Origin of the sequence: Mesotoga sp. UBA5557 (genome assembly GCF_002425715.1) — a bacterium.
Classification (GTDB): Bacteria; Thermotogota; Thermotogae; order Petrotogales; family Kosmotogaceae; genus Mesotoga.
Map to the genome: position 1 here is coordinate 1 of NZ_DIMV01000061.1, position 53,178 is coordinate 53,178.

At 47.7% G+C, this 53,178-nt stretch carries 47 protein-coding genes; 21 read left to right on the forward strand and 26 right to left on the reverse strand.

All coding sequences use genetic code 11. The features are described 5' to 3' along the window. Positions 1–271 precede the first annotated feature (271 nt). Positions 272–1,483, forward strand: coding sequence for a uroporphyrinogen decarboxylase family protein (locus B3157_RS07920; RefSeq protein ID WP_292589987.1), 1,212 nt, complete (start codon positions 272–274; stop codon positions 1,481–1,483). 45 nt (positions 1,484–1,528) lie between these two features. On the opposite strand, the gene B3157_RS07925 is transcribed toward B3157_RS07920, so the two are convergent. The 4 genes from B3157_RS07925 to B3157_RS07940 all read right to left on the reverse strand — a co-directional run bounded on the left by B3157_RS07925 (position 1,529) and on the right by B3157_RS07940 (position 6,256). Continuing rightward, on the reverse strand, positions 1,529–2,485 hold the full coding sequence (locus B3157_RS07925) for a uroporphyrinogen decarboxylase family protein (RefSeq protein ID WP_292589989.1): 957 nt from the start codon (positions 2,483–2,485) through the stop codon (positions 1,529–1,531). A 3-nt stretch (positions 2,486–2,488) separates the two neighbouring features. Next, positions 2,489–4,267 (reverse strand): ASKHA domain-containing protein, encoded by a 1,779-nt coding sequence (locus B3157_RS07930; RefSeq protein ID WP_292589991.1) that lies wholly within the window; start codon positions 4,265–4,267, stop codon positions 2,489–2,491. A gap of 198 nt (positions 4,268–4,465) precedes the next feature. After that, complete coding sequence (locus B3157_RS07935; protein ID WP_292589992.1) at positions 4,466–5,164, reverse strand: vitamin B12 dependent-methionine synthase activation domain-containing protein; 699 nt, start codon at positions 5,162–5,164, stop codon at positions 4,466–4,468. 33 nt (positions 5,165–5,197) lie between these two features. Further along, complete coding sequence (locus B3157_RS07940) at positions 5,198–6,256, reverse strand: uroporphyrinogen decarboxylase family protein (protein WP_214061433.1); 1,059 nt, start codon at positions 6,254–6,256, stop codon at positions 5,198–5,200. Positions 6,257–6,518: 262 nt separating this feature from the next. Between B3157_RS07940 and B3157_RS07945 the strand changes: the two genes are divergently transcribed. From B3157_RS07945 to B3157_RS07970, 6 genes are all read left to right on the forward strand, one after another. Then, on the forward strand, positions 6,519–8,000 hold the full coding sequence (locus B3157_RS07945) for a DUF2779 domain-containing protein (protein WP_214079429.1): 1,482 nt from the start codon (positions 6,519–6,521) through the stop codon (positions 7,998–8,000). Positions 8,001–8,132: 132 nt separating this feature from the next. Further along, the gene (locus tag B3157_RS07950) at positions 8,133–9,194 is read left to right on the forward strand and encodes an NAD(P)H-dependent flavin oxidoreductase (protein ID WP_214059704.1); all 1,062 of its coding nucleotides are present in this window, start codon (positions 8,133–8,135) and stop codon (positions 9,192–9,194) included. A gap of 68 nt (positions 9,195–9,262) precedes the next feature. After that, entirely contained in the window at positions 9,263–9,898 is a 636-nt protein-coding gene (locus tag B3157_RS07955; RefSeq protein WP_214059702.1) for a corrinoid protein, read from the forward strand. Between the two features lie 236 nt (positions 9,899–10,134). Then, the gene (gene rmuC, locus B3157_RS07960) at positions 10,135–11,379 is read left to right on the forward strand and encodes a DNA recombination protein RmuC (RefSeq protein WP_214079430.1); all 1,245 of its coding nucleotides are present in this window, start codon (positions 10,135–10,137) and stop codon (positions 11,377–11,379) included. A 687-nt stretch (positions 11,380–12,066) separates the two neighbouring features. Then, positions 12,067–12,762 carry a queuosine precursor transporter gene (locus tag B3157_RS07965; RefSeq protein ID WP_214079431.1) on the forward strand — a complete coding sequence of 232 codons (696 nt, stop codon included), beginning with the start codon at positions 12,067–12,069 and terminating at the stop codon, positions 12,760–12,762. Between the two features lie 163 nt (positions 12,763–12,925). Further along, positions 12,926–13,528 carry a DNA polymerase ligase N-terminal domain-containing protein gene (locus B3157_RS07970; RefSeq protein WP_292589993.1) on the forward strand — a complete coding sequence of 201 codons (603 nt, stop codon included), beginning with the start codon at positions 12,926–12,928 and terminating at the stop codon, positions 13,526–13,528. A 104-nt stretch (positions 13,529–13,632) separates the two neighbouring features. Here B3157_RS07970 and B3157_RS07975 read toward each other — a convergent pair whose 3' ends face one another. Further along, a complete protein-coding gene (locus tag B3157_RS07975) occupies positions 13,633–14,094 on the reverse strand; it encodes a YbaN family protein (RefSeq protein ID WP_214060542.1) in 462 nt (153 codons plus the stop codon). 30 nt (positions 14,095–14,124) lie between these two features. After that, entirely contained in the window at positions 14,125–15,594 is a 1,470-nt protein-coding gene (locus tag B3157_RS07980; protein ID WP_292589994.1) for a catalase, read from the reverse strand. A 357-nt stretch (positions 15,595–15,951) separates the two neighbouring features. On the opposite strand from B3157_RS07980, the gene B3157_RS07985 reads away from it, so the two are divergent. The 3 genes from B3157_RS07985 to B3157_RS07995 all read left to right on the forward strand — a co-directional run bounded on the left by B3157_RS07985 (position 15,952) and on the right by B3157_RS07995 (position 19,562). Continuing rightward, positions 15,952–16,785: a sulfide/dihydroorotate dehydrogenase-like FAD/NAD-binding protein gene (locus B3157_RS07985; protein WP_214061487.1), complete on the forward strand. Its 834-nt coding sequence runs from the start codon at positions 15,952–15,954 to the stop codon at positions 16,783–16,785. Further along, positions 16,778–18,154, forward strand: a complete 1,377-nt coding sequence (gene gltA, locus B3157_RS07990; RefSeq protein WP_292589995.1) for an NADPH-dependent glutamate synthase — start codon at positions 16,778–16,780, stop codon at positions 18,152–18,154. The genes B3157_RS07985 and gltA overlap by 8 nt, the downstream gene beginning before the upstream one ends. A gap of 616 nt (positions 18,155–18,770) precedes the next feature. Beyond that, complete coding sequence (locus B3157_RS07995) at positions 18,771–19,562, forward strand: ROK family protein (RefSeq protein WP_292589996.1); 792 nt, start codon at positions 18,771–18,773, stop codon at positions 19,560–19,562. Positions 19,563–20,022: 460 nt separating this feature from the next. On the opposite strand, the gene B3157_RS08000 is transcribed toward B3157_RS07995, so the two are convergent. The 3 genes from B3157_RS08000 to B3157_RS08010 all read right to left on the reverse strand — a co-directional run bounded on the left by B3157_RS08000 (position 20,023) and on the right by B3157_RS08010 (position 22,837). Beyond that, positions 20,023–21,465 carry a sensor histidine kinase gene (locus B3157_RS08000; protein ID WP_292589997.1) on the reverse strand — a complete coding sequence of 481 codons (1,443 nt, stop codon included), beginning with the start codon at positions 21,463–21,465 and terminating at the stop codon, positions 20,023–20,025. Then, positions 21,462–22,133 carry a response regulator transcription factor gene (locus B3157_RS08005; RefSeq protein WP_214060901.1) on the reverse strand — a complete coding sequence of 224 codons (672 nt, stop codon included), beginning with the start codon at positions 22,131–22,133 and terminating at the stop codon, positions 21,462–21,464. The genes B3157_RS08000 and B3157_RS08005 overlap by 4 nt, the downstream gene beginning before the upstream one ends. 323 nt (positions 22,134–22,456) lie before the next feature. Further along, a complete protein-coding gene (locus B3157_RS08010; protein WP_214060900.1) occupies positions 22,457–22,837 on the reverse strand; it encodes a hypothetical protein in 381 nt (126 codons plus the stop codon). A gap of 179 nt (positions 22,838–23,016) precedes the next feature. On the opposite strand from B3157_RS08010, the gene B3157_RS08015 reads away from it, so the two are divergent. After that, positions 23,017–24,066 carry a BMP family ABC transporter substrate-binding protein gene (locus tag B3157_RS08015; RefSeq protein WP_292589999.1) on the forward strand — a complete coding sequence of 350 codons (1,050 nt, stop codon included), beginning with the start codon at positions 23,017–23,019 and terminating at the stop codon, positions 24,064–24,066. Between the two features lie 539 nt (positions 24,067–24,605). On the opposite strand, the gene B3157_RS08020 is transcribed toward B3157_RS08015, so the two are convergent. Both B3157_RS08020 and B3157_RS08025 read right to left on the reverse strand, forming a co-directional pair. Next, complete coding sequence (locus B3157_RS08020; protein WP_292590000.1) at positions 24,606–25,892, reverse strand: sensor histidine kinase; 1,287 nt, start codon at positions 25,890–25,892, stop codon at positions 24,606–24,608. Next, positions 25,873–26,550 (reverse strand): response regulator transcription factor, encoded by a 678-nt coding sequence (locus B3157_RS08025; protein WP_214061281.1) that lies wholly within the window; start codon positions 26,548–26,550, stop codon positions 25,873–25,875. Before B3157_RS08025 ends, B3157_RS08020 begins: the two co-directional genes overlap by 20 nt. A 136-nt stretch (positions 26,551–26,686) precedes the next feature. Here B3157_RS08025 and B3157_RS08030 point away from each other — a divergent pair, with 136 nt between their 5' ends. Beyond that, entirely contained in the window at positions 26,687–26,929 is a 243-nt protein-coding gene (locus B3157_RS08030) for a (2Fe-2S) ferredoxin domain-containing protein (RefSeq protein ID WP_214061280.1), read from the forward strand. 37 nt (positions 26,930–26,966) lie between these two features. On the opposite strand, the gene B3157_RS08035 is transcribed toward B3157_RS08030, so the two are convergent. Next, entirely contained in the window at positions 26,967–27,716 is a 750-nt protein-coding gene (locus tag B3157_RS08035) for a nitrilase-related carbon-nitrogen hydrolase (RefSeq protein ID WP_292590002.1), read from the reverse strand. Beyond that, the gene (locus B3157_RS08040; protein ID WP_292590004.1) at positions 27,713–28,315 is read right to left on the reverse strand and encodes a pyroglutamyl-peptidase I; all 603 of its coding nucleotides are present in this window, start codon (positions 28,313–28,315) and stop codon (positions 27,713–27,715) included. Before B3157_RS08040 ends, B3157_RS08035 begins: the two co-directional genes overlap by 4 nt. 98 nt (positions 28,316–28,413) lie before the next feature. On the opposite strand from B3157_RS08040, the gene B3157_RS08045 reads away from it, so the two are divergent. Continuing rightward, on the forward strand, positions 28,414–30,363 hold the full coding sequence (locus B3157_RS08045; protein WP_214059859.1) for a S9 family peptidase: 1,950 nt from the start codon (positions 28,414–28,416) through the stop codon (positions 30,361–30,363). A 7-nt stretch (positions 30,364–30,370) separates the two neighbouring features. Then, positions 30,371–31,402, forward strand: coding sequence for a GNAT family N-acetyltransferase (locus tag B3157_RS08050; protein ID WP_214079481.1), 1,032 nt, complete (start codon positions 30,371–30,373; stop codon positions 31,400–31,402). An 81-nt stretch (positions 31,403–31,483) separates the two neighbouring features. Here the strand turns inward: B3157_RS08050 and B3157_RS08055 are convergent, their stop codons facing one another. Together B3157_RS08055 and B3157_RS08060 are read right to left on the reverse strand one after the other, a co-directional pair. Then, positions 31,484–31,801 (reverse strand): cupin domain-containing protein, encoded by a 318-nt coding sequence (locus tag B3157_RS08055; RefSeq protein ID WP_292590005.1) that lies wholly within the window; start codon positions 31,799–31,801, stop codon positions 31,484–31,486. Between the two features lie 75 nt (positions 31,802–31,876). Then, positions 31,877–32,092 (reverse strand): hypothetical protein, encoded by a 216-nt coding sequence (locus B3157_RS08060; RefSeq protein WP_292590006.1) that lies wholly within the window; start codon positions 32,090–32,092, stop codon positions 31,877–31,879. Positions 32,093–32,370: 278 nt separating this feature from the next. Between B3157_RS08060 and B3157_RS08065 the strand changes: the two genes are divergently transcribed. From B3157_RS08065 to B3157_RS08075, 3 genes are all read left to right on the forward strand, one after another. Next, the gene (locus B3157_RS08065; protein WP_214060906.1) at positions 32,371–33,264 is read left to right on the forward strand and encodes an EamA family transporter; all 894 of its coding nucleotides are present in this window, start codon (positions 32,371–32,373) and stop codon (positions 33,262–33,264) included. A 67-nt stretch (positions 33,265–33,331) separates the two neighbouring features. Continuing rightward, positions 33,332–34,207: an acetamidase/formamidase family protein gene (locus B3157_RS08070; RefSeq protein ID WP_292590008.1), complete on the forward strand. Its 876-nt coding sequence runs from the start codon at positions 33,332–33,334 to the stop codon at positions 34,205–34,207. Then, positions 34,207–35,157, forward strand: a complete 951-nt coding sequence (locus B3157_RS08075; protein WP_292590009.1) for a lysylphosphatidylglycerol synthase domain-containing protein — start codon at positions 34,207–34,209, stop codon at positions 35,155–35,157. Before B3157_RS08070 ends, B3157_RS08075 begins: the two co-directional genes overlap by 1 nt. A gap of 25 nt (positions 35,158–35,182) precedes the next feature. Here B3157_RS08075 and B3157_RS08080 read toward each other — a convergent pair whose 3' ends face one another. Beyond that, the gene (locus B3157_RS08080) at positions 35,183–35,848 is read right to left on the reverse strand and encodes a DJ-1/PfpI family protein (protein ID WP_214060666.1); all 666 of its coding nucleotides are present in this window, start codon (positions 35,846–35,848) and stop codon (positions 35,183–35,185) included. Positions 35,849–36,068: 220 nt separating this feature from the next. Between B3157_RS08080 and B3157_RS08085 the strand changes: the two genes are divergently transcribed. Beyond that, the gene (locus B3157_RS08085) at positions 36,069–37,337 is read left to right on the forward strand and encodes a glycosyltransferase family 4 protein (RefSeq protein WP_292590011.1); all 1,269 of its coding nucleotides are present in this window, start codon (positions 36,069–36,071) and stop codon (positions 37,335–37,337) included. 35 nt (positions 37,338–37,372) lie between these two features. Here the strand turns inward: B3157_RS08085 and B3157_RS08090 are convergent, their stop codons facing one another. Together B3157_RS08090 and B3157_RS08095 are read right to left on the reverse strand one after the other, a co-directional pair. After that, the gene (locus B3157_RS08090; RefSeq protein WP_214061369.1) at positions 37,373–38,443 is read right to left on the reverse strand and encodes a DUF362 domain-containing protein; all 1,071 of its coding nucleotides are present in this window, start codon (positions 38,441–38,443) and stop codon (positions 37,373–37,375) included. 348 nt (positions 38,444–38,791) lie between these two features. Then, positions 38,792–39,127, reverse strand: a complete 336-nt coding sequence (locus B3157_RS08095; protein WP_214061370.1) for a hypothetical protein — start codon at positions 39,125–39,127, stop codon at positions 38,792–38,794. Positions 39,128–39,313: 186 nt separating this feature from the next. Here B3157_RS08095 and B3157_RS08100 point away from each other — a divergent pair, with 186 nt between their 5' ends. The 3 genes from B3157_RS08100 (at position 39,314) to B3157_RS08110 (ending at position 40,503) form a co-directional block, all read left to right on the forward strand. After that, complete coding sequence (locus tag B3157_RS08100; protein WP_214061371.1) at positions 39,314–39,610, forward strand: hypothetical protein; 297 nt, start codon at positions 39,314–39,316, stop codon at positions 39,608–39,610. Positions 39,611–39,618: 8 nt separating this feature from the next. Continuing rightward, positions 39,619–39,891: a hypothetical protein gene (locus B3157_RS08105; RefSeq protein ID WP_292590035.1), complete on the forward strand. Its 273-nt coding sequence runs from the start codon at positions 39,619–39,621 to the stop codon at positions 39,889–39,891. Positions 39,892–40,143: 252 nt separating this feature from the next. Further along, positions 40,144–40,503 (forward strand): hypothetical protein, encoded by a 360-nt coding sequence (locus B3157_RS08110; RefSeq protein WP_292590015.1) that lies wholly within the window; start codon positions 40,144–40,146, stop codon positions 40,501–40,503. A gap of 675 nt (positions 40,504–41,178) precedes the next feature. Here B3157_RS08110 and B3157_RS08115 read toward each other — a convergent pair. From B3157_RS08115 to B3157_RS08150, 8 genes are all read right to left on the reverse strand, one after another. Then, positions 41,179–43,983, reverse strand: coding sequence for a hybrid sensor histidine kinase/response regulator (locus tag B3157_RS08115; RefSeq protein WP_292590017.1), 2,805 nt, complete (start codon positions 43,981–43,983; stop codon positions 41,179–41,181). A 47-nt stretch (positions 43,984–44,030) separates the two neighbouring features. Next, the gene (locus tag B3157_RS08120) at positions 44,031–44,519 is read right to left on the reverse strand and encodes a hypothetical protein (protein WP_292590019.1); all 489 of its coding nucleotides are present in this window, start codon (positions 44,517–44,519) and stop codon (positions 44,031–44,033) included. 162 nt (positions 44,520–44,681) lie between these two features. After that, positions 44,682–45,350: a lipid-binding SYLF domain-containing protein gene (locus B3157_RS08125; protein ID WP_292590021.1), complete on the reverse strand. Its 669-nt coding sequence runs from the start codon at positions 45,348–45,350 to the stop codon at positions 44,682–44,684. 26 nt (positions 45,351–45,376) lie between these two features. Next, positions 45,377–45,901, reverse strand: coding sequence for a hypothetical protein (locus tag B3157_RS08130; protein ID WP_103133766.1), 525 nt, complete (start codon positions 45,899–45,901; stop codon positions 45,377–45,379). Then, a complete protein-coding gene (locus B3157_RS08135; protein ID WP_292590024.1) occupies positions 45,898–46,611 on the reverse strand; it encodes a glycerophosphodiester phosphodiesterase family protein in 714 nt (237 codons plus the stop codon). Before B3157_RS08135 ends, B3157_RS08130 begins: the two co-directional genes overlap by 4 nt. A gap of 1,494 nt (positions 46,612–48,105) precedes the next feature. Then, the gene (locus B3157_RS08140; RefSeq protein ID WP_292590026.1) at positions 48,106–49,203 is read right to left on the reverse strand and encodes an ABC transporter ATP-binding protein; all 1,098 of its coding nucleotides are present in this window, start codon (positions 49,201–49,203) and stop codon (positions 48,106–48,108) included. Positions 49,204–49,226: 23 nt separating this feature from the next. Further along, complete coding sequence (locus tag B3157_RS08145) at positions 49,227–51,440, reverse strand: ABC transporter permease (protein ID WP_292590028.1); 2,214 nt, start codon at positions 51,438–51,440, stop codon at positions 49,227–49,229. 75 nt (positions 51,441–51,515) lie between these two features. After that, positions 51,516–52,517 (reverse strand): ABC transporter substrate-binding protein, encoded by a 1,002-nt coding sequence (locus B3157_RS08150; protein ID WP_292590030.1) that lies wholly within the window; start codon positions 52,515–52,517, stop codon positions 51,516–51,518. Between the last annotated feature and the right edge of the window lie 661 nt (positions 52,518–53,178).

Consider the following 53,178-nt stretch of genomic DNA (forward strand, 5'->3'; position numbering starts at 1 on the left):
GACGTGCACACCCTCCGCCACTGCGTGGCCCTCCTCCCTCAAGGGAGGACTTAAGATCAGGATCATCAGAAGCCAAATACAGCATATACTGCCAAGGGAGAAGAAGCACAATATGATTCCTATTCAGCTCCGTAACTTATGGGTAATGAAGAGCTTAAAGAGAGGTGGATCCTATTTCTAAATCTTACAGTAGTGAAGCAAAAGAATCTGTCTCAGGCATAATTGTTTCGTAGAGTCTCAGGAGAGAAGGATCTGAAAGGAGAGGAACTGCATGACTTCGCGAGATAGAGTGTTGAAAACGTTGAAACACCGCGAACCTGACCGCATTCCCATCGATCTGGGAGGAATGAGGTCGACCGGCATTCATGCTAAAGCTTACTGGAAGCTTGTAGATTATCTCGGTTATTGTGATCTTCCAGTAAAGGTTTTCGATATTCATCAGATGCTTGCCCTTATCGATGAGGAGATCAGGAGAGAAGTTCGTTCCGATGTGATCGAACTCAAGAGACTGAACGGAGGCTTTGGAACCAGAATCGATTCCTGGATCAGGCGAGAGATCTTCGAAGATGGGTCGAGATACCTCTTTCCAGATGGTTTCGACCCCAAAGTGAAAGAGGACGGTTCGCTAGCAATCGAGAGGGACGGTGTCGAAGTCGCGAGGATGCCCCGGGGCGGCCATTACTTCGACAGGAGTAACTTCCCCCTTGCCCAGGCCGAGAGCAAAGAGGAGATCTCGGCTCTTGTTCAGCCAAAACTGACTGCCGAGGAAATAGAGTTCCTGAAAGGACAGCTCTCGGGAATACGTGAGTCAACAGACTGCGCCGTAATCGGGGCTTTCGGGGGAAACTTCTTCGAGGCGGGCCATTTAATGTTCGGGTACCAGGAGTTCATGGAGAGACTGATTACCGACCGGTCTCTTATGGAGTTCTTTCTCGACCGGCTCCTCGAAACCTATATTGTAGATCTGGAAAAGTATCTCTCTAACGTGGGAGACGATATAGATATTATCCAGATTGGCGACGATTACGGCACCCAGGAAAACACGGCGATATCGCCCCGGATTTTCAGATCTGTCTTCAAGCCCAGACTGAAAGACCTGTGTGACTTCATTCACAGGAAGAAACCCGATCTTTTCATCTTTCTTCATTCCTGTGGGTCAGTCTATACCTTCATACCAGATTTCATAAAAGTCGGTGTTCAGATCCTGAACCCGGTTCAGACCAACGCGAAGAATATGGAGCCGGAAAGGCTGAAGAAGGAATTCGGAAGAGATATCGTCTTCTGGGGAGGAGGATGTGACACACAGCACGTCCTGCCTTTCGGAACACTCAAGGATCTTGAGGACGATATTCGCCGGCGCATCGACATTTTCTCTCCGGGCGGAGGCTTTGTCTTTGCTCCTATCCACAACATTCAGGCCGAAGTATCACCCGGGAAGATCTTCAGACTTTTCGAATGCGCATACGAATATGGTTCTCGATAATTCCCGCTGAAGAATCTGCTCTTCTTCTGAACCTGAGGTATTGTATTACGACCGAAAATTCCTGCCGGCCCTGAAGAAGGCGGCGATGTTCTCATGAGGAGTCTCCAGTGGAATATCACACCCGGAACTCAAAATGAAGTTAGGTACGTTCTTCATTTTCTCTAGAAGGTTTGCAGTTTCTCTTTCGACCTCCTCTCCGTTTGACTGAAGGAAGACCTTGACCGGATCTATGTTGCCTATAAGAAAAACATCTTCGGGAATTCTCTCCGCCGCATCCTTCAGGTCCACCATGCTGTCAAGGCTCAGTCCGTAGGCGCCGCTTGCACCCATAGGTTCTACTATGTGTTCCGTGTCTCCGCAGATGTGATAAATTAAAGGTTTTGAAAGTTCTGATCTGAGCTTTTCAAAATACGGAAGCGCGAAACGTTTGAACTGTCTCTTGGATAAGAGCACCGCCGTCGGTTCAAGCACGGCTATCATGTCCGCGCCGTGGTCGATTAGCGCTTTCGAGTATTCACCTACAACCCTTGCACAGAAGTCTATTGCGCTCTCCGCAAAATCCGGCTCTTCTATCAGTTTCATACAGAGGTCTGTAACCCCAATCAGTTCTCCTGCAAGGCTAAGTGGACCGATAACGTAGCTGCCCTTCATTCCCGGCAGTTTTCTCGCCATCTTATCTGTAACTTCTGTGAAGATCCTCATTCTGCCGGATACTCCGCTCCAGGAGTTTTCGACAGAGGCCAGCTCGTCCTGTCCCTTTATTGGATGTTCCTTAACGTAGGGATTGCCATCCTCCGGGAAACCGATCTCCAGTCCCAACGCCTCGGCTTCGACTGTCAGGTCCATCATGAAGAAGATCCCGTCGGGCTGAAACTCCTCCATAAGCTTCGACAAAGACTTGAACTGGATTTCCGCGTTTGTGAGATTCTCTTTAAGCTTTGTTCCCGTCAGTCTTGCTCCCGGCGCGCCGAGCAAAGGTATGACTGATCTCTTGAAAGCCATTCTTTATCCCTCCCTCAAGGCAAGATTCTCAACGAAGATCTCGTTGAAATCCTTTCTCCCAGATAGTTCTACATAATGTATCTCACCGCTGAGACGTTCCGCTCTCTCTCGAATCCCGCTATCGAGAACTGCCAGAACTGCACCCAGACCGGCCGCATTGCCTACGGGTGAAACTCTTTCGACCGGCACATTGGGAAGCATGCCTATTCGCAGGGCATTTTTGGGATCGATGTAGTTTCCGAAGGCTCCGGCAAGCAGAATCCGGTCTATATCTTGCTTCTCGATGCCGGCCCGGTCCATCAAGACGGATACTCCTGCTCGAATGGCTGCTTTTGCAAGCTGTACTTCACGAATGTCTCGCCTGGTTATCCGCACTTTTCCCACCGGGCCGTCAAGCTCTAAGTGTTCTCCTTTGATTCGTCCCGATTCGCTGACTACACCCGCATCCATCATTACGGCAATCGCGTCTATCAATCCCGAACCACAGATTCCAGAGGCCTTCGACCCATTCACTGTACTGAATCCGATACCTTCTCCATTCAACCACACATGATCCACCGCTCCCGGTCTGGCAATAGTTCCCTGGCTTATGTTGCCTCCTTCGAATGCCGGACCTGCCGCGGTAGAGCAAGCGAAGATTCTGTCGCCGCTTTTGAGGGCCATCTCCCCGTTGGTTCCGATATCCACAAGGAGAACGTTGCCGGAATCTTCGACAAATCCAGACGAGAGAATGTCGGCCGTGATATCCGAGCCCACATAGGCTGAGATTCCGGGCATTATGTAGATTTTCGAATTTGGAATGGACTCTTCTAGGTCAAGTTCCCGTGACTCGAACACTTTTCCTCCTGTGAATGTCGGTATGAAAGGCGAGGAGGCGATTCTCTCGGGGCTTATTCCGAGAAGGATGTGGATCATCGTCGTGTTTCCCACTATCGAAGTATCGTAGATCCTTTCCTTCGATACTTCCCCTTCTTTGCAGAGATCGTCGATCAGCTTGTTCAGTGTTGTCAAGACTGCAGTTCTCAGCTCATCGATTCCTTCGTCTCTCTTGATTGCGTAGTCAATCCTGGAAATGACATCCTGGCCATATGCAGACTGGGGATTGGAAGCAGATCGAACCGCAACGATCTCTCCCGACTTAAGATCTGCCAGGTAAACTGCGAGGGTTGTCGTGCCTATGTCGATTGCGACACCGAAGATGCCTCTTTCGTTCGAGAAAGGTAGTATGTCTATTACTTCGCTTCCGTACAAGACTGCCCTGCCTCTGTAATCCAGCTCCCTTATGACATGGGGAAGCCTTCTCAGAAGACTAAGTCTGTCAATCCCCGGTCTTTCGGTAACGAGAGCACTCATAAGCCTTGAATAATCTGAAGCCTGGTCATCAATATCCGGCCTACAAAGAGAAAACTCTTCGACTCTAACCTGTGGAGATATCTCTCTTATCGAGGCCTTCGGAAGAGGCGGTTTGGAAACTGCGGAATTCAGAGCCGGGTCCTCCGTCTTGACTCTGACATCGGTCATGACTTTGAACTGGCAGCTCAGCCTGTATCCGGCCGCAATCTCGTCTCGTGTCAGAAGTCTTGACTCGGTAAGGGTGAGCGGGAAGGCCTCGCTTCCTTCAGCCAAAAGCGCCTTGCACTTTCCACAGTTTCCCTTTCCTCCACATACGGCATTCACCTGCTGCGATTCCCTTCTCAAAACATCAAGCAGAATCTCGCCTCTCTTTGCCGTTACTGTTCTTTGCGAAGGCAGGAATGTGACCTTATACACAGCTTCTTTCATTACTTAACCTCTCTCCTCATCGGTATCCTCGATCTTATCTAACCTATCCATTCACTCGAGAGCGACACCACAGCAGGCTCCTTTTGGGCAGCGGTCTTTCCGAACGGACAATGGTAAACTGAGAACTGATTTCTTCTGCTCCAACCTCACACAGCAACTCCTAGCCTCAACCAGACTGATTTTGAAGACTGATCCACTCTATTCAAGGGAGTCCCTCAGCTTCCGATCATACGGTGCGCTTCTGTAATGACAGTTAGCCCTTCTGCAAACCATGCAGCTCCTGTAATCCTTCTCGGACTGAAATGCAATTCCCGAAATTGACTTCGTCGGAATCATGAGAAGAGACTCATTCAGTTCGACCCCAATTTCTTCCTTCACATTTCCAATCAAGGAAAACAATTCCTTCTGCTGCTGCAGAGCCCAGATCTCCGCATCTCCCGAACCTGGAGACATCCATACGAGGTTTTCTATCAGGTTATTCCTGGAAATCTCGCTTCTTAGGAACCCGGCTGCCTCATGTAGTATGTGTTCCAGCAAACTATCCCAGAGAAAGATTTTGAGAAAATCTGTACGATCGAGCGGGTACTCGTAAAGTTCTCGTCCGGAAGTTATGACGAACGGGAAGACTCTGCCGACCGAATGGAGTTTTTTCGACAGGAGACGGCTCTCGAAGCGAACACCTTCTATCGTAACTTCGTCGTTGTTAACGCAGTCGACAAAGCAGGTCCTGTAGATCGCTTTTGGGTTTGCAGTCTCACGAGCATTCTCTACGAGCTCTCTGAAAGTCGTCTCTTCCTCAGAACCGGCTCTGATCCGCAGGCTTTCTACAAGCGAAGCCGCATCTATATCGAAAGGTATGCCTTTCAAAACTGAGATGTTTTTCTCGCATTCTGCCATGAACGTACCTAATCGGAGGTCGATTCGACGTATCTAGCGAGAGTTGAATTCATTTCCGGCCTCCAGCATCGCAAGGTAGTTTTTAACCGGGATGTAGTTGGCGACGGTGTTGCCCGTGCCTAAAGCATACCCGCCTCCCGGAGCGCATTGTTCGAGAGTCTCGAGCGTTCGATCCCTGACTTGCTCGACGGAGGCGTGACATAGAAAATCAACATCTATTCCTCCGAGGATCGAGATTCTCTTGCCCCATCTTCTTTTCACTTCTGGAACAGGCATTATCTGGTCTTCAAAGGAGTGTTTTGCATCGACTCCGGCTTCTATTATATCGTCCATTACAGTGGTCAAGTTGCCGCAACTGTGAAGGACAAAGGGTTTACCGTTTGCATGTACCACGCTGGCTATCTCTTTGTACCACGGGAAGACCAGTCTTCTGAGATGTCTCGGAGAGAAGATGGTCGATGTCTTGTATCCGAGATCGTCTCCAAAACAGTAGGCGCCTACACATTCCATAGAAGAGATTATCTTTGCGGCTCCGACCAGAACATTGCCGATCTTTTCGTTAAGAGTGTTGACCAGCTCGGGATCCTCGTAAACGGCCATGGAGAGATTCTCAACACCCATCAGGAAGCTGGAGTGCTCAAATGGCCCGCCGGAAGCCCCTCCAACTACTTTCATTCCTTCGGGAAGGTGCTCACCCAGCTTACGGAAAAGGTCGAAATCGACAGCTTCATCTGCCTTCGGCCAGTCCGCTTCCTGGAGGTCTTTTAGGGTCTTAATGGGGCCGCCCTTTTCATTCATCCACTTCCTGCTTTCTCTGCGGTATGTTGCCGTGTCATCACCATGAATGTAATCGGGAGTGGGAAAGCGGGGAGCCTGATAGAAGGGAACGTAGTCATATCCCAGTTCATCGTAGAAACCGACCAGCTGGTCGAAGTACCTGTCGGGATCTTCTTCTACTTCGGCAAGTTTGTAGCCCATCACTTCTTCCATTATTTCATCGTCCGCAAAGAGTTCAAAGAACGGAACTCTGCAAGGTTCTCCATTACGCCTGAAGACGTCCTGGATCACTGAGAAATCGGGTGCCGGTTTCAACTGAATCCCCCCCATTTTTTTCAAAGAGTCAAGTCTCCGGAGACTCCGATCGTGTTTAAGTATATCGGGTACTCATCAAAAGCATTCTAGCATCAATCCATATCTCAAATAAAGCCTCGACGAATGCGTACCTGCAGTTGCGGAAGAAATAAAGGCTCGAAACAAGGCCTGAAAATCGGACCTGTCGGTACTGTTATAATCATCATGAGACGTTATCTGAGTTCAGGCATTCAACACTCTTCAAGACTCGAGGTGAAGCTAGTTGAGACTTATTACTAAGAAGATGTTTCTCGAGTACGATTACTGCCCTGTAAGGGGATGGATCGAGAGGAATGAACCTCGGGATTTCACGCCGACAATCGCAGAAGATTTCAGGATGAAAGAGGGTCTAGATGTCGGCAGAAGGGCGAGGAGTCTCTTTCCTGAAGGTATTCTGATAGAGGAACTGGATCCCTTTGAGGCCTCCTTCGCAACCGAGCGGATTATCGGAGACAGGCAGTCCGTAACACTGTTTGAACCCGCTTTCATTAGCGGCGATTTCGTCTCAAGGGCGGACGTTTTGAGAAAAGGGGCAGATGGACTGGATGTCTTCGAGGTCAAATCCAGCCTTGCAGGTTCATCGAACACAAAGGACTACATAAGAGATCTCTCTTACACAGTTTCAGTTATAGAAAGCTCGGGTTACAGAGTCAAGAAAGCATGTTTGATCATGGTCTCTAGAATGTATCGCAAGGGTGACGATGACAGGAAGCTCTTTGAGATCATAGACGTAACGGATGAGGTCTCGGAGCAGAAAATCGAGATAACGGCCAAACTCGAACTTGCATCAGTTATCTTGACTTCAACATTGATCCCTTCCGGCTCATTGGGGTACAAATGCAGAGACTGCGAGCATCTTCGAAGATGCTTCGGTCTGGACAGGAGACTCAGTATCTTTGAGCTTCCCAGATTGGGTGCCGATAAGACAGATGCTTTGATCGAAAAGGGATACTTCTATCTAGAAGAGCTTCCGCGAGAGATACTTGGTGACAAACCCCTTCTGCAAAGGGTCTTTCGTGGAGCTAAGACAGGAGGGATAGTGGTTGACGAACCCGAAGAGCTTCGAGAAAAGCTGAATAGTATGGAGTACCCGATAGGTTATCTCGATTTCGAGACTGCAGCTTCAGTTATTCCCCTGTATGATGGCCTGGCTCCCTACGAGGGGATCCCATATCAGTATTCACTGCACATTAGAAGGGAGGCCTCGGGCGCCCTGGAACACAGGGAGTTTCTCTTCGGCAATCCTTCGAGAGATGAAAGCCTCCTGCTCGCCGAAAGGCTGGTTGAGGACCTCAAGGACTGCAGAACACTTATGGCGCACCATGCTTCCGTTGAGAGGAATATTCTGAGATGGCTGTCTAACAGATACAAAGACTATCCAGAACTTTCAGAACAGCTCATATCCTTCTCGGAGATATTTGTAGATTCGGAACTGCTTGTGAAAGACCACATATATCATCCCGACTTCGGGGGAAGCTTCTCAATCAAAAGGCTTCTTCCTGCACTTGTAGAAGGGGTTGGTTATGAGGGACTGTTCATCCATAACGGTGACGATGCCAGGTATGTTTTCGTGAATATGGCTCTGGGAAATTACAGAGAGCCCGAGGTAGAGAAAATAAGAAGAGATATGCTGGAGTACTGCAAGATGGATACACTGGCGATGGTGGAGATTCACAAATTTCTCTGCGATCTATTATCGGAATGAGGATACTGTTGATACAAATGTGAATCGTCAGCATACGACTTAATCGAATTCTTTTCGAAGTAGAATAATCTGGTCATCAAATTAGGTTATTATGAATTATGCACACTTTAGGCATCGAGAGGATGTGACGACATAGAAATCTTCAAGATAAAGAATCATGAGACATCGCTTCCCCTTATTCAAGGAGGAATGGCCGTAGGGATTTCTCTGGACAACCTGGCCGCTACCGTCGCTTCTGAAGGTGGAATAGGGGTTATTGGAACGGCAGGTATCGGTATGACGGTTGACGGTTACAGAAAGAACTTCAGGCAGGCAAGCATAGATGGCCTCAAGAATACCATAAGAAGGGCAAGGGAGAAGACAAAAGGGGTTTTGGGAGTAAACATTATGGTAGCCCTCACAAACTACGCAGAGATGGTGGAAACGGCCGTGAAGGAGAAGATAGACGTGATCATCTCCGGCGCGGGACTGCCTCTTGATCTTCCCTCTTATCTCTATGATGGATCGGAAACGGCTATAATTCCAGTGGTCTCATCTCTGAAGTCAGCGACCGTAATATTCAAGAGATGGTTTGGCAGGTACAGATACGTCCCCGACGGCTTCGTTGTGGAGGGACCTAAGGCGGGCGGCCACCTCGGATACAGAGTCGAGGAGGTCTTTTCTGAAGAGAGTTCTCTCGAAAAGACGGTACCTGAGATCAGAAGGTTTGTAGATCAGGTGAAACGTGATACTGGAAAAAACATCCCGGTGATAGCGGCAGGAGGGATATTCGATAGAGATGATGTCGAAAAAGTCTTCAAGCTCGGAGCCTCAGCAGTTCAAGTAGGGACGGCCTTTGTGGCCACGGAAGAATGCGATGCAGACTACAGGTTCAAGCAGGCATTCGTGAATGCTTGTCGGGAGGATATAACCATTATCAAGAGTCCTGTGGGAATGCCGGGCAGAGCAATAAAAAACAAGTTTCTGGACGATGTTGAGCAGGGAAAGAAAAAGCCGTTTAAATGCTCATTTCAGTGTATAAAGACATGCAATTACAGAGAGGCGCCATACTGCATTGCAGAGGCGCTCATGAATGCCTGCAAGGGAGATCTGGAAAATGGCTTTGCCTTTACGGGAAGCGAAGGATACAGGATAGAAGGCATTACAACAGTGAAGAAGGTTATAGATAGACTATTCGGTGAAAACAGGCGCTAGCTTTCTTGATGTATTTTAAGAAATCAGCGGTCTGTCTGCACCGCAAATAAATGTGGGGGAGGTTGAAGATGGGAACCCTGGAGAAGATAACGAACGCGATCATTGAAACAATGCCCGCGCAGGCAAAAGCTGCCACTGAAGAGGCTCTAGCGGAAGGCCTCAGCGCAAAGGAAATTCTGGATAGCGCACTTATCCCGGGGATGGATGAAGTCGGCAGGCTATTCAGAGAGGGCGAGTATTTCGTTCCCGAAGTTCTTGTTGCTGCAAAGGCGATGAACCAATGTATGGACCTTATTGAACCTCTTCTTGTCAGCGGAGGGGTCAAGAAGATCGGCAAAGTGATTGCCGGGACTATCGAGGGTGACCTCCATGACATTGGAAAAAACCTGGTGTGTATGATGCTTAAGGGAGCGGGCTTCGAAATAATCGACCTTGGCGTCGATGTGAAGCCCGAAGAGTTCGTTGAGGCAGCCAAAGGTGCGAAGCCGGATATTCTTGTTATTTCCGCCCTGTTAACGACCACAATGCTCAATATGCCCAGAGTGATTGAAGAACTGAAAAAGGCCGGCATTCGAGAAGAAGTAAAGGTGCTCATAGGTGGGGCGCCCGTGAGTCAAGCTTATGCTGAGGAAATTGGAGCGGACGGTTATTCTCCCGACAGTGCCGGAGCCGTCGAACTGGCAAGGATGTTCGTATCTAGGTAAGCTCATTGATTCTTGAAGAGTGTCCGATGGCGATCCGGAATCGCCGAGAAGATCGTTTGCTTAACGCGAAAATCAAAGAATAGAATAGGTACTCAATACACGACCAAATGTGCTCAGGGAACCTTTACAAAGTGCAATTTCAAAGACAAGTTGGTATAATACCGATGGTATTCATTTATTCCGGTTTTTCATTTTGACGGCTGTAAAGCTGTCTATTTACGGATGGAGGGTTCAAGATGTTGACAGCGCTGATAATAATGTCGGTCGTCACTCTGATTTCCTTTCTCTTCGCAATTGCATCTGTCAGAAGACTTTCTCAGAGTATCAGGAGGAATCAGGAACTCCAGCTCAAAGAAAAGGACCTGGAGAGAGATGTCGCAGAGAGGGATGAAAAACTGAACTGGCTAACTTCTGCCAAAGAGGAGCTTGAAGAGACCTTCAAAGCGATATCATCTGATGTTCTCAATTCCAGTACCGAAAACTTCATTCGACAGGCAAACGACAAGTTCTCGGGATTGCTCAAGCTGCAGAAAGAAGATTGGGGCAGTCAGAAAAGGGATTTCGAGAGTCTCGTGAGTCCGGTGAAAGACAACCTGGAAAAGCTGGAAAGAAATGTGAGGGAATTGGAATCTAAGAGAGAAGGAGCTTACAAAGCTCTTGAAGAACAACTGAGGACTCTTACGACAGCAAACACCGATCTTAGGCAGGGCGTTACGGATTTGAAGGGCGCCTTGAGAAATAGATCAACTCGTGGAAGATGGGGTGAGATTGAGCTTCGTAGAATAGTTGAGCTCAGCGGCATGACCGAACATGTTGATTTTGTGGAACAGGAATCGATTGACAGCGGCAGGCCGGATCTTATTGTAAAACTACCTAACGAGGCTTACATACCGGTAGACGCCAAAGTTCCGCTCGACAGTTATCTGGCCGCATTGGAAGAAGATGACGAGTCGTCGAGAAGCCAGTTCATGAACGTCTACGCAAGGAATGTTCGAGAGACAGTGAATAGACTCGCCAGCAAGAACTACTCTGAATCGTTCAACAGAAATGCCGATTTTGTGGTAATGTTTGTCCCGGTAGAGTCTGCAATAAATGCGGCTTTTCTAACTGACCCGGAACTCTTTGAATATGCTATTGCGAAGAAGGTCCTTATTGCTTCTCCGGTGAATCTCGTTGCGCTGTTGAAGTCTGTAGCCTATGGGTGGCAGCAGTACAGCCTTACCGAAAACGCTGAGAGGCTTGTTCAAGCCTCGAAAGAACTCTATAATAGATTCGGTGTTTTCTTCGCTCATTACAACAGACTGCAGGGCCACCTAAAGAACGCTGTCAGTGCCTACAATGATGGAGTAGGTTCCTTTGAAAGCAGGCTGCTTCCGAAAATCAGGGAGATCGAAGCTCTTACCGAGACACGCGAAAGGCTTCCCGAAATTGAAGGAATTGCCGAGGAACCGAGATCTTCGGAAAATATGAACTATGATTGATTTCCTGCGCCAAAATACAGAGACTGGACTTGGGAAAGATCGCTTCAGAGGCGGTTGAGAACTCTATTCGCCTCGATATGGTCATCAGGAATCAGTCTTTCTGCTTCGGAGCAGAGCTTCTGCCAGCTTCTTTCGGTCTTTCCCGAAATCCATCCGCCAGCCTAATCGAAAGTAGTTGACATATGCTAGACGGAACAAAGAGGGCAGACCAACAATATGGGCACTCGCATCGGCACTTGCAACTCAATCCGCTTCGACTGCACCGTGTATATGCTGGTCCCTGTAAAGGTTGCTATCTGCGCAGTCGTGAATTAACGCTGTAATTTCTACTACAGAGCGATCTGCATTAAGTTTTTCGGCGAGGATAAGCGAGTTGAGTTAGACCACCGTCAGTATTTGATGTGCCCGGATGTCGTAACCGAAGATATTTTCGTCGTTCTTGCAGTTTTTTCGACTATCTCCTCGACTTCATGGAAAATAACAATTTTATCCCTTTCAGGTAAAATCCATGTGATTTCGCTTCTGGTTGCCTGTTCTATCAGTAAGACAATATTATGATACGCGAGAGTGGTTCTGAAAGTCTTTATGCGATAAAATGCGAGAGGGGGGGCAATATCCGGTCTTCCGATGACAGAACTTTGCCGGTTTCTTGATGCTGATTGTGAAGGATTCGGAATGGAGGTACAGATGAACGAACTATTGTGGTTCTTGATGCTTGTAGCGAACTTCAGTTTGATCACAGTTGCTTACAGGTTGTGGGGAAAGACGGGACTGTACGTCTGGGTAGCCATAGCTGCGATAATTGCCAATGTGCAGGTAATAAAGACGGTTTCGCTTTTCTGGATGGCCGCGACTTTGGGAAATATCGTTTATGCGACGTCGTTCTTGGCTACGGATATTCTTTCTGAGAATCATGGAAAGAAGGAGGCCAAGAGAGCAGTTTACATCGGTTTTTTCTCTCTGATATCGACTACCGTGATAATGCAAATCGCTCTTGCCTTCGAGCCTCATCACTCTGATTTCTCTCAGGAGCATCTCTCAGCAATATTCGGCCTTCTCCCCAGAATTGCTCTGGCAAGTCTGGCAGCCTACTGGTGTTCTCAGTTACATGATGTCTGGGCATATGATTTCTGGAAGAAGAGGTTTCCTGACAGGAAGCACATCTGGCTCAGAAACAACGCAAGCACGATGGTATCGCAGCTGATCGATACGGCGGTTTTTACTTCGTTAGCCTTTCTAGGAGTTTTTTCGGCCCATGTGTGGTGGCAGATATTCTGGTCCACTTACATTCTAAAGTGGGTCGTTGCAGTTCTAGACACTCCATTCATCTATCTAGCCCGAAAACTGAAAGACGAGGGTAAAATCAAGGATCTTGTTCCCTGAGTTTCTTGATGAGAAATCTTCCTCGAGATAGTTTCATGCTGTGTTCTCTTGTGCTTCCGAAAGCTCTCGGCCGTCGGTTGATATAATTCATATGAAACAGGAATATTCTTGAGAGAATTGATTGTTGAACTCTCCGGCTGACAAACAGATCAGGAGGTAGACTGTGGACGAGAGTAAAAGGAAACTGAATGAGTACGAAATGAAGAGAGACTTCAACAAAACGCCGGAGCCCGACGGTAAAGAGGCCTCTCTTGAATGGGCAAGAGATAGACCGGTGTTTGTTGTTCAGAAACACGCCGCATCGACTCTTCATTATGACTTTCGAATCGAAGTAGACGGAGTTCTGAAGTCGTGGGCCGTTCCCAAAGGTCCGTCAACCGACCCCTCTGAAAAAAGGCTGGCCGTTCCCACGGAAGACCATCCCCTCGAGTACGGCGATTTCGAAGGAAATATCCCCGAAGGAGAGTACGGCGGCGGCACGGTCCTTCTATGGGACCGAGGAAGCTACAGAAATCTGAAGGAAGACCCTGAATCGAACCCACTCACAAAACAAATCGAAGATGGTCATATCACAATTTGGCTCGAAGGAGAGAAGCTTAAGGGTGGCTACGCGCTCGTCCGAACGGGAAAAGCGGAGAATGCGCGGTGGCTTCTGGTCAAGATGAACGATAGAGAAGCCGATGCAAGAAGAAACCCAACGTCGACCGAGCCCAATTCAGTCAAGACAGGAAGAAGCCTTGAAGAAATTCGTGATTCCAAAGATTAAGCAACTCATACAGCGAGCTTCAAGATCAGGAGATGAATAAGCCGGATATCATCTTTTCCCTTTCTGGAGCTGCGAGAGTTCATCTTGATGGCGGGAGATCGGGACTATTGTGACCGTGATTGAGTATTGCCGCTATTCGAGGTAGTGTCTTTATTGATCGTATCTGGATTCTTCAGGCCCTTCCTGACTTCCCCAAGCATCTCACTCGTCAATGTTTTCAACTTAAGATGAACAGAAACGGCAGTGCCAACTCCGATAAGAATTGCCGTGACAACAGCATTTGATATCAGCATCATTGTCAAGGTAAGAGTGGAGCACACCAACGCAAGTGCAAGATTTCTTGCTCTCCTCCTTACGGCTCGGAAATGGAGATAGCTGTAGATATACGCACCGAATAGCTTGTGGCCGATCAACCATTGGTACAGCTTCTCTGAGCTTCTCAGATTACAAAACGCTGCCAACAAGAGAAACGGAGTTGTAGGCAGCAATGGAAGTACTATTCCGGTTACGCCAAGAAAAAGGGAACCCGATCCTGCGATTACCAGCAAAACTTGTTTAAGTCTCACAAGTTACCTTTCTTGCTGCTAAATATTTGGCTACTTCCCAACTTCGTCCAGCGAAATCCCCAGAGCCTTCGCAAGCCCCGCTCCATAAGTGGGATCGGCTTTCAGGCAGTTTCCAATATGTCTAATCTTGATTTCTTTTGGCGAGTCTCCCATGTTCCTTGCTGTGTTCTCAAAAAGAACTTGCTGCTGCTCTGGAGTCATAAGATTGAAAAGCTTTCCAGGCTGGGTGTAGTAATCATCGTCATCTTCTCTGAAGTTCCAGTTATCGGCGGCACCCTTTAGCTCTAGAGGGGGTTCTTTGTATTCAGGTTGTTCAGCCCATGCTCCGTAACTATTGGGTTCATAGCCTATCGTGCTTCCTGCATTATCATCTACTCTCATCTGTCCGTCGCGATGATAACTATTGAATGGGAACCGTGGCCTGTTAACTGGAATCTGATGATGGTTAACCCCGAGCCTGTAACGCTGGGCGTCACCGTAGGAGAAGAGCCTTCCCTGAAGCATTTTGTCTGGAGAGAAACCTATTCCGGGAACAATACTTGCCGGATTGAAGGCAGCCTGTTCGACATCAAGATAGTAGTTTTCAGGGTTCTTGTTCAGCTCGAAGTACCCAACCTCGGTGAGCGGGAACTCTCCTTTGTACCAGACCTTTGTCAAGTCAAAGGGATTGTAGGGCATTTTATCGGCCTGTTCCAGCGTCATAACCTGAATATACATGGTCCATCTTGGAAAGTCGCCTCTCTCTATGCTCTCGAAGAGATCGCGCTGGTGGCTCTCCCGATCTTTCGCGACTATGGCTTCCGCTTCGGCATCGGTGAGATTCTTGATTCCTTGTTGCGTCTTGAAGTGGAACTTCACCCATATCCTTTCATTGTTGGCGTTTATCATGCTGTAAGTATGGCTTCCGTAGCCGTTCATGTGTCTATACGAAAAGGGAATCCCGCGATCGCTCATTGTTATTGTTACCTGATGAAGAGCTTCGGGAAGTGAAGACCAGAAATCCCAGTTATTCTTCGCGCTCCTCATGTTGGTCTTCGGATCACGTTTAATAGCATGATTCAGATCGGGGAACTTGAGAGGGTCCCTCAAGAAGAAGACTGGCGTGTTATTGCCGACTAAATCCCAGTTGCCTTCCTCTGTATAATATTTCATTGCGAAACCTCTTATATCCCTTTCGGCATCGGCAGCGCCTCTCTCTCCGGCTACCGTGGAGAACCTGACAAACATATCGGTCTTCTTGCCTATCTCTGAGAAGAGCTTGGCTTTGGTATACTTTGTAATGTCGTGGGTCACGGTAAACGTTCCAAAGGCTCCAGAGCCTTTCGCATGCATTCTTCTTTCCGGAATAACCTCTCTGTCGAAATGGGCCAACTTCTCAAGATACCAGACATCTTGCAGCAACATCGGGCCTCTCGGACCGGCAGTCATTGAGTTCTGATTGTCGCCTACGGGCGCTCCAGCTGCCGTGGTCATTTTCTCTTTCTTTGGATCTTTTTCCATAATCTCCTCCAATCTTGATCGTCCGGCAAAAGCGGACATCGTAGGGTTTATTTACGGGGTTGGGGTTCTCAAAAGATCTATAATAAGCCGAGTACACACACATGCATTCATGGCTCACGATTTCATAGAAGCAAACTCTTACTAGAGCAAGTCGGGCTCAGTAGACAAGCCTGTCTTGGAATCTTTACTAGTTTAAATTATTCTAACATTAGATACCGCGGAAACTCGTATTTGCAGCACTCTTAAGCGCAACGCCAGTTCTTGATCACATTGTTTCTCCGCCTTGGATATGCGGCCAGCTTCAAGGCTTTCGGCAATGTAGTTTGTATTCTGATATTATTCTATTGAGGTGATTGAATGTTCACAGTACTCTCGAAAGAGCGAATTTCGCCGGATACCTTTGATATCTGGCTTTCTCATCCCGAGATCTATAAATACGCAAAGCCCGGCCAGTTCCTGATAGTAAGGATAGACGAATACGGTGAGAGAATTCCTCTCACAATTGCGTCAACCGATAAAGGAAGGGTAAGAGTTATTGTGAAGGCCGTGGGCAAGAGTACCTACAAGCTATGCTCTTTGAGCGAGGGCGAGTCAGTTGCGGATATCGTAGGCCCGCTAGGAAATCCCAGCGAGATAGAAAAGCTTGGAACGGTCTGTGTAGTGGGCGGTGGTGTTGGCATTGCACCGTTGTTTCCTATTACCAGGGCACTGAAAGAGGCAGGAAATGAGGTTATAGGAATACTGGGTGCTGCAAAGAAGGAGCAGCTTATAATGCTGAATGAATTCAGACCATTTCTTGACAGGCTGTACATCACGACCGACGACGGTTCCCTTGGTTCAAAAGGAACGGTAACAAATCCTCTTAAGGAAGTTATCAAGGATCACCCACCAGCTTCAATCTGGGCAATAGGGCCCATGGTAATGATGAAGTTTGTCTCGCTTCTAGCCTCCCAGAATGACATACGATGCTGGGTCTCACTCAATCCGATCATGGTAGATGGGACGGGAATGTGCGGAGCCTGCAGAGCAGAAGTGGGGGGCGAGATGAAGTTTGCCTGTGTTCACGGACCGGAATTTGACGGCAGGTTGGTTAACTGGGACGAGCTCATCAAGAGGCAGTATCAGTACCGAGAAGAGGAGCAGATTGCTCTTGAGGAGTACATACGTGAATCGGGTGAGATGAATGCCTGAGAAATTCAAAGTTAAGATGAGAGAATTAGATCCTCTAGAGAGAGTCAACAACTTCGAGGAGGTTGCCCTTGGCTACACCAAAGAGGAGGCAATTGCAGAGGCAAACAGATGTCTCCAGTGCAAGCACAAACCCTGTGTTAGCGGCTGCCCCGTTGGAATAGACATTCCCGGCTTTATCAAAGCACTGAGAGAGGGTAACATCGAGAAGAGCACAAAGATTTTGAAAGATGCCAACAACCTCCCAGCAATCTGCGGAAGAGTCTGCCCTCAGGAGAAGCAGTGCGAAGCAGTTTGCGTTGTGGGCAAGATCCCGGGCAGTGAGCCCGTTGCAATCGGGAGACTGGAGAGATTCGTTGCAGACCAGAATATTTCTCTCGAAACTGCCGTAAAACCGTCCGTAAACAAAAGAGTTGCCGTCATCGGTGCAGGTCCGGCCGGTCTAACGGTCGCAGCCGATCTCGCGAAAGAGGGTTTTTCGGTTACGGTCTTCGAAGCCTTCCATACTGCGGGAGGTGTGCTTGTTTATGGTATCCCCGAGTTCAGGCTTCCCAAAGAGATCGTTGCAAAGGAAGTTGAATTTGTGAAGGGCCTGGGAGTTGAATTCCGTTTCAGTCAGATTGTAGGCCGAACGATTCCATTCGAAGAGATCAAAAACGAATATGATGCAGTTTTCATTGGTATCGGGGCGGGCGCTCCTAGATTCATGGGAATACCGGGATCGAATCACAACAACATATTCTCCTCTTCCGAATACCTCACGAGGACCAACCTTATGAAAGCCTATCTCTTTCCAAGGTACGACACGCCTGTCAAGATAAAGGACAGGGTAGCAGTGATAGGGGCAGGAAATGTCACAATGGATGCGGCAAGGACGGCCAAAAGACTTGGAGCCAAAGAAGTTCATGTGGTCTACAGGAGAAGCGAAGAAGAGATGCCTGCAAGAATAGAAGAGTACCACCATGCCGTTGAAGAGGGGATAGTGTTTCACTGGCTGACCCTTCCCGTTGAGTACGTAGGGGACATAAACAACAACGTCACTGGAATGAAGTGCGTTAAGATGACTTTGGGTGAACCGGATGATTCGGGGAGAAGAAGGCCGATACAAATTGAGGGATCGGAATTCATCATGGAAGTGGATATGGTCATCGAAGCGATCGGGCAGACTCCAAACGCCATTCTGAAAGCCGGTTTCCCAGAGGTGAGACTGAATAGATGGGGCAGTATCGATGCCGATGAAGCCAGCGGCAAAGTCGATGAAGGCATCTACGCCGGCGGAGACATCGTGACCGGTTCCGCTACCGTTATAGAAGCCATGGGAGCAGGAAAGCGTTCTGCGAGAGCAATTAAGGCGTACTTGTTGCGCAAGTGATGTGCTTCATGATACCTGCGACAGATCTTGAATGTAAATAATCACGGAAGACTATAGAGCAAAAAAACGCGAGAAGCCCGTCAATGGTTTTCTGCTCCGAGACTCTACATTTCGGAGACAATTGCCGGCTCCTTTCAATAGAGTTTTTTTGTTCAAAGAATAAATCAACTCTCAAAACCAATCTGATAATCTGAGAATCATGGAATCCTGATACTTCTCTCGATAAAGGAGACTTCTCTTCGCAATGAAAATATGACGAAAAACAGCTTTCGGTGATACAGAGCTTTCATTCTTCTCCCTTTTTGGCGCGTCATATTCTCAAAATTCCTCGTGAGATACGATCATACCCGATCAACCTCCTTTATTCCCAGCTGCTTAATCCGTTCTACCCAAAAGAGTGTTTTCAAATAGACTGTTGAGTTTGCTGGAATAATTTAGGTTCAGAAACTAACTAATTGGCAGGACTGAATTTTGCCAATCTCTGAGAGAAGGTCAGCCGGAGTACCTTCTGAGCTTAGGGAAAGAAATCTTAAGACAATAATGGACGTTGTATTTAGATACCAGCCCATATCAAGAACAAAGATTTCCAATTTGACCGGGATAAGAGAGATATCTTGTGAGCGCTGGCAAGACTTCTTCTGGTCTGGGAAAAAGGCAAGTACTTCTTTCCTTCAATCCCGGGAAAGCCTTTGTCATCTCAGTTGATGTCGGACTCGCAACAACCATAGTCGCCAGAGTCGATCTTTCAGTGAATGTCACAGACAAGTGCGAAATCGGAACATCCGAGAGCCCGGAGAGATTCGCTTGCGAATTGGTGGACTGCATTTCAGATCTTTGCAACAAAGGAAACGAGCTTCCTTCGTATTTGGTGATCTCTGCACCGGGTCTTGTTCGCGGTGATTTGAGAACTGCAATTAATGTTCCCTTGCTCCATTGGACCGACCTCGTACTTGCAGAACTCGTTGAGAGCCGACTTAAGCTGAAAGGGCTAGATTCTCCGGTAATGATCAACAACGATGCAAAACTGAGAGTTCTCGCTGAGGTAGCTCTTAACAGGGACATTCCTGATGATTTTGCGAACATAGTTTACGCTCTTGTTAAGGAAGGAGTCGGAATTGGACTGTTCATCAACGGCATTATATATGTTGGAAGTAATCATATTGCTGGCGAATTTGGGTACATGTCTATCGATCCAAACGGACCGGAATGTTCATGTGGAAGAAAGGGCTGTTGGCTTACTATGGTTGGCTCGAGAGAACTTGATGATCTCGTTATAAGTGACAGACTGGATGATTACATCGAATCCTTCTCGATCGGTCTCATGAATATCGTAAACGGTCTTGATCCAGATCTGGTTGTAATTAGCGGCGCCCTTGAAGAATACTGGACAGCGTCCTGCCCTTGCTGAAAGCTAGACTGAAAAGCAACTCGTTATTCTATCAGTCCTCGATTGAAGTCATAAAGTCTGCTTTTGATGACAGAGAGGGCCCCATTTTTGGAGGGGCGTTGATGGGTTTGAGGAAGTATCTAGACATAGAAACGGGCGTTTTATAGCCCGAATTTGAAGAGAGGTGATAACAGTTGAAACGTGGAGTAGTGCTCTTGATAGCATTGTGATTTTTACTTACTGGAGCTACAACACTAAGCGGCTCTCCGATCAGCTGGCTCAGCAAGGAGTAAGCGGAGCGGGGAAGAAATCCCTTGGTTGATGAGAGATATTTGGAATAGCTTGATTTCAGGTACTTGACAGGTCGAATCAACTGCCGTGAGAATTGAAAGGTCTTCTGAATGAGACAGGAGGATGCAACGAGTATCCTCCTGTTTTCAATCAATCTCGCGATGAAATTATTCATTAACCTTTTCAAAGGTTAGAAGCTCTTAATGGGCAATTCAACGATTGTTGCCACTGCCGATTCTTCGTTCTTCACGAAGATCGTTCCTCCATGCAACTCGAGTATCCTTCTCGTTATGCTCAGCCCAAGTCCATTTTCGCCGCCGACTCCTTTGATGAATGGTTTGAAAAGCGTGGCCAGTCTTTCTTCTTCGATTCTTTCACCATCGTTTGCGAAGCGGATAACCACGTTCTCTTCTCTTTCATTGACTTCCATTGTGACCTCTATCGTATTTCTTGCATAGCGGATCTGATTGGAAAGAATGTTCTCTATCGCTATTGCCATTTGCTCTTCGTTTATTTGCTCAGTTATATTTCTCAGGTTCAGGTTCCAGTCTATGTCGTCTCTCTGGAAAGAAAAGCGCCCGACGGTATCTTCAATCAGTTCCGAAAGATTGACCTCTTCCGTCTCCAGGTTGTGACGCGACAGATACTCCAGTCTGGTGATAAACAGTAGATCCTTCACTCTCAGATCCATTCTCTGAATCTCTCTGTCAATAACATCTATCGCGCTATTTAGATCCCCACCAGGATAGATGCCATCTTTTATTGCCTGCGCGTAACTCCTGATAACCATTACAGGTGTTTTCAGCTCGTGCGAGATAAACTGGAGCATAGACTGCTGCTCTTTGTCCTGCTCGCTAAGACTCCTTCTCATGTTTTCAATTGAATCGGCAAGCTCTCCGATTTCGTCGCTTCTGTTCAAAGCAATCGGCTTATCCCAGTTTCTCTTGGATATCATTCTTACGTCTTCGGAGAGTCTCTTAAGAGGTTTAGTCATATATCTTGAGAAAACGATGATGACTATAAGACTTACCACTGTCATTATTGCCATCACCAGCAATAGTCTTGAGAGCAACGTCGATGAAAGAGTGTTCTTGTAGGTATCCCACATATAGGAAATCATTGTGACATCTCTTCCCGAAAGTTGACCGGACCGAACGACGTAGAAGAGACTCCTGTTGTTCAACCTGGCTTCATACCTCTCTGACGGTGTGTCTTGAACCTCTGCATTAGCTCTTATAGAATCAATCACAGGCAGAATCTCGGGCACTATCGTTCCGCTGATTACAATTCCCTTCGAAGTTGTAGTCGGCGAAGAGACTTTCTCAGTATCTTCCTGTGTCCTGAATCTATGCAGATAATTGTCTATGAGGTCAAACTCTCTGTCGAAAATGACTATATGTCCAACGTCTCTAGCATTTTTAAAGCTGTTCGTGTCAATGTCTTCAAAAGGAATGAATCCTCCCTGTAACTCTATCAGCTTGACTTCCTGGGCGTACTCTATGGTCCTGTACGCCTCGGTGGTGAAGAAGTCTCTTATCGACCATCTAAAGACGATTCCCAAGAGGAGAAACAAAATCGCGAGAACGGTGGCAAACAGTAGCCAAAGCTTGTCAGATAGGCTCCAGGCCCTCATATGTTCACGCTCTTATATCCGAATCCATATACGGTTTCAATCTTGAACTCAGGCATCTTCTTCCTCAGTCTTCTAACCAAATCATCGACCGCTCTATCGCTTCCGTAATGGTCGTAACCCCAGACTTTGTCCAGGATCTGGTCTCTAGAAAAGGGCTTGCCTCTGCCGTTAACGAAAAGAAGAAGCAGATCAAACTCCATTGAAGTGAGTTCGATGGCTCTAGATTCGTCATTTGTCTCTTCAATAACTGTTCTTCTCGCTTCATCGATTTTGTAGGGAGGAATTGTGATTACCCCTTCGGAACGACGGACCCTGTTGAGGATCTTCTTCACCCTTATAACTAGCTCTCTCGGAAGAAAGGGCTTGGGCATATAGTCGTCGCTTCCCATCTCAAGCCCGACTACTCGATCGATGTCTTTGTCTCTTGCAGAGATAAAGATTACCGGTATCACTGAATCTCTCTTTCTGATTTCTCTGAGGAGCTCGAATCCGTCAATTCCGGGAAGCATAATGTCAAGAATCCATATGTCTGGGGTGTCGTCTATTTCGTCGAAAGCGTCGTTTCCGTTTGTGAACGATCTGACTTCCCATCCCTCCTTTTCGAGATAAGAAGTGAGTACATTGTTCAGATTTCTTTCGTCTTCGACCAGATTGATTCTTGTTGCCATGAACTTCACCTCTAGAGTGCCAGCTCTCATTCAATAATAATCGATCACGTCAATAATAACTAACCAGTAGGCCAGACTGCCACTTTTTGTCTCAGTTGGAATTCGGCGGTCCGGCCTTTTTCAAAGAACTTCTTCACCGGAGGAACAAGAAACTACGACTCTATCTTACGGAATGTTTCACGTTCATCATCAGTCGTTTCCAGACCAGCACGCTCCTTTCTGTGTAGCGGATGGGGGGTCACGTTATCTATGTAAGACTGCATTTGCTCGTTCTGCATTGCGTCTCTCGTTTTCTTTTCGAAAGACTTTTCCACGGGTACTGCTTAAAGGTCGATGCTCTTGACTGCTACCACTATTGTCTCTGCGCCGTTGCTCACCCTTGTAATCTGGATAGAAAAGGCAGGTGGTCTGTAGATCTCTTCTTGGCCGGTTGAAAATGAACTGTACTGCTTGTAGACCGGTGTCATGTCGAGCAGCATTACTCTCGATATAGACTCCGAATCCCAGCGGCGGAGTGTATCCTTGAGCTGTTCCGGAGCAATCGTGCGGTTGTCGGTTACGAGGCGAGTTTCAGTTCCCTCAATTTCGCTGACGACAACTCTTTCTATAGATTCCAGTCCCAGTTCCTCTATTTTCTCAATGAGCCCGTTGATGGTCATTTCCGATTTGTTTGAAGATCGTTTTTTCTCGCCTGTGAGAACCATGTTTTCAACTCCTTTAGGGGGTTTATGGTTTAGCTTTAGTAATATTATAGGAAGAAATGTCCGGGAGAATTCGGGAATTCTGTGGGATATAATGGGATTTGTAGATCTGAGTTTTGCCGGCCTAGCAGTAACATTGTTTCGGCCGTACCGTTGCTCTGACTTTCTTAAGGAGGTGTTTTATGAAAGTAACTCTTGTCGCTGTTTTGGTTCTCTTTGCTTCCATTTTGATTGCAGAACCTCTCGGCATAGCGTTTGTCTATGTAGGTTCAGTAGACGACGGAGGCTGGACACAGAAACATGATGAGGGTCGGCAGTATATTGAGAAGGTATTTGGCGATCGGATAGAGACTTCATTCATTGAGAACGTAACCGAAGGCGAACAGGATCTTGAAGTGCTAAGAGGTTTCGCAGAGAGAGAAGTCAAGCTTGTTTTCAGCACAAGCTTCGGTTTCATGGACGATGTTGTAGAAGTTGCGAAGAACTTTCCCGGCACGGTTTTCATGCACTGCTCTGGTTACAAGACGGCAGAGAACCTGGGAACTTATTTCGGGAGAATATACGAACCGGCCTACCTGACAGGGTTGATCGCCGGGGAGATGACAAAGAGCGACTTGATAGGATATGTTGCCACTTTCAAGATTCCCGAAGTAATCAGGGGTATAAATGCGTTCGCAATAGGAGTTTCAAAGGCTAATCCAAATGCGCAAATTCACGTTATTTGGACTGAGACCTGGTTTGATCCCTCTTTAGAAGAGGAGGCGGCCGAGGCCCTCCTGGACCTTGGAGCCGATGTCATCGCCCAGAGCCAGGATTCACCGGCTGCCGTTCAGGCGGCCGGGCAGCGCGGCGTCTACGCTATTGGTTACAACACCGATATGAGCGCCTTCAGTCCAGACACTTTTCTTAGTTCCCCTGTGTGGAATTGGGGCATCTTCTATGAAAGAGTGATAAATGATTTGATGGACGACAAATGGATCAGCAATCAGTACTGGGGTGGAATCAGTGATGGGGTTGTAGACATAGTAATGAGCGACCTCGTTCCGGAGGCTCTGATGGACCTAGTGAAAAATGAAAGAAAGAGGATAATCGAGAGTGATCACCACCCGTTTGAGGGTCCTTTGATCGATCAAGAAGGAAACACGAGATATTCAAAGGGTGAGACGCCTACAGATGAAGAACTGTTAGCAATGGATTGGTTTGTCAACAATATCGTCGGCAGCCCTAAGTGAGGCTTATTATTGCAGTCTGATGGAGCATTCCTGCTACTCTGGTAAGAGATAAGAGCAGTTATCCGTTAACGGTCCGCCGTCTGAAGATCCGCTGGTCACTCTTGCCAGGAGACGATGATCGCTTTGAAGTGCAAGGGCCCTTAACAGTAGCCCCAAACAGAGACATTTCGCTCAGCCTTACGGGATGATGAAGTAAGGAGTTTGCACGAGTGACTTGGGATGACAGTCTTCTCTCGCATCGCGTCATTCTGAGATGATTCTGCTCAGAATCTCGCTCTTCTCGTGAGCTAACTCTCGATAATGCTCTTTCTCGCTTGACGTTATTCAAGGACTGGTCCATGATCCGGGACGGGCACGAAGGACGGCTCTTCAGAGCTAGATGCTGGAACAATTTCAGCATGGCGGGATGTGACGTTTATTTCAGGCTGGCACTTGCAACTGGTCCGGTCTTGCTCTTGTCGGAGAACGGTGAACCGAGAACGGATAACCGGTTCTTATTCAGCTTTCAACTTTATCCAACGACGGAGTGAAGGAAGAGCCTATTTGTGTTTTCTTAATGGTATCCGTATTTCGAATGTGCTTCCTCCGTCGGCATGGTTTCTGACTGTGATTTCGCCCCCAAGAGAGCCGATTATCTCCCGAGCTATTGAGAGACCCATTCCGCTTCCCGAGCTTTTGTGGGATTCATCTGCTTTGTAGAAGCGTTCGAAGACTCTTTCCTTTTCAGAGTCGGCTATGCCTGAACCGAGATCACTTATCTGAATGAGGGCAAATCCTTCACTCTCGAAGGCGTTTATGGTGACATCGCTGTTTTCTTCAGTGAATTTGATTGCGTTTTCTAGAATTGCCGCGACCGCAACTTTGAGATTGTCTGGGAAAGTTTTCAGAACAACATCATCGCGAGATTCAACGAGAATGCGAACTCCCCTTGACTCTGCAAGAGGACGATGATACTCTTTCAGTTCAGCGAGGAAAACTCCTAGCTCCACATCTTCAGGGGCAATCTCTAACTTCTTTTCGGTCTGCACTCTCGCGAGAAGGAGCAGCTTGTTCACAACGTTCTGCATACTTCTGGTCGCCCCATCAATCATATCGATCTTTTCCATCGATTCTTTCTCCAGCTTTCTCTCCTTGAGCATATCTACGCCCAATCTGAGAATTGTGAGTGGTGTTTTCAGCTCATGAGAGGCATCGGCGGTAAAGCGCTGGAGTCTTTCATAACTCTCTTTCAAAGGAGTCAAAACATATCTTGCGAGAGTCATACCGGCCACCCAGGAGATTACGGCAACCATCAGGACAAGAAGAAGCAGCGAAAACAGAAGGCTCTTCAGCCCATCACTGAGTCCCTCAGTTGATTTTCCGACTCTAAGGAAGAAGACGGGCTGCCCTGCAATCCCTCTTATCTCTCTGGTCAGAACGGTGTACTCGTGCTCGGATTCTCCATAGTCGATTGCCTCCACTCTCGAGGTGCCCTCTGCAATCGGTATGTCACTGATTATTGCTCCTCCAAGCTGCAGTAGGATTTCGCCTGAGGGAGTTATAAACTCAAGAATTTCGTCATCTGCGGTGAAGATGTCGAGATTCCCGGAATAGTTTCTGATCATCCGCTCGACTGCTACTGCAGGAGCCCTGCCTATTCTAGACTCGATTCTGTCGGCAATTCTGTTCAGTCCGATTATTTCGGCTCTTCCTTCAAATCTTAGAGCAAGCACAAAGATAAGAAGGCTGAGAACGGAGACGAGAGTAACGACGACCAGCGTGAAGAACAGTGTCCATCTCCTCTTTGCCTTCTTGAAAGAAAGCTCTTCACCTGTCACTGATCTCATATCCCATACCTCTGACTGTCTTTATCAGCTTCTTCTTGTGACCACCGTCAATCTTCTTGCGGAGGTTCTTGATATGGCTTCTTATGACATCTGACCATAGTTCGTCGTCTTCGTTCCAAAGATGCTCTTCCAGCTCGCTTTTCGGGACTACCCTGCCGCTGTTAAGCATGAGGTATTCAAGAATTTGGTACTCCTTCTTTCGGAGCGCTATCCTTTCGTTTCCCCTTATCACCGTTTTGAGCGACATATCCAGAGCGAGGTCTCCAACCTTCAGAATGCTTGAAGGAGTTCCGACCGGCTGGCTCCTTCTTAGCAACGACTGAATTCTTACAACTAGTTCGCGGATGTCGAAGGGTTTGGAGAGGTAGTCGTCGGCTCCCAGATAGAAACCCTTTACTTTGTCCTCTATGCCGTCCAAGGCGGTCAACATGAGCACAGGTATCTTGCTCCCAGAACTCCTGATCCCTTCCAGCACCTGCCATCCGTTCAGTTTTGGAAGCAGAATATCGAGAACAATGACATCAAACGGACCGCTGGTAGCCATGTAAAGTCCTTCTTCACCGTCCGCAGCGGTCTCGACAACAAAACCCTCTCTCTCCAGGAACTCCTTGAGGAGTCTTCCCAGGTCACGCTCGTCTTCTACAACCAGAACCTTCATGTGTTTTCCCCCACGAAGAAATAATAACAGCAATAGTGTGAAATATTCGAGAAAGCGATTACAGTTTTCCGTTCAAATCTCTTGAGGCATAGGCTATAATTAGTTGTGAAAGAAGTCACAAATGGAGGGAATGCGGGTGATTATAAGAGTATGCATGGGAAGCGCCTGTCTTATGAAGGGTTCTCCCGAAGTCTCCAAGAGACTGGTAGAGTTAGTTACCGAACACGGTTTGAGTAGATTCACAACAATCAAGGGTTCTCACTGCATGGGGCCTTGTTCTGATGGAGTAGTTGTCGATATCGATGAGAAGACTTTCACAAATATATCAGTGCATAATATAGATGATTTCTTCAAGAAGGAGATACTTCAGCGGGAATAGACGTCATTAAGATTTGCAACGGCAAGAAAGGATATGTCTAAATGTCTTTGAGTGCGGGGAATCTTTCCCGCCAGTCTCTTAGAATACTCAGTCTCTCATAGTCCAGTTCCCAAAGAAGCAATCCCTTCTCGGCTTCAAAAGGTACCTCGTTACCGTCTTGATCGAAGAGGATGGAAAAGGCTTCGTCGTATTCGATGCCGTTGCCGTCGACCCCCGTTCTATTTAGCCCCAGAACAAATGACTGATTCTCGATTGCCCTTGCCTTAAGAAGAGCCTGCCAGTGATTTGCCCGTTTTTCCGGCCAGTTGGCAATCACTATCATGACCTCTGCAGGCAAGTTAGCCCTGAAGAGCTCAGGAAAACGAAGGTCATAGCAGATATTCAGAGAGAACTGTATCTCTTTCATCGCGAAAGAGAGATTGGAATCACCGGGGGTGTAAACTGTATTCTCTCCTCCGTATGAAAAAAGCTTTCTCTTTCGATATATCAAAGGTTCCGAGCCCGAAGCGAGAAAAGCGGCGCAGTTGTAGAATTTCGATTCTCTTTTGTCTATGAAACCGTAGACAGCTGGAATACCCCAGTAATCTACCTGCTTCTTGAAGAAATCACACGCATCTTTCACATAGGCTCTCTCTGCGTTACGAGTGAACCCGCTCAAGGTAGCTTCAGGAAAGACAATCAGCTCGACCCCGGCCGCCGAGGCCCCTGCGAAAAGTCTTTCGATTATCTTCATGTTGATCTCCGGAGACTCCCAGACGATGTTGAGAGGAACGCCGCCTATTCTCATCTATTCTCCTCCAGTGCAAGATCTATTATCCTCGAAAGGACCCTAGCCGAGACTTCCGCCTCTACTGCAGGTCTGTCTTCTCCCGGACCTATCTGTTCGGGAATGCAAGGTATATGTACAAATCCGGAGGGTATGTTTATGCCTTTCTTCGTCAGAAAATCCATACACCTGTAAAAGAGATAGTTGCAGACAAATGCGCCTGCCGAGAAGGATTTTTCGACGGGAAGGCCCTCAGCCTTCAGCTTCGAGACAATCCGGTCGACCGGAAGCTTCGAGAAATATGCGTCGGGAGAGACAGATATAATCTTCTCCCCTGTCGCAATGAATCCGTTGTTGTCTGGAGTCGCCGATTCCTTCCAGTTGATCGCAACCTTCTCCGGAGTGATGAGAGATCTCCCGGCCGCCTGGCCGACCATAATCAACGCCTCCGGGACGCCGTCCAGTAAACGCTGCCTCAGTCGAGAAAAGGCGTCGCCGAAGATCGTTGGAAGGCTCATGAGCTCGATGTCTTCTCTCATATCTGCGAGAAGCTGCACGACTATCTGTGATGCATTTATTCTACTTCCTCCAAAGGGATCGAAGTGGGTCACTAGTATCATCTCTTACACCTCTCATTCCCTATAATTCTAGCATCACATGGAAGTCGAGAAGGAAAAGCCGCCATTCTGGTAAAATGATTCTGAAAGGGGTGATCTAGTTGAAGAAGCTGAAGCTTGAGGATCTATACAAATACTCCACTGTGGGCGATCTTCACATCTTTCCCGACGGGGAAAACTTTGTCTTTGTAAGAAAGACGATAGACAAGAAGGAGAACCGGTACGAAAGCAACATTTGGTCGGGCAACATGAAAAATGGGAAAATCCGTCAGCTGACCCGGGGCGGGAAGGACGGTTCCCCCGCCGTCAGTCCAGACGGCAAGAGCATTCTCTTTGTCTCGAGAAGAGACAAGGACGCGAAAGGATCCGGGCTTTATCTTCTGCCCCTTGAGGGCGGGGAAAGCAGACTGGTGAAGACTCTCAAAGGAGGATTTTCCTCTGTTTCGTGGATCGATTCGGAGACGATTCTCTTCATAACGAAGCATGCGCCCGGGGAAGATCCCGAGAAGATGGAAGAAGACGATCCGCCAGAGAAGAAGGTTTACGAGATAGACAAAATACCATTTGTCTCTAACGGTGTTGGATTCACGGAGAACAGAGTAGGCCGTCTGTATAAGATGAAACTCGAAAACGGAAAGATGGAACCGGTTGAAGCCGTTGGAGGCGATATCGAAAACATTGTTGTATCTCCCGAGAGAAAGAGAGTCGCGGTGATGACGACCGAAGATATGGAGAAGAGGCCGATATGGAGCAGTCTCTACATCCTCGATTTGCAGAACGGATTGGCGAAGAGAATCGGAGACGAGAGTCTCTCATTCTATCACTGCCAGTGGTCGAGCGAACGCGAGCTATTCGCTGTCGCAACCGACTTTGAAAAAGGCTTCCCGACCAATCCCTTCATTGTCCATGTAGATCTGGAATCTCTTACGCTTAATATAGTTGCCAGAGAGTTGGACCTGTACTTGGGCAACAGCCTGAACAGCGATGTGAGGGGTGTGTCGCCGAACACTTCCATGAAGGTTATGGAAGGTAAGCTGTTTTCACTGGTAACTGCGGGATCTCAAATAAAGCTGATTTCTATGGATAAAGAGGGAAAGGTAGAGGAAATCGCTGTCTCTTTGGGGAGCATTGACTGCTTCGATATCGCAGGCGAAGTGCTTCTCCTTTCTGAGATGACGACGATCGAGCCGCTTGAGATCTACTCTTTTGTCAAAGGCAAGAGGAAGAAGCTCACAAACTTCAACTCATGGATGAAAGGTCTTAAGCTGTCGAAACCTGAAAGCTTCGAAGTGGAGGCCTCCGACGGGCAGGAGATCGAAGGCTGGATAATGAAGCCCGTAGACTTTGAGGAAGGCAAGAAGTACCCGGCAGTCGTGGAGATCCACGGAGGTCCTAAGACGGCATACGGCGGCGGATATGTACATGAATTCCAGACTCTAGCCTCTGAAGGGTACGCAGTTATTTACTGCAACCCGAGGGGAAGCGCCGGTTACGGAACCGACTTCGCCGACATAAGGGGTCACTACGGGGAAAGGGATTTTGAAGACATAATGGAGATCGTCGAGTACGTCATAAACGAATATGATTTCGTTGACGAGGATAGGCTTGGAGTCACCGGAGGTTCTTACGGCGGCTTTATGACAAACTGGATTGTAGGACATACGGACGCCTTCAAGGCTGCCGTCTCTCAGAGGTCTATCTCGAGCTGGATTTCCTTCTTCGGCACCACAGATATCGGATACTTCTTTGCAAGCGACCAGACCGGCGGCGATTTCTTCGACAACCTCGAGGGTTATCTCAGACAGTCTCCTCTGATGTCGGCGCCCAACGTCGTCACTCCGATTCTTTTCATTCACTCCCTTGAAGACTACAGATGCTGGGTCCCCGAAGCGATGCAGTTCTTCACGGCGTTAAGGTATCTCGGAAAAGAGGCCAAAATGGTGCTCTTCCCTAAGGAGAACCACGAGCTTTCCAGAGGAGGCCTCCCCGTACACAGGGAAAAGCGTTTGAGGGCAATACTGGAATGGTTCGATTCCCACCTGAAGATATGAGTCGTTGATGGAAAACAAAAACGCAGGAAACATACATGTAAGGTTCGCCACAATCGATGACAACGAAAGGCTCCTCAAGATAGAGCAAGAATCGGCTCAGGAGGGGAATATCTGGCTCGTCGCTTTCAGAAAAGACTTCTTTGAAAGACTGAAGTACTTTGAAGAGGGCTTTATTATGATTGCCGAAGACGCATACGACATTATCGGATGCATCGGTGTTGGAATCGACAGATTGATAGTCAATGGGGAAATCAAGAAAGCAATATATCTCTTCGGACTGCGCACCAATCCGAAATACAGGCTCAAGGTCGCCCGCTGGCTTAGATCGATCATCCAGGAACTGCAGAATCTCCTTGGCCCCACGGATTTCGATTTCGGATATGCGTCGGTCAAGGCCGACAACGTTGCCTCGAAGAAGATCTTGGAACACATGGGTTTCTCGACTACGGCTACACTGGACTTCTTCGCCTGTCCGGTGAGGAAGACCTCCCGGGAGAAGTCGGTTTTTGTGGAAAGGGAGGTAGACCTCGAAACAATATTGGACCTGTACAGACCTCTCGAGAAGGATCGTGACTTCCTCCTTCAGGGTACGAAGGCCTTTGAGTCTATGGTTGCAGAGAAAAGATTGAGGTTGTTCAAGACGGAAGGGGCGTCCGCCCTGGTTCTCGACACGAGCGGCGAGCAGGATTTCGGAATTACGCGACTTTCAAAGGGATTGAGGGCATTCCAGCTTCTGGCTCAGAGAACTCTTTCGCCGCTGGTAAGGATTCCGAGGATGAATGAGCGATTGAGGTCCTGGGACGTTCTTCTCTTTGACTGGGGCGATATCCGAAGCGCCAGAAGGACCGTAAGAAAGATTCACAGATGCGCCTGGGAAGAGGGTATAACGCTGATCAACTTTTCGAGGGACAGAAGCCTTGGGAGCATGAAGGATGCGTTGGGTCTACTCAGTTTCAGGATTCCCTTTGAGATAATGATCTATGAGAAGAACGGCATAAACAGAGGAAGCAGACCTATAATCAGAACTCCGACGATATAGCTGGAAAATTCTGTTCCGCGATGAACTGAAGGCTTTACAAATCAAATGCCGGGTCGAAAAAGTCAGACCCGGCATTAATGTCTATGGATGCGGCGCCTTCACTACCAGAACGCGCATCGGCTCCTCTCCGGTATTGATTATTCCGTGCGGGATCATTTTCGGACTGTCTATGATGTCGTCTTTCGTTACCTCGTACTTCTCTTCGCCGACAGTGATTATTCCCTTTCCGGCTAGAACTAGAATGAATACATCTACCGGAGTCTTGTGCTCGGCTAACTCGTTTCCCCTTTTAATATCTATAATGACTGCCTGTGCAGTCTCTTTGTCGTAGATAATCCGACCCTTGAGACCTGACTTGTCAAGCACGACTTTCCCTTTTTCTATTGAGCTTTTCCGCATCTCCATCACCTCGCTTTTGATCTAGTATTATCTTAGCCGAAATTTGGCTTCTGAGCGGTAACATATGTTACCCTCTTACAGTGCCTTGCTCAGGAATAAGGACAGCGCAAGTAATCCAAGAACGACCAGCCAGCCAATTATCGTCACCTTGACGGCTTTACCTGCCTTGTTCGCCTCCCACCATGAGCGCGGTCCTATCCCTTGAAGCCTAAATGTGATTATCGAGGCGAGGTTTATGCAGACAATGTTGACGAAGAAAAGGAGTATCGCCCTGGCCAAAACGCCGATCAAGTGAGTAGAGAATCTTCTCGCTGTTTTCGGCTAGCGCGAGTATCTTCGTTTGCCACAACTTTTCTGAGGTCTTGACTGTCCAGTATCCGATGACTGATTTCTCTTCCAGCATTTCTCTGAGATTTTCTTCGGGATCTTATCCCGTGAAGACTTCGATCAATCTTTCGGCTATCTAATCACCATCCCGTATGGAGAACTGTGGCATAATTGATTTGCTTGCTAAGAATATATTACACCGTTCGATCATAGAGACAGTTATATCGGTTAGGGAGGGTGAAGTGATCTATCTTCTGCTGGCGATTCTATCCAGTTCTTCGATAGCTATGGTTTTCAAGGTGACCGAGGGAAAGAGCTACAACAGACTTGCGGTTACTACCTACAATTACTTAAGTGCCTTTCTTATAGCTCTTGTCATGATTGTGATAGAACGGCCTGCTCTAGGTCCGGGTGGAGGTTCTTTGAACGAAGTAATAGTAAAGGGGAGTGAAGTCTTCAGCCTTACCAGCAGCGCCGTCTGGGGCTTATCGCTGGGGCCGGTAGCGGGGCTTTTCTTCTTTCTTTCGTTCCTCTTCTATCAGAAGAGCGTTAAAGAGAGCGGGGCAAGTCTTTCCGGTGCTTTCGGCAAACTGGGAATTCTAATCCCAATGCTTTTGTCGCTTCTGGTGTGGAAGGAATACCCTGAAGCTATCCAGTGGGTCGGGATATCTCTCGCGATATTCTCAATAATTCTTGTAAACAACCCATTCGGATCAACCAGAAGAAACTTCAAACCTGCTCTAATTATGTTGTTTATTACTGGAGGACTTGCCGAATTCATGAATAAGCTCTTCCAGAACTACACCGTGGGCGGTTACAAAAGCATCTTTCTCTTCAGCGTCTTTGCCAGCGCCTTCATAATAAGCGCGATCTTTCTAAAGAAGTCTGGAAAACCGGCAATGAAAAGAGAAGCTTTTGTAGGGCTGATTGTGGGGCTTCCCAATCTCTTTTCTTCGTTCTTCCTCATAATGGCCCTTGAGGAAATAAAGGGTTCGGTGGTTTTCCCCATATACAGTGCCGGCAGCGTAGTCATGATAAGTTTGGGGAGTCTGTTGATCTTCGGCGAAAAGCTCAAAAAGCTTGAGATGATTTCCTTGGGAATGGTGCTGGTCTCCCTGATTATAATAAACATATGATATCTCTTTGGATTAATACAACGTCGAGGTAGTATTGAGACAATATCAGTCAATGGAGGTGCGTCCCGTGTTACACAGAATTGGAAGAGACAGAGTAGTGTACGATATGTCGCCTGAACACAAGCCCGTTCTGGAGGTGAGCCCGGGTGATACGGTAATTGTGGAGACGGAGGATTGCTTCTGCCATAAGATCGTTTCAGAGTCTCAGACCGTTGGGGGAGACTTCGACTTTACTCATGTAAATCCGGCCACCGGGCCCATCGCAGTGAAGGGAGCGACGCCGGGTGACACGATAGTAGTCAGTATAGAGAGCATAGAGCTGGACGATCAGGGAGTCGTCGAGACCTGCCCTGCCTGGGGACCGGTCAAAAATGTTTCAAAGAGCTGTGTTACCGAGATAGTGAAGATTCAGGGCAATTACGCGTCGTTCATGGGAGAGCGAATTGAGATAAAGCCGATGATAGGCGTTATCGGCAATTCACCTGCAGATAAGTCGATTCCCTGTACAACTCCGGGAAGGCACGGAGGAAATCTCGATACCCGGGATATAGTAGCAGGGTCGAGAGTATATCTGCCGGTGTTCGTTAAGGGAGGAAATCTCTCGCTCGGAGACGTCCACGCAAGGATGGGAGACGGAGAAGTCGGCGGATCCGGAATCGAAATAAGAGCCAATGTGAAGCTAACGGTGGATATAGATAAGATGCCCGTCGACAGTCCCACGGTCGAAAACGAGGAGGCCTTCTATCTTCTCTTCAGTGCGAAGACACTGGAAGAAGCAAGCCATGGAGCAGTTAAGAGAGCTATTGAATTCATCTCCGACTGGAAGTCTATTCCCAGAGAGAAGGCTTACATGCTTACGAGTGTCTGCTGTGATTTGATGATAAGTCAAGTGGTAAATCCTCTGGTAACCGTAAGGGTGAGAGTCCCAAAAGTGATTCTCTAGTGAGTACTCTGAACAGATTTGTGCTCTCTTTCAGAAAGCTTTTACCCTTTCTGGGAATCGCATTATTCAGTGTTTCGGTATTCGTTCTAGTCAGCGAGTTGAGACGATACACACTAAGCGACATCTTCGCAAAGGTCGGGGAGATTCCCGCTTCAAGGTTCGTTTTGGCTATCTTTTTGACCTTTCTTACTTATCTCAACCTCACCTTTTACGACCTGATCGCCTCCAGAAGAGCAGGAGCAAAATTGAAGATCAGCTCGACGGCTCTTGCTTCGTTCGTTGGATACACTTTCAGCAAGAATATCGGTTTCACGTTTCTTTCGGGCACAAGCGTCCGCTTCAGGTTATATGGGAAGTGGGGCATCTCAGGAGGGAAGATTCTCGCAATAATAATCCTCAACTATCTAACTTTTTGGCTTGGTTTCTTCGCTCTTTCAGGGATACTATTCACAGTATGGCCCCCGGTTCTTCAGAAAGCCGTAACGGTGCCCTTCGGATCGCTCAAGGTCATCGGAGTAGTCTGTGTCGGTTTGTATGTGCTTTACTTTCTTCTTGTGAGTCTCAGGCAGCGTCCGTTCAGAATCAAGGGTAGGAGCTTCACTCTTCCAGGAAGGTCTTTCACTCTAGTTCAGACCGGAATATCGGTTTTTGACTGGCTGCTATCTGCCGGCGTGCTATTCATGCTTCTACCCGCTGGAACCGGTTATTTCGAGGTGCTTGGCGTCTTCCTCCTTTCACAGTTCGCCGGCCTTTCGAGTCAGGTACCGGGTGGCTTGGGAGTCTTCGAAGCACTCACGATTGTCATTCTCTCCCCCGCCTATCAGGCAGATGCTCTGATGGCCACGCTCATTCTCTACAGGATAGTTTTTTACATCGCTCCTTTCTTGATAGCCTTGGTTGTCTTCGGAGTGAATGAGTTTCTCTTTACAGGTTTTAAAAAAACGGAGTGAGTAAGTTGCCTGCCGCTGATTTCTCTCATAGCATTTCCAAAAGCTTTTCGACGAGTTTCTCGATGGTAGAGTTCTTCTCCAGAAGACTCTCTCCATGTTCTAAAAGCGAGGCCGTGACGACTCTGCTAGATCTGTCGATGCAGACTTCTCCCTTTTCACAAGGAACGTGATCGATCGCAAGCCTTTCAACTACATTCACTCTCTCACTTGTGTTTCCGGAAGCCGTGATTACTAGGTTTTCGGCAATGCCCTTCAGAGATCTTTCGATCAGAAAGACCCCTTCTCCGATCGCGCCCATAGGCTTCTTCTTGATGAAACAGCCGGCAAGAAGTTTTTGTAGCCCGTTGTTCACTCTGAACTGATCCTCTTCGTCCACGAAGGTTGATAGATTCTTGAGTACACCATTTCCACCAGGAATGACAAGCAGGTCGAACTCATCTTCAGTGATTGTTTCTATATTTTTCGCCGGGCGGTTCAGAATTCTGGCCGATTCTATGAGCTGATTCCTCTTCTGATCAAGTTCTGCCGACTTCCTCGTGTGATGATTGAATACCTCGTATTGATCCTTGTCAAGGGAAACACAGATGATCTCTGCTCCCGCTCTTTCCAGAGCAAGAAAGGTCAGTATCGCTTCATCGATTGCCGTTCCGTCTTCTGCTCCGCATCCGGAGAGCACCACACCACTCTTCAAAACATCACCTCTATTCCTATGCCTGCAAGAAACTTTGACCAGTTTCAGCTGGAAAAACTCAATGGATTCTAGCATCTTTGTCACCGGTTACAAAACGATACGTGCTTGCTACCATTCTATTGACATTGGAGTGGGAATGTAGGATATTGGTATCGAAATATGCTTTTAGAAATGGGGTGTTTCTATCAGAATAGGATTGATTCATTATAGGGCTGGTTTGATGGACGGCGTCTCTCTGGAAATGGAGAAGTGGAAGAAAGTACTTACCGGAATGGGACATGAGGTGGATATTGTCGCCGGGAATGCTGCCCCGGGAGTAGATGTAATTATTCCCGAGATCGAGTACAACGACGAGGCAAATGAGAAGCTGAATTTGAAGCTCTACGGCCATGAACCGGCTACCGAAAGGGAGATTCGTGAGGAGCTTTCAATACGGACCTCTCAGATTCTCGGCAGTTTCAGATACGCTCTCTCTGGATACGATCTTGTGATTCCAAACAATATCTGGTCTCTCGGGTGGTCAATACCTTCGGGGTTGGCTTTGCACGACTTTGCTGAGGAGAGCGGAAAGTCCTTCATCTCCCACAATCACGATTTCTGGTGGGACCGCCCTTACTACAGAAGCCCATACGGAAGTGTCATGGAATTACTGAATAACAACTTCCCGCCGGATCTTGAGAACGTGAGGAACTTGGCAATAAACTCGATCTCCGCTTCAGACCTATTGGCAAGGAGAGGCATTCGGGCCACGGTCGTGCCGAATGTTATGGACTTTCGCTGTATGAGCTGGGTGTCGGAAGAGAACAATCGGAAATTTAGAAGCGCAGCCGGGATAGACGATGGAGACATCGTATTTCTACAGGCGACAAGGATAACAGAGAGAAAGGCGGTTGAGACAGCAATAAGGCTCACGGCCGAGTTTAGAAAGATTGCAGAGGGTTTTGTCGGAAAGAAGTTGTACAGCAATAAGGTTTTCACCGGAAGGACGGTTCTTGTCTTGACCGGGTTGACGGAGAAACAGTCTTTGAATTACAGAAATAAGCTGGATAGTCTCGCTTCAAGGTTGGGTGTTGAAGTAATCGATATCTCTTCTCTGACATCATCGATTCAGCAGTCATTCTTCGAATCGTATAGTATCGCAGATATCGTGGTATATCCAACCGTTTATGAAGGCTGGGGTAATCAGCTTTTAGAAGCCCTTTTCGCCAGAAAACCGATTGCCCTCTTTAGATACAGTGTCTTCAAGAGCGATATTCAGGACAGTGGAATCTCCTTTGTGGATCTAGGCGATCAGTACAGCTATATAGAAGGACTGGTTGAAGTTCCAGAACTCAATCTAAAGAGAGCGAGCGAGGATACGCTCGGACTTCTCTTCGATCCGGAGAGATACAGGGAAGTAACAGAAAGCAATTTCGAGCTAGGAAGCCGGAAATTCAGCTTTGAAACACTGAGCACGATTATTCGAGAACTTGTAGAGGAGCCACTCTGATCCAAGAGCCGGGTCTCTGATCAAACACGGAACTATTACCCACCGAAACAGGCTACTTTCTCGAGTTTGTATTCTGTCTTGCCAAGGCCGATCTTCTCAGCGTGTTCAAGTTGATAACTCCATGTGATACCGGGGTGGGCCCTTTCGAAAGGATCGTATCCCAGCTTTGCTACTACAAGATCTATGCATGCCTTGTCCAGTGCAACGGGATCTCTACTGGCGACTATTCCAATATCATCAACCACCGGGGGCCTGTTTATGTGCCAGCAATCGCAATCGGGTGATACATTGTTGATGAAGGAGATGTAAAGGGCCTTCTTACCCTTCGTAGCGGCGAGAGCGTATTCGGCGATCTTCTTGCTCAGCGATTCGGGGGTTCCTCCAGGTCCGGCCGTCATCGCGCCATAGTTGCACATAGCGATGCATTGACCGCAGCCAATGCAGAGCTCATAGTCAATTCTTGCGACTCTCTCAACGGTGATTGCTCCTGTTGGGCAGTTCCTTTCGCACATTCTGCAGGCCACACATCTTGACTCTCTAACAACGGGCTTAGATTCGGAGTGCTGTTCCATCTTTCCCGCTCTTGAGGCTGCTCCCATTCCGATATTCTTAAGAGCTCCCCCAAATCCCGTCTGTTCATGTCCTTTGAAATGACTTGCGACTACCAGGGAGTCAGCCAGAGCGATTGCCGATGCTATTTTCGCCTTCTTTATGTACTCGCCGTCAATCTCCACTTCAATCTCGTCTGAACCTCTCAAGCCATCTGCAATTACAACTGGAGCACCCACAGATTCCATCGTGAAGCCGTTCAGTGAAGCGGTTTTCATATGGTCTACAGCATTGGATCTGCTGCCCTTATAAAGGGTGTTGGCATCTGTCAAAAAAGGCACGGCTCCCAGTTCCTTGATCCGATCCGTTATAACCTTCAGAAAGTTTGGACGGATGTATGCGAGATTTCCGTACTCTCCAAAGTGGAGCTTAACGGCAACCAGCCTGTTCTTTTCCACCACTTCTTCAAGTTTCGCTCTCTTTAGAAGAGCCTCAACCTTTTTCAGGAGCCCCATCTGCGGAGTAGTATCGATATCCGTGAAATAGACTGTGCTCATATATCTCTCCTCCCTTATAGGAAAAACCTCTGTGGAAGCCCAAAACTTCGGGCCGGGTCCATGATCCCCTTCACTTTCCTCTATCCCGGGCTAACTATCCGACTAATCAATATAACATGACTGAAGCTACTCAAAGCAAAAACGATGCATCAAAAGAGGAGTTTGCAACTGAACTCAGGGAGGTGAAGAAGACCACCTCTGATTCTTCCGGCAATATCCAACCTGCATCTCCCTCCATATTAACTGCTCTAGAATAAACGTTGATCCAAAGCTCCGCGAACCCTGGAAGGTCGCTTTTATTTCCAACACGTTGAAAGCCGATCACTATCAAGGACGAAATGTTTCAACCTACATTCTCAATGGTATCATATCAATAATCGACCGCCTCTTTGGGGGGCTGGAGAAGCTGAAAAGACTAGAGGCCGGGAAGCAGCCATTCATAACCCGAATCTTTTTGAAAGCATCGGAAAGACTGATGCCTTTCAGCATAACCTTTCCATAGTTGGCAATTCTTGCGTTTCTTTCTATCACAGTTCTTTTCGGATTGAGGGTTACTTCATTGAGATTTGAAACAAATATCGACAATCTTGCCTCGGACTCCGAGGGAGTCATAAGGGAGAATGAACTGGCCGCCAGAGAGTTCTCTGTCTGGGAGCCGCTGTACCTTGCGCTTCTAAGAAACATGGATGATCCCGCCTCATGGCGGAAACTCTCCGAGACAATCTCGACCATAAGACAAATTCCAAATGTTTCGAGGGCTCTGAGCCCTCTTGATACAACCTATATCACTCTTCAGGGTCTGGCCATAAGGACAGTTCCGGTTACGACCAGGTTCCACTTACGGTCGAGGAAGTCAAGGCTTTCAGGAAGTTGCTCGAAAAGAGTTTTGATAGCTACTTCGCGGCAAGCTCAAAAGGCGACGCCGCCCTCGTGAAACTGTATGTACTAGGCGGACTGGGCAGCAGGGGAAAAACGGCTATTCAGGGAATTCAGAAGACACTCGATTCACAGTGTGGCGCGGACAGATTTAGATTGACGGGCGAACTATTTCTGGGTTATTCAGTTGACAACACTGTCATTGCAGATGTTCTCCTGCTGTTTCCGATAGCCATAGTCATTGCCTTTCTCGTGACTTTTCTCACTTTCAGGAGTGTTGCGGTGTTCTAACACCGGCAATCACAGTGCTCTCAAGTGTGACGGTGACTCTCGGACTAATGGCAGTGACGGATACTCCACTCACTATTGTGAGTGCAGTTCTTCCAATTCTTTTGATAGCCATGGGCTGCCCCGACAGTATTCACATATTCAGCTGGTACAGAGTGGAGATCTTGAGGGGCTCGGTAAAGAGGGAGGCGATAATGCAGACGATGAAATCAATGATTCTGCCGGTTGTGATGACCTCGCTAACCACAGCGGGGGGGTTGGTTCTCTCGCCTTCTCAAGCGTGATTCTAATGCATGAATTCGGTTATTTCAGCGTATTCGGGATTCTCTACGCTATGATATTCTCACTCTTAGCCGTCCTTGCGCTTATTAAAGTCTTGCCAACTACTAGGTTTGTGATTGCCACCTAAAGAGGACTCAAGGAGCCGCTCATAGAAAGGTTGCTCCACAGACTCTCTCTTTCAGTATCCAGACACAGAAAACCGGTGACATATCTGTCAATTCTGGCGGTAGTTGTGCGCGTTTGGAATTGCTAACTTGCAGTTCAAGTCGAATCTTTCGGAATATTTCAGGAAGGGGAACGAAGTCTCAAAGGAAGTAGAGGCCTTTGAGGAAAGGTATGGTGGCTGCTCCTTCCTCCTGAAAGTCGTTGATTCAAACCAGCCGGGCGGTGTACTGACACCGGCCTTCATAGATACTCTGAATGATCTGGAAAGTTCCCTGGAGGGCTTTAATATTCTCTCGAAGACCTCAACTTTTGCAAATCTGATTGAGAGCTTCTATTCTGGCCTGCCGACTCAAGTGCAACCGAACCTTCTTAGAGGTATGATTGCGGGGACCGTTATCAGGGCTCCGTTAGTCAAGACTCGTCAAGAGCAGCAATTCACACCTACATAAGAAATACCAACGCAAGAGACATCTCCCGAACTCTTGTCCGCGTTGAGAACGGCCTTAGGGAAATACTTCCAGCGGAATTCACCGTCACCCTTAAGTGCACACCCCCGTATTATTCAGCTTCACATGGAGAGTTTCTCCAGAAGCCAGGCGATCAGTCTCGCATTCTCGGTTCTGGTCGTATGGTCGCTTGTATCGCTCATGTTTTCTTCTCTCCTGGTGGGATCAATGGCCATGCTACCCTTTTCTTTGCCGTTACGTTCAGTCTGGGGACCATGGGTATTCTAGGGGGCTCGCTTGATGCGGCAACTGTTCTCGTGGCTAGCATTTCAGTGGGAGTCTGAATAGATTATGCGATCCACTTCATCGAAAGAGTAATATCAGATCTCAAGATGGGGCTGCGTCTTCAGGAGGTTTCTAGCAAAGCTTCAAGAACCGGGGGCCATGCGTTGCCGGTGAATGCGGCGACTCTGATTTCGGGATTGCAGTTCTCGCTTTTTCGAGATTTCTAACCTTTCGGTATTTGGTTTGCTAACGATTTTTAATATGGCGATCAGTTCTATGTCCACACTTGTAATAATACCGGCGATTCTTAGCTCTAGCAGACTTGAATCAAAGTTGACAGAGAAGCTTTCGAGAAAAACAAAGTGATACGTCCTCAGGTTACTTCGGCCAGCACTACGCCCAGAGTTTTCTATAGAGTTTCTTAAGCTCCAATATACAGTCTGCAATCGTTTTGTCGTCTCCGCTCTTTCCTGCTGTTTCAAGCTTGAATCCAACTTCAGACAGCTCTTCAACGCCGTACATTCTTCCGGAGCCCTTGAGGCTGTGTCCGTCTCTGGAGATGGAGTCGAAGTTTCTTCTTTCCAAAGCGTTCTGAATCTCGTCAATGGTTTTGTGGATGTGTTCCCCATATTCTTCGAACATCGCCGAGGCCTCTTCGAACGACAAGCCCATATCCTTAGCGAAGAGAGAGATGCTGTCTTGCGTATGCTTGGCCTTGTAAGATCTTGCCTGTTCTCCATCTCTCTTTTTGCCGGTCTTGCCATAGATGCCAAGATGATAGCGAACTACCTCGAGAAGATCAGACTGACTCACGGGCTTACCCAGGAAGCCGTCACAACCGGCTTCTATGGTTTTCTCCTCATCTCCCTGCATGGTATGGGCAGTCAGAGCTACTATAGGAATCTTGTAGCCCTCTTCTCTCAATACCTTTGTGGCTTCGTATCCATCCATGATCGGCATCTGCATATCCATCAGAACGAGATTGTACTTGTTGTTCCGTATCATCTCAACAGCATTTTTGCCATTGCTTGCCAGATCGACCGAATATCCTGCTTTCTCCAGCACTTCCTTTATCAACAACTGGTTGGCCTCGTTGTCTTCGGTCAGCAGAATCCTGTACTTCTCACTGCCTGCTTTCGGAGCGAGTTCGAAGTAGTTGCCTATACTTTTCATCAGCTCCTCTTCTCTTACCGGCTTCTGGATAACTTCATCTACTCTGTCGCCGAACTGGACTTCGTCTTTGGCAGCATCCGTGATTGCGATAATTGAAGCGTCGTAGATACCATCAAGGGCAGTAAGGGCCTCGCTAGCTTTTTTTGGAGTGTCTACGATCGCAAGTGATGCGCCGAGATCCTTAACCGCTCTGGAGAGATTTGTAAGGTTCTTGACGGGTTGATAATGAATGCCGTTTCTCGTTAGCATGGAGCCGACAATAATCAAGAAATCGTCATCGTCAGATGCGAGAATGACCTTTCCGGCCATAGGGATTTCGGCTCTCTCCTTTTGTTTTGGAGCTTCTTTAGAAACCTGCGAAGGTATTCTGACGGTCACTTTAGATCCTTCCCCAACCTTACTCTCGAATCTGATCGTTCCCCCCATGAGCTCAACTATCTTCTTGGTTATTGCAAGACCTAGACCCGTTCCACCAAACTTTCTGGACATGGTTCCGTCTGCCTGAATGAATGGCTCAAATATCTCTTCCAGCTCGTCCCTGGAGACCCCGAAGCCTGTATCCTGAACGGTATATATGAGATACTTTCCATCATAATCAAGCAGTATCGAGACGTATCCCTTCTCGGTAAACTTCAGTCCGTTGGAAATCAGATTGGTCAGGATTTGCCTCATCCTGAACTCGTCACCATCTACATACTCCGGGACTCTTTCCGTTACGCTGTTTGCAAAATGCAGACCCTTAGAATAGGCCATCGGCAGGTAAGTTTCAGTAAGCTCATTGACAAGTTTCGATGGGCTGTAAGGGGAGATCATGAGGTCGAAACGGGCCGCTTCAATTTTGGAGAGATCAAGCACATCGTTGATAAGGCTTAGAAGGTGTTCACCGCTTCTATAGATAGTCTTAAGGTATTTCATCTTTTCGAGGTTCGTCTCGTCGTTCATAAGAAGCTCGGCGAACCCAAGGATAGCGTTCATTGGAGTCCGCATCTCGTGTGACATGTTCGCCAAAAACTCCGATTTCATCTTACTTGCCTGCTGGGCCTCTTTAGATACTTTTCTCAGGAGCTCGTTGGAATTCTTCAATCTGTCCAGTGTCCTCTCTATGAAGACCATGGTGTTGTTGAGTTCAGAGGCTATCTCGCCAAGCTCGTCATTCGAATTGATTTTGACTCTGGAAAACGACCCCTTCTTTATCGACTCAAATCCCTTCAGCAATTCCGAAAGGGCTTTGGATATATGAGCGTTTAGCGAGAATGAAAGTACGAAGGAAAAACCGAAGACACCCAGGACAACGATGCTGATAATCGGAAGCAGTCTGTTTCTTAGCTTGACGAGGAGGCCCTGTGATTGCAGCACATAGATATCTGCGCCCCCAATTGAGACCTTGTCCACAATGAACAGAGAACCAGACGAGAAGAAAGAGAAAGTCGGTCTGGGTTCTCTGACAGTGAAAGGTGTCTCTTCCGACCACTTCTCCTCATCCAGAACAGTCCTCACATATAATCCTGAGTCCGAGAACTCTCTCGGAATAACAAAGTAATCGCCGATTAGCAGGAAGGCAATCCCATCCTGTCCGATAAACGACGAAAGACTCTCGATATCGTTGTTGTCGAAGATAATCCCTGCAAGGTACGGAACTTCATTGCTGACTACTGTAGAGAAGTACACGAGCTGCCTTTCAAGCATCTTAAATCCGTTTCCCGACCTTTCGATCTTATCAATCTCTTCGTCGGAAAGAGCCGACCTGTTAAGAATTATCTCTCTCTCATCACCGAGTTGAACGAGAATGTCATACCCACTTTCTAGGACATGCTCGAGAGCGTAACGATCGACAAAGAGTTTCAGATCTCTGCGCAGATCTATGAACCACTGAAAGACAGACTGTTTCTTTTCGGTTAGATAGCTCTTGTACTCATCGGTTGCTGTTTGGATGAAAGTGATCGCCAGCAACGTTACAAGCAAAGTTAGCACCGCAAGAACGAAGAGCAGGAACTGTAGTGAGATCTTTCTGCTAAGCTTTCTCATTTACTTTCTCCGCTCTATTCTCTGAATGCGATCGTCTAACTACATCATTAGTCAACGTTGAACTCCCATTTGAAGGTTGCTCTACTTCCGTTCAGAACAACCGAATAGTAAACTGACGTATCGAGATAACTCGAAAGAGCAACTACTAGTCTATTTGAATCTATCAGAATAAATGGATCATACCTTGCAGTTTGAACAAGAAACCCTTCCCCAATTACATAAAGATCTGCCCAAATCCCGTTCACAGGTTCGCCACGTTTGCATTTCCCTGTCACAGTAACATTTAGAAACGATACTTCCGAAGAGTTCTCCGGCAGCTCAAAAAACAAGAGCCCCACTAGATCATCGATCGGGATGCCCAGTTCCGAGACGGCTTCATAGGGAATTGCAGTAACGGTTGCGGAGCTGCCGCCTTCCATCTCAAAGCCCTTAGAATCCGCACTATGGCAGCTGCCCTTGAGGCTCTCAATCGTTTCGATATTCACAGCGAGACCAACCGCTACAAGAGCAATGAACAGAACCAAGAGAAGTCTCAAAACCTCACCTACCCTATCTCACTAAGGAAGAACTACCTTGGTGCCATTATAGTACGTGAAGGCTGGATATCGAAAAAACAGAAGCTCTCAAACCTGAGCATCGAAGTTGAGACCCGATTTGCTTTTCGGAATATTGCAGTTTCTTATTGCTAAAGCGCAAGGCTATTCTTTGGGGCCAATCAATGAATTGAGAAATCCAACAAGCTCTTCGATTCCCACTCCGCTTGCTTCCCTCTCAATAATCTCGGTGGGAGTAAGCGATAGCCCATAGTAATCCCTGTTTGTTTCGGTGTCCTGGCGTACAATCGAACCGCCCAGTGATACACCGGCGAAGATGCCGTTACTAACTGAATAAGAGTAAATGGCAGCTTCTAGTTTGTAATCAGTATCTGCAGAGAGGGTCTTGCCCGTAGGCCCGGCCGAAATCGAGGCGCTTCCGCCAAGGGTAACGTTATTGCTTAGAAAACCTTCAATGCCCTTCTCGTTCATAATGACAAGCACCAGACCGCTCTTTTGAACGCCGGCCTGAAATCCGTAGCTTATACCGTACAGCTTGAGAAACAACGGTCCATACCAGCGGCCATCTTCTCCTCTCTTGAGCAGAAAACCCTCTCCGAACTGCCCGCCGAATCCAAGCGCGGCTTTCACCATCTCAGGGTAAATCACTATTCCGCTAGACTTACTCATCAACTCAGCAAAAGATCCACTGTCTTCCGTTTCCGAAAGCTCTTGAAGAATACTTAGGGCACTTCGAATCCTTTCTTTGGGCAAGCTTGCTCCGAATGCCATTAAAGAAGCCATAAGAATCACCACCACGAAAAGCCTTTTCAAGTCAATCCCCTTCCGAAGTATCGAGTCTACTTCACTCTTAGAAAAACCTCCTGCCTTTCCTGACCGAAGGTTACGCTAGACAATCTAAACTCTCCTTTTGAAGATATTCTTGGAACATCGGCGTTGTTGACAACAACGTTCTGATACTGGAAGTACGGCAAGTCCTGAACTATTGGGAAGAAACTTCCCTTCGAGTCGGTCACGCCATATAGAAATCGCAAGGCATCGAGTACCTCTGATTTGATCACTGCAACCGTAACGTAGCCTCCCTTAACTTCACTTTGAGGGAAGTCCTTTGAGAAGATCTCTCTCCCTTCCCCGTCGTAAACGGCAATAGTAAGCTGAGGTTTTCCTGAAACGTCTAGCTTGACCTTTCTGAAATCGATCTCACTCTCCTCAATTCCCGAAAGAGCAAGAATCTCTTCCCGAGAAAGCGATATTTGCTCTTCGGGCTGGACTGTCTTCTCTCCGCAAGAGGATACAAGAAGCATCGTCAGTGAAGTTAAGATTAGAAAGGTGACAATAAGGCTTTTGCGTATATTTTTCTTCATACTACCTCCCTCATCTTATCAGAACAGTCAGTGATCAAAAAGTCGCAGACTTCCCTGACCTTGAGGAGCAAATTCTGATCGTTCAGCGTCCAGAGTGAAATTTTGGTTCCGCCTTCACGTACCTTCCGCAACATGGAGAGGCCCTTTTCCAGTCCCAAATATTCGAAGAGATCTTTATTGAGATTTACTGAGTAGGGCTTGTACTTCTTTATGACGCCCGCCAGATACTCTTCGCCGCCGACTTGGCGGATCTCTTTATCTATTATAGGTGCAATCATTGGATTGCCGAAGAACTCCTCGGTGAATGCAAGCAAACAATCATGATGAAAAGAGGAGAACATTGTTCTCTCAACCGCATCAAACCTCTTGATAATCTTTATTACTTGAGGGACGGCTTCAACGGCCTTGATTTCGACATCAATAAATGTCTCTTCGGGGAGCTCTTTGTAAACCGTTTCGAGAGTAGTTAGAGAATCAAATCCAATCAGGTCCATCTTGTCCAGTTCGTCCAGTGTCGTTTCAGATAGCTTGACATCCAATCCCATAGTTCTCTTGAGATCGGGATCGTGATTCAAGATCACTGCGCCGTCCTTCGTAAGCCTTACGTCGAGCTCAATGCCATGTGCGCCAAAGGACAGACCCTCCTCAAAAGACTTCAGCGTATTCTCGTATCTGCCCTTCCCCATACCCCTATGAGCTAAAACCAACATCAGAATCGCCTCCAAAAACGGCATATAGCGTTGCTGAATTCATTCTACTTTGTTAGCCCAACTCAGTCAAGGCATTCGAAGGCAAGAACACGCCAGTCTGCTGACGCAATCCAGTCAGGCTTCGCCTGGCCAGTCACACCTAAGGCGAGACTGGCCTTTGCGAAGCAAACACTGGCCACCAAAGGTGACTGGCTTCTCAAGAGCCGCTGGTCGCTGATGAAAAACACCGTTGCCCGTCAACGGTCCGCCGTCCTCGAGATGGAGCAGTTGCAAGTTGTCAGTTTCAAGTTGCAAGCTGAATAAGAACCGGTTATCCGTTCTCGGTTCACCGTTCTCCGACAAGAGCTAGACCAGTTGCAAGTGCCAAGATGCAAGTTGCAAGCCCTAAAGTAAAGAAAAAGTCAAATCCCGTCATTCTGATAAAGCTTCAGGTCAGAATCTCGATCTTCACGTGAACGCAACGGCTCCTTTGCCCGCGAAGTAGAACTGGCTTTGCCAAATCGGTTTGGCATTCTTGTAGTTTTTCTCGCCACAGCTTGCAGTGACTGGCTTTTGAAGATCCGCTATACGCTGAAAGATCAGTTGCAAGTTGTCAGTTCCAAGTTGCAAAACTTAGAAGAAGCCTACGTCAGCAGACTGACTTCCCTCTCTCTCTTCTCTCGTGAGCGTAGCGAACCTCTCTATGCTCTCTTTCTCGATTGTTTTTGTTTTGCCCGCGAAGCGGAACTGGCCACCAAAGGTGACTGGCTTCTCAAGAGCCGCTGTACGCTGAAAGATCAGTTGTAAGTTGTGAGTTCTAAGTTATAAGCCAGGGGTTGAACAAAAACATCGCATTCCGTCATTCCGACAAAGCTGGTCGGAATCCTGATGCTCTTGCTTCATTGCCCTAACCAAGAACGAAGAAGCAGATACTCGCACTCTAGGTCATCCTGACAAGCTCTTGGTAAGGATCTCCGTGAATAATAGTACAGAATCCAAGAATCGGTTAATCCCCACTTTTGCCATTGAAGATGAAGAAAGAGATCCCGTGCACATGCATCACGGGATGACCCTGAATAGTAGTCCAAAAAAAGAGCCCCCAAACAGGAGCCCCAAACAAGAGCATTTTAGGGCAGGCTTACGGGTTATGAAGTAAGGAGTGTGTACGAGTGACATGGGAGGATAGCCTTCTCTTGCATCGCGTCATTCTGAGATGATCCTGCTCAGAATCTCGCTCTTCTCGTGATTGAGCGAACTCTCGATAATGCTCTTTCTCGCTTGATGTTATCCAAGGACTGGTCCATGATCCGGGACGTGCAACGAAGGACGGTTCTTAAGAGATGCTGAAACAAGTTCAGCATGACGCATTGTTAGATTCTCTGAACGATCTCGATCTTCCTACATCTATTCTCAAACCTCTGACCCCGGCCTTTGCTCACAACTCACAACTTGCAACTTGGAACTGATATTTTGCTTTTTCCAACCTCCCTCCTACCCGCAACCACGGTCTTACCCTCATTCATCCTTATTCGGCAGCACTTTTGCCAGGTTCGGGATAATGCCGATGGAAACCTTCTCTCCCTCGGGATAAATTTTCTTTTCGGCGGGGTTGTCTATCTGCACCAGGAGTTCTCCGTGCTCGGTTGCCACATATGATTCGAGGCTTCCACCGAGATATATGTTTGTCGTTACCTGGCCTTCAATCATTCCCTCTCCGGGATCAACGAGTTTGAGAGACTCGGGTCTGGCCATAATCACGGCGGCTTCTCCAGGTGATAATTCCGGCGAGAACTTGCCAACCTCCACTGTTTTGTCTTCAAACTTTGCTTTGCAGGTTCCATTCATCTCGAGAACCTCCACCGGTAAGAAGGCTACTTTTCCTACAAACCCCGCAACGAACTTTGAGTTTGGATCCTCATAGAGCACGTTCGGTGAGCCTATCTGCCTTATGAAACCGTTCTTCATCACGATTATCCTGTCCGAGAGACTCATTGCTTCGACCCTGTCGTGAGTCACGTATATCGTGGTGATTCCAAGCGTCTTCTGAATCCGCTTTATCTCGACTCGCATCTGTTCCCTCAACAGGGCGTCCAGATTTGAAAGAGGCTCGTCTAGAAGCAGTACGGAAGGCTCCACGATCAGGCTTCTCGCAAGGGCGACACGCTGCTGTTGGCCGCCGGAGAGTTTCGAAGGAGCCCTCTGGGCCAGATCCTTCAAGCCGACCAGATCGAGAGTGCTCATTACTTTGTCCTTTATTTGCTTTGTGGGAAGCTTTCTCAGTTTCAGGCCGTAAGCAACGTTGTCAAAGACGTTCATGTGCGGAAAAAGCCCGTAACTCTGAAATACTGTAGCAGTATCTCTTTTGTTGGGCGGCAGAAACGTGATGTCTTCATTCCCCAGAAAGATCTTTCCCTTTGTGGGCAGTTCGAATCCACCGATCATCCTGAGCGTCGTCGTCTTCCCGCAACCAGAAGGACCCAGCAGAGTGATTAATTCACCGGGTTCTATATCAAAGTTGGCATTGTTAACGGCTATAACATCTGCCTTCCCTTTGACATCTTTGAAGACCTTGGTGACGTTTTCGATCCTAACTGAGACAGAAGTCTTTGACATCCAACCACCTCGCAAACCAATTATCAGTTTAGAGTTACGTTCTTTTCCATGTACTCGTTCTTTCGCACAAGAAGTCTCATCAGTCCGAACGCTCCGAAGACGATGATAATCAATACGGTGGAAAGAACGCTAGCCAGTCCGAATCTTATCGATTCTGAGAAGTTATATATGAGAACCGTCATGTGGTACCACTTAGCGGATATCAGGAATATGATCGCACTGACGGCAGTCATCGATCGGACAAAAGTGTATGACATCCCGGAAATGAATGCCGGACGTATCAGAGGCAAGACGATCGTCCTGAAGACCGTAGTCGAATCCGCGCCAAGATCCTGCGCGGCCTCCTCTATAGCGGGATCTATCTGCCTGAGAGTGGCCACTCCTCCTTCGACACCGACGGGCAGCTCCCTTATTATGTAGTTGATAACGATAATTGCCCCAGTTCCAACGAGAATCAACGGGGGTTTGTTGAAGGCAAGCACATATGAGATACCGATCAGCGTCCCCGGTATGGCGAACGGTGCGAGAATCAACCCCTCAAGAACCCTCTTCCCCACAAACTTCTTCCTGACGATTACCAGCGCAGCCATCATCGCTATCAGTCCGGCGAATGGTGTGGCGATTGCCGACAGGGTGAAGGTGTCTACAATCGCGTCCCTTCCTCTCTGCAGCGCTTCCGTTATGTTCTTCAGAGTGAAAGAGTAGTCTATACCCCAGTTGGCTACGAAGCAGCCGGCCACTATCGTTCCATACAGTCCGAGGATAAAGACGATGATGAGAACGATAAACGTTATGAGGCCGAATTTTACAGGCTTTGAAACTAGATCGCTCAGTCTCGAAGAGGGCTTTCCGGTTACAGTTACGTATGATTTCCTGCTTACCCAGAATCTTTGAACTAGGAAGGCCGTTAGTGTAGGCATAAGCAGCAGTATGGAAAGAGCCGCACCATGGCCCAGCCTGTTTCTTCCTGTGACTTCAATGTATGCCTCTACCGAGAGCACCCTGTAAGATCCCGCCAGGAGCAGTGGGTTTGCAAAGTCAGCGAGGGAGTTGGTGAAAACGAGCAGCCAGGAACTGAGAACACCGGGAATAGCCAAAGGGAAGGTGACCTTCGAGAAGGTCTTCCATCTGCTACCGTTAAGGTCGAGAGAAGCCTCCTCGAGTGTAGAGTCGATTGCCTGTAGAACTCCCGAAAGAGTGAGGAAGGCAATCGGGAACATGCCGATAGTCTGTACGGCTGTAAGGCCGCCAAGTCCGTATATGGTAAAGTCTTTCAGCCCGAGTATTTGCTTTGTTATCAGTCCGTTGCTTCCAAAGAGCAAAATCAGTGACAAAGACAGGGAAAATGGCGGAGAGATTACGGGCAGAAGCCCCATAGTGCTCAGGAACTTCTTTCCTCTTATGGCCGTTCTGTTTATGACAAAAGCGAAGATGAACCCAATAATCGTGGAGAATGTAGCCGTGAGGATGCCAAGTCTTACGCTCCCCCACAGCGCACCAAGATACTGTCTGGAAGAGAGAATTGTGACCCAAGTACGCATCGAGAATTTGCCGTCGGCCAGAAAGGTCAATCTGATAGCCTCAAACAGAGGATAGGCTACGAATACTCCGACCATCAAGAAAAGGCCGAGAATAACATATCCTATTACGGGATCTCTGAAGAATTTCGAGATGAAATAAATGATAACGAAGACAGCGAATGCGGCTATCATAAATAAGTTTAGTAGATTTGCGTAATTCTCCCCAGCCTCTGCAGACATCAGAAATAGCAGAAAGCCCGTAACGTCGTAACGAGTTTCGTCTATCAGTGGTGCAAACACCAGCGTAACACTCTTTCCTTCGAATGAATACTTGAGGGAAGAGTAGTAGTTCTCAAGATAGTAGACGCTTTCAAGTCCCTTGTCGAAGTCCTCCGAACTGTAATTCGATTCATAGAAGCTTCTCAGTTGTTCGTTCGGGGTCAAGATCTGCAGTTCATCCCAGCCGGGTACTCCGTGAACATAGATTATTTCCGCTTCGTCGAACTCCTTGCTTACTGCGGTAATCCAGTCCTCGGCAAGTTCCCTGTCTCTTGGTGCCGATTCGGCAAGAACCGTAACCAGCTGCCTTTGGTTGTCTCTAACAACCTTAAAGAAAGAGTCTTTCAATGTATCGAAGATCCAGAAAAGGGCGACAAAGACTAAAACACTAATCAACGCGAACGATAAGAGTTTTCTCCAGGAATACAATCCGATCACACCCCAAGAGTAACCTTGATTGGTGAAGCCAAAGTGAAGAAGAGCAGGAGACTAGCTCCTGCTCTGATCAACCAATTATTCTACCCCGCCACCTATTTCTTCCGTCCAGCGATCGAGCAGTCTTTCTTTGTTCTCAGCATCCCAGACATAATCCTGGTGAACTGTCTTGATTTCTTCCATGCTGAAAGAGAGCGGATGCTTCGGAGCGATCCTTGAAACTGGTATAACGTACCAGCCTGCAATGATTGCCTGTGCCTCTTCGGTCAGTATCCAGTCATACAACTTCTTCGCATTGACAGGATCCGGTCCGCCCTTGATCAAAGACATCGAAGCGATCTCGAAGCCTGTACCTTCTTCGGGAACGGTTATAGTAATGTCGGCACCTTCGGCCTTCAGCTTGACCATGTCATGGGCATAACCTATTGCGAAGGGTATCTCTCCAATCGCAACGCTCTTTCCTCCTGCCGAACCGGATCTCGTGTACATCTCGATGCTTCTGTCCAGTTTCTTCAGATAGAGGAAGGCGAGGTCCTCGTCCCCTCCGAAAAGAGAAATCATACACGTAATAAGGTTGTAGGCCGTCCCAGAAGTATTTGGATTCGCTACCCTTACGAGATTCTCATATTTGGAATCTAGTATGTCGAACCAGCCCTTCGGTGGTTCAAGTCCTAGCTCAGCTGCACGACCATTGTGAGTGGCGAATGCCAGAGGTCCAAGGTAGAGACCTATCCAATAGCCTTCGGGATCCTTGTATTGCTCGGGAGTATTTGCGGCCGCCCGAGAGAAATAAGGGGTTGTGAGACCCTTCAGCTTTGCACTGATATGATTCAGTCCCACTCCTCCAACCCATATCGAGGCTTGAGGATTCAGCTTTTCAGCCTCCATCCTTGCTTCGGCCTCTCCACCGGAGAGCCTCACCCAGTCAACCCTGATACCGGTGACTTCTTCATACTTGTCGAAAAGCTCTTTTGCCGCAAGCTCTTCAAGAGTCGTGTAAACGGTGAAAGAATCGGCGGCGAGAAGGGTTACGGAAAAGGCAACACAGATGACAGTAATCAAAACCAGAAATCTTCTCATTCAAAGAAACCTCCTTGAAAGATGTGTGATTTTGGAGAACAGTTGTCATTGTTGCGTTAGATTAAGGTAGGATGAATTATGTGACTTGTGGTGATTATACCATTGAGAAGACTGAAAACTAACGCACACGCACACAGATTTTTTCATTTTCGTGGAGAAAGGCAGCCAGTCTGTGAGCCGGGTTATAGAGTTCGGTTCGGTAAGAGCGGGTGAAGCAGATTGTGGGGATACTCAGGTTTTAAATTGTCCGTCCCCTACGAAAACCTCGCAGCTTGCCATTCTGAAACAGGAGCCGCCCTTGGAAAGATCCGCTGTACGCTGAAAGATCAGTTGCAAGTTCTCAGTTCCAAGTTGCAAGCTGAATAAGAACCGGTTATCCGTTCTCGGTTCACCGTTCTCCGACAAGAGAGCAAGACCAGTTGCAAGTGCCAAGATGCAAGTTGCAAGCCCTAAAGTGAAGAAACGTCAAATGCTGTCATTCCGACAAAGCTCCTGGTCGGAATTCTGATGCTCTTGCTTCATTGCCCTAACCAAAAACGAAGAACAGATCCTCGCTATGGAACTAAGAACAGTTTTCTTCGGTGAACGGAGAACCATTCAACGGTGATCCGGTTTAACTCGCTCTTTCCAACCGGTGAGTAGCCCGGGGGGATTTCACCCC

What these genes read in the sequence shown, in the direction of transcription:
- B3157_RS07920 (WP_292589987.1), top strand. Translation starts at nt 272, where the DNA reads ATGACTTCGCGAGATAGAGTGTTGAAAACGTTGAAACACCGCGAACCT.
- B3157_RS07925 (WP_292589989.1), bottom strand. Translation starts at nt 2,485, where the DNA reads ATGGCTTTCAAGAGATCAGTCATACCTTTGCTCGGCGCGCCGGGAGCA.
- B3157_RS07930 (WP_292589991.1), bottom strand. Translation starts at nt 4,267, where the DNA reads ATGAAAGAAGCTGTGTATAAGGTCACATTCCTGCCTTCGCAAAGAACA.
- B3157_RS07935 (WP_292589992.1), bottom strand. Translation starts at nt 5,164, where the DNA reads ATGGCAGAATGCGAGAAAAACATCTCAGTTTTGAAAGGCATACCTTTC.
- B3157_RS07955 (WP_214059702.1), top strand. Translation starts at nt 9,263, where the DNA reads ATGGGAACCCTGGAGAAGATAACGAACGCGATCATTGAAACAATGCCC.
- rmuC (WP_214079430.1), top strand. Translation starts at nt 10,135, where the DNA reads ATGTTGACAGCGCTGATAATAATGTCGGTCGTCACTCTGATTTCCTTT.
- B3157_RS07965 (WP_214079431.1), top strand. Translation starts at nt 12,067, where the DNA reads ATGAACGAACTATTGTGGTTCTTGATGCTTGTAGCGAACTTCAGTTTG.
- B3157_RS07980 (WP_292589994.1), bottom strand. Translation starts at nt 15,594, where the DNA reads ATGGAAAAAGATCCAAAGAAAGAGAAAATGACCACGGCAGCTGGAGCG.
- B3157_RS07985 (WP_214061487.1), top strand. Translation starts at nt 15,952, where the DNA reads ATGTTCACAGTACTCTCGAAAGAGCGAATTTCGCCGGATACCTTTGAT.
- gltA (WP_292589995.1), top strand. Translation starts at nt 16,778, where the DNA reads ATGCCTGAGAAATTCAAAGTTAAGATGAGAGAATTAGATCCTCTAGAG.
- B3157_RS08000 (WP_292589997.1), bottom strand. Translation starts at nt 21,465, where the DNA reads ATGAGGGCCTGGAGCCTATCTGACAAGCTTTGGCTACTGTTTGCCACC.
- B3157_RS08005 (WP_214060901.1), bottom strand. Translation starts at nt 22,133, where the DNA reads ATGGCAACAAGAATCAATCTGGTCGAAGACGAAAGAAATCTGAACAAT.
- B3157_RS08010 (WP_214060900.1), bottom strand. Translation starts at nt 22,837, where the DNA reads ATGGTTCTCACAGGCGAGAAAAAACGATCTTCAAACAAATCGGAAATG.
- B3157_RS08015 (WP_292589999.1), top strand. Translation starts at nt 23,017, where the DNA reads ATGAAAGTAACTCTTGTCGCTGTTTTGGTTCTCTTTGCTTCCATTTTG.
- B3157_RS08020 (WP_292590000.1), bottom strand. Translation starts at nt 25,892, where the DNA reads ATGAGATCAGTGACAGGTGAAGAGCTTTCTTTCAAGAAGGCAAAGAGG.
- B3157_RS08025 (WP_214061281.1), bottom strand. Translation starts at nt 26,550, where the DNA reads ATGAAGGTTCTGGTTGTAGAAGACGAGCGTGACCTGGGAAGACTCCTC.
- B3157_RS08035 (WP_292590002.1), bottom strand. Translation starts at nt 27,716, where the DNA reads ATGAGAATAGGCGGCGTTCCTCTCAACATCGTCTGGGAGTCTCCGGAG.
- B3157_RS08040 (WP_292590004.1), bottom strand. Translation starts at nt 28,315, where the DNA reads ATGATACTAGTGACCCACTTCGATCCCTTTGGAGGAAGTAGAATAAAT.
- B3157_RS08050 (WP_214079481.1), top strand. Translation starts at nt 30,371, where the DNA reads ATGGAAAACAAAAACGCAGGAAACATACATGTAAGGTTCGCCACAATC.
- B3157_RS08055 (WP_292590005.1), bottom strand. Translation starts at nt 31,801, where the DNA reads ATGCGGAAAAGCTCAATAGAAAAAGGGAAAGTCGTGCTTGACAAGTCA.
- B3157_RS08085 (WP_292590011.1), top strand. Translation starts at nt 36,069, where the DNA reads ATGGACGGCGTCTCTCTGGAAATGGAGAAGTGGAAGAAAGTACTTACC.
- B3157_RS08090 (WP_214061369.1), bottom strand. Translation starts at nt 38,443, where the DNA reads ATGAGCACAGTCTATTTCACGGATATCGATACTACTCCGCAGATGGGG.
- B3157_RS08095 (WP_214061370.1), bottom strand. Translation starts at nt 39,127, where the DNA reads ATGTTTCTTAGAAGCGCAAGGTACAGCGGCTCCCAGACAGAGAACTCT.
- B3157_RS08115 (WP_292590017.1), bottom strand. Translation starts at nt 43,983, where the DNA reads ATGAGAAAGCTTAGCAGAAAGATCTCACTACAGTTCCTGCTCTTCGTT.
- B3157_RS08130 (WP_103133766.1), bottom strand. Translation starts at nt 45,901, where the DNA reads ATGAAGAAAAATATACGCAAAAGCCTTATTGTCACCTTTCTAATCTTA.
- B3157_RS08135 (WP_292590024.1), bottom strand. Translation starts at nt 46,611, where the DNA reads ATGTTGGTTTTAGCTCATAGGGGTATGGGGAAGGGCAGATACGAGAAT.
- B3157_RS08140 (WP_292590026.1), bottom strand. Translation starts at nt 49,203, where the DNA reads ATGTCAAAGACTTCTGTCTCAGTTAGGATCGAAAACGTCACCAAGGTC.
- B3157_RS08150 (WP_292590030.1), bottom strand. Translation starts at nt 52,517, where the DNA reads ATGAGAAGATTTCTGGTTTTGATTACTGTCATCTGTGTTGCCTTTTCC.